This is a genomic window from Janthinobacterium sp. 75, assembly GCF_004365495.1.
GTDB lineage: Bacteria > Pseudomonadota > Gammaproteobacteria > Burkholderiales > Burkholderiaceae_D > Janthinobacterium.
In genome coordinates this window covers 2,682,387-2,738,319 of sequence record NZ_SORD01000001.1, presented here as the reverse complement: position 1 = coordinate 2,738,319, position 55,933 = coordinate 2,682,387, and the positions used below count along the sequence as shown (strand labels likewise).

At 62.3% G+C, this 55,933-nt stretch carries 58 protein-coding genes (1 of these 58 running past the window's edge); 13 read left to right on the top strand and 45 right to left on the bottom strand.

What is annotated here, in order from left to right; all coding sequences use genetic code 11:
* From C8C89_RS12455 to rpsO, 4 genes are all read right to left on the bottom strand, one after another.
* A protein-coding gene (locus C8C89_RS12455) for a methyl-accepting chemotaxis protein (RefSeq protein ID WP_166674720.1) crosses the window boundary here: on the bottom strand, nt 1-652 show its beginning. 1,295 nt of this gene lie to the left of the window's left edge; only the first 652 of its 1,947 coding nucleotides appear in the window; the start codon lies at nt 650-652; its stop codon lies beyond the left edge, outside the window.
* A gap of 132 nt (nt 653-784) precedes the next feature.
* Nucleotides 785-1,063: a hypothetical protein gene (locus C8C89_RS12450; protein ID WP_133990139.1), complete on the bottom strand. Its 279-nt coding sequence runs from the start codon at nt 1,061-1,063 to the stop codon at nt 785-787.
* Nucleotides 1,064-1,270: 207 nt separating this feature from the next.
* The gene (pnp, locus tag C8C89_RS12445) at nt 1,271-3,388 is read right to left on the bottom strand and encodes a polyribonucleotide nucleotidyltransferase (protein WP_010399742.1); all 2,118 of its coding nucleotides are present in this window, start codon (nt 3,386-3,388) and stop codon (nt 1,271-1,273) included.
* A 220-nt stretch (nt 3,389-3,608) separates the two neighbouring features.
* Nucleotides 3,609-3,878 (bottom strand): 30S ribosomal protein S15, encoded by a 270-nt coding sequence (rpsO, locus tag C8C89_RS12440; RefSeq protein ID WP_010399743.1) that lies wholly within the window; start codon nt 3,876-3,878, stop codon nt 3,609-3,611.
* Nucleotides 3,879-4,063: 185 nt separating this feature from the next.
* Here rpsO and bamE point away from each other — a divergent pair, with 185 nt between their 5' ends.
* Nucleotides 4,064-4,561, top strand: coding sequence for an outer membrane protein assembly factor BamE (gene bamE / locus C8C89_RS12435; RefSeq protein ID WP_133990138.1), 498 nt, complete (start codon nt 4,064-4,066; stop codon nt 4,559-4,561).
* Nucleotides 4,562-4,589: 28 nt separating this feature from the next.
* On the opposite strand, the gene C8C89_RS12430 is transcribed toward bamE, so the two are convergent.
* The 9 genes from C8C89_RS12430 to C8C89_RS12390 form a co-directional block, all read right to left on the bottom strand.
* Nucleotides 4,590-6,134 carry a 2-isopropylmalate synthase gene (locus tag C8C89_RS12430; RefSeq protein WP_101482101.1) on the bottom strand — a complete coding sequence of 515 codons (1,545 nt, stop codon included), beginning with the start codon at nt 6,132-6,134 and terminating at the stop codon, nt 4,590-4,592.
* Between the two features lie 48 nt (nt 6,135-6,182).
* Nucleotides 6,183-7,034 carry a CDP-diacylglycerol--serine O-phosphatidyltransferase gene (pssA, locus tag C8C89_RS12425; protein ID WP_070255639.1) on the bottom strand — a complete coding sequence of 284 codons (852 nt, stop codon included), beginning with the start codon at nt 7,032-7,034 and terminating at the stop codon, nt 6,183-6,185.
* A 157-nt stretch (nt 7,035-7,191) separates the two neighbouring features.
* Entirely contained in the window at nt 7,192-7,947 is a 756-nt protein-coding gene (locus C8C89_RS12420; RefSeq protein ID WP_133990136.1) for an SIMPL domain-containing protein, read from the bottom strand.
* Between the two features lie 101 nt (nt 7,948-8,048).
* Complete coding sequence (locus C8C89_RS12415) at nt 8,049-8,804, bottom strand: SIMPL domain-containing protein (RefSeq protein ID WP_101482103.1); 756 nt, start codon at nt 8,802-8,804, stop codon at nt 8,049-8,051.
* 209 nt (nt 8,805-9,013) lie between these two features.
* Entirely contained in the window at nt 9,014-10,252 is a 1,239-nt protein-coding gene (locus C8C89_RS12410; protein ID WP_133990129.1) for an MFS transporter, read from the bottom strand.
* A 177-nt stretch (nt 10,253-10,429) separates the two neighbouring features.
* Nucleotides 10,430-10,879, bottom strand: a complete 450-nt coding sequence (locus tag C8C89_RS12405) for a hypothetical protein (protein WP_133990127.1) — start codon at nt 10,877-10,879, stop codon at nt 10,430-10,432.
* A gap of 109 nt (nt 10,880-10,988) precedes the next feature.
* A complete protein-coding gene (gene ilvC / locus C8C89_RS12400) occupies nt 10,989-12,005 on the bottom strand; it encodes a ketol-acid reductoisomerase (protein WP_034750044.1) in 1,017 nt (338 codons plus the stop codon).
* Between the two features lie 74 nt (nt 12,006-12,079).
* The gene (gene ilvN, locus C8C89_RS12395; protein ID WP_010399754.1) at nt 12,080-12,571 is read right to left on the bottom strand and encodes an acetolactate synthase small subunit; all 492 of its coding nucleotides are present in this window, start codon (nt 12,569-12,571) and stop codon (nt 12,080-12,082) included.
* Between the two features lie 2 nt (nt 12,572-12,573).
* Nucleotides 12,574-14,304 carry an acetolactate synthase 3 catalytic subunit gene (locus tag C8C89_RS12390; protein ID WP_100873806.1) on the bottom strand — a complete coding sequence of 577 codons (1,731 nt, stop codon included), beginning with the start codon at nt 14,302-14,304 and terminating at the stop codon, nt 12,574-12,576.
* 495 nt (nt 14,305-14,799) lie between these two features.
* On the opposite strand from C8C89_RS12390, the gene C8C89_RS12385 reads away from it, so the two are divergent.
* From C8C89_RS12385 to C8C89_RS12365, 5 genes are all read left to right on the top strand, one after another.
* Nucleotides 14,800-15,369, top strand: a complete 570-nt coding sequence (locus C8C89_RS12385) for an RNA polymerase sigma factor (protein ID WP_034779551.1) — start codon at nt 14,800-14,802, stop codon at nt 15,367-15,369.
* A complete protein-coding gene (locus C8C89_RS12380) occupies nt 15,366-15,770 on the top strand; it encodes a DUF3619 family protein (protein ID WP_101482107.1) in 405 nt (134 codons plus the stop codon). The genes C8C89_RS12385 and C8C89_RS12380 overlap by 4 nt, the downstream gene beginning before the upstream one ends.
* 2 nt (nt 15,771-15,772) lie before the next feature.
* The gene (locus C8C89_RS12375; protein WP_133990125.1) at nt 15,773-16,534 is read left to right on the top strand and encodes a DUF3106 domain-containing protein; all 762 of its coding nucleotides are present in this window, start codon (nt 15,773-15,775) and stop codon (nt 16,532-16,534) included.
* Nucleotides 16,524-17,060, top strand: coding sequence for an RDD family protein (locus C8C89_RS12370; RefSeq protein ID WP_101482109.1), 537 nt, complete (start codon nt 16,524-16,526; stop codon nt 17,058-17,060). Before C8C89_RS12375 ends, C8C89_RS12370 begins: the two co-directional genes overlap by 11 nt.
* Nucleotides 17,061-17,124: 64 nt before the next feature.
* Nucleotides 17,125-17,553: a group III truncated hemoglobin gene (locus tag C8C89_RS12365; RefSeq protein WP_101482110.1), complete on the top strand. Its 429-nt coding sequence runs from the start codon at nt 17,125-17,127 to the stop codon at nt 17,551-17,553.
* Here the strand turns inward: C8C89_RS12365 and C8C89_RS12360 are convergent.
* The 15 genes from C8C89_RS12360 to C8C89_RS12290 all read right to left on the bottom strand — a co-directional run bounded on the left by C8C89_RS12360 (nt 17,550) and on the right by C8C89_RS12290 (nt 29,054).
* Nucleotides 17,550-18,308 (bottom strand): rRNA pseudouridine synthase, encoded by a 759-nt coding sequence (locus C8C89_RS12360; protein ID WP_101482111.1) that lies wholly within the window; start codon nt 18,306-18,308, stop codon nt 17,550-17,552. The genes C8C89_RS12365 and C8C89_RS12360 overlap by 4 nt on opposite strands.
* An 82-nt stretch (nt 18,309-18,390) precedes the next feature.
* A complete protein-coding gene (locus C8C89_RS12355) occupies nt 18,391-19,308 on the bottom strand; it encodes an SAM-dependent methyltransferase (RefSeq protein ID WP_133990123.1) in 918 nt (305 codons plus the stop codon).
* Nucleotides 19,295-19,489 carry a Fe-S cluster assembly protein IscX gene (gene iscX, locus C8C89_RS12350; RefSeq protein WP_071322763.1) on the bottom strand — a complete coding sequence of 65 codons (195 nt, stop codon included), beginning with the start codon at nt 19,487-19,489 and terminating at the stop codon, nt 19,295-19,297. Before iscX ends, C8C89_RS12355 begins: the two co-directional genes overlap by 14 nt.
* Before the next feature lies 1 nt (nt 19,490).
* Nucleotides 19,491-19,832: an ISC system 2Fe-2S type ferredoxin gene (fdx, locus tag C8C89_RS12345; protein WP_034750070.1), complete on the bottom strand. Its 342-nt coding sequence runs from the start codon at nt 19,830-19,832 to the stop codon at nt 19,491-19,493.
* A 71-nt stretch (nt 19,833-19,903) separates the two neighbouring features.
* Nucleotides 19,904-21,784 (bottom strand): Fe-S protein assembly chaperone HscA, encoded by a 1,881-nt coding sequence (gene hscA, locus C8C89_RS12340; protein WP_101482113.1) that lies wholly within the window; start codon nt 21,782-21,784, stop codon nt 19,904-19,906.
* Between the two features lie 108 nt (nt 21,785-21,892).
* Nucleotides 21,893-22,408, bottom strand: a complete 516-nt coding sequence (hscB, locus tag C8C89_RS12335; RefSeq protein ID WP_101482114.1) for a Fe-S protein assembly co-chaperone HscB — start codon at nt 22,406-22,408, stop codon at nt 21,893-21,895.
* A gap of 66 nt (nt 22,409-22,474) precedes the next feature.
* A complete protein-coding gene (gene iscA / locus C8C89_RS12330; RefSeq protein ID WP_010399774.1) occupies nt 22,475-22,795 on the bottom strand; it encodes an iron-sulfur cluster assembly protein IscA in 321 nt (106 codons plus the stop codon).
* 51 nt (nt 22,796-22,846) lie between these two features.
* The gene (iscU, locus tag C8C89_RS12325; RefSeq protein ID WP_076567031.1) at nt 22,847-23,236 is read right to left on the bottom strand and encodes a Fe-S cluster assembly scaffold IscU; all 390 of its coding nucleotides are present in this window, start codon (nt 23,234-23,236) and stop codon (nt 22,847-22,849) included.
* Nucleotides 23,237-23,290: 54 nt separating this feature from the next.
* Nucleotides 23,291-24,517, bottom strand: coding sequence for an IscS subfamily cysteine desulfurase (locus C8C89_RS12320; protein ID WP_279587412.1), 1,227 nt, complete (start codon nt 24,515-24,517; stop codon nt 23,291-23,293).
* A 72-nt stretch (nt 24,518-24,589) separates the two neighbouring features.
* Nucleotides 24,590-25,066, bottom strand: coding sequence for a Fe-S cluster assembly transcriptional regulator IscR (gene iscR, locus C8C89_RS12315; protein ID WP_101482116.1), 477 nt, complete (start codon nt 25,064-25,066; stop codon nt 24,590-24,592).
* Nucleotides 25,067-25,280: 214 nt separating this feature from the next.
* Nucleotides 25,281-25,832, bottom strand: a complete 552-nt coding sequence (locus tag C8C89_RS12310; RefSeq protein ID WP_101482117.1) for an NADAR family protein — start codon at nt 25,830-25,832, stop codon at nt 25,281-25,283.
* 32 nt (nt 25,833-25,864) lie between these two features.
* A complete protein-coding gene (locus C8C89_RS12305; protein WP_133990119.1) occupies nt 25,865-26,644 on the bottom strand; it encodes a uracil-DNA glycosylase in 780 nt (259 codons plus the stop codon).
* A gap of 134 nt (nt 26,645-26,778) precedes the next feature.
* A complete protein-coding gene (maiA, locus tag C8C89_RS12300; protein WP_133993338.1) occupies nt 26,779-27,429 on the bottom strand; it encodes a maleylacetoacetate isomerase in 651 nt (216 codons plus the stop codon).
* Nucleotides 27,430-27,449: 20 nt separating this feature from the next.
* Nucleotides 27,450-28,472 carry a fumarylacetoacetate hydrolase family protein gene (locus tag C8C89_RS12295; protein ID WP_101482119.1) on the bottom strand — a complete coding sequence of 341 codons (1,023 nt, stop codon included), beginning with the start codon at nt 28,470-28,472 and terminating at the stop codon, nt 27,450-27,452.
* 48 nt (nt 28,473-28,520) lie between these two features.
* On the bottom strand, nt 28,521-29,054 hold the full coding sequence (locus C8C89_RS12290; protein ID WP_070224143.1) for a VOC family protein: 534 nt from the start codon (nt 29,052-29,054) through the stop codon (nt 28,521-28,523).
* Nucleotides 29,055-29,178: 124 nt separating this feature from the next.
* On the opposite strand from C8C89_RS12290, the gene C8C89_RS12285 reads away from it, so the two are divergent.
* Both C8C89_RS12285 and C8C89_RS12280 read left to right on the top strand, forming a co-directional pair.
* A complete protein-coding gene (locus C8C89_RS12285) occupies nt 29,179-30,147 on the top strand; it encodes a LysR family transcriptional regulator (RefSeq protein ID WP_133990117.1) in 969 nt (322 codons plus the stop codon).
* Nucleotides 30,148-30,208: 61 nt separating this feature from the next.
* Entirely contained in the window at nt 30,209-30,835 is a 627-nt protein-coding gene (locus C8C89_RS12280; RefSeq protein WP_243858300.1) for a gamma-glutamylcyclotransferase, read from the top strand.
* Here the strand turns inward: C8C89_RS12280 and C8C89_RS12275 are convergent.
* The 12 genes from C8C89_RS12275 to C8C89_RS12220 form a co-directional block, all read right to left on the bottom strand.
* Nucleotides 30,832-31,974 (bottom strand): PA0069 family radical SAM protein, encoded by a 1,143-nt coding sequence (locus C8C89_RS12275; RefSeq protein WP_133993336.1) that lies wholly within the window; start codon nt 31,972-31,974, stop codon nt 30,832-30,834. The genes C8C89_RS12280 and C8C89_RS12275 overlap by 4 nt on opposite strands.
* Nucleotides 31,975-32,102: 128 nt before the next feature.
* Complete coding sequence (locus tag C8C89_RS12270; RefSeq protein ID WP_133990115.1) at nt 32,103-32,786, bottom strand: tRNA-uridine aminocarboxypropyltransferase; 684 nt, start codon at nt 32,784-32,786, stop codon at nt 32,103-32,105.
* Between the two features lie 71 nt (nt 32,787-32,857).
* Nucleotides 32,858-34,594, bottom strand: coding sequence for a methyl-accepting chemotaxis protein (locus C8C89_RS12265; RefSeq protein ID WP_133990113.1), 1,737 nt, complete (start codon nt 34,592-34,594; stop codon nt 32,858-32,860).
* Between the two features lie 264 nt (nt 34,595-34,858).
* Complete coding sequence (locus C8C89_RS12260) at nt 34,859-35,371, bottom strand: lipocalin family protein (RefSeq protein WP_133990111.1); 513 nt, start codon at nt 35,369-35,371, stop codon at nt 34,859-34,861.
* 35 nt (nt 35,372-35,406) lie between these two features.
* Nucleotides 35,407-36,207: a transporter substrate-binding domain-containing protein gene (locus C8C89_RS12255; RefSeq protein WP_133990109.1), complete on the bottom strand. Its 801-nt coding sequence runs from the start codon at nt 36,205-36,207 to the stop codon at nt 35,407-35,409.
* Between the two features lie 33 nt (nt 36,208-36,240).
* Complete coding sequence (gene tssA, locus C8C89_RS12250; protein ID WP_133990107.1) at nt 36,241-37,272, bottom strand: type VI secretion system protein TssA; 1,032 nt, start codon at nt 37,270-37,272, stop codon at nt 36,241-36,243.
* Nucleotides 37,273-37,306: 34 nt separating this feature from the next.
* Nucleotides 37,307-39,946 (bottom strand): type VI secretion system ATPase TssH, encoded by a 2,640-nt coding sequence (gene tssH / locus C8C89_RS12245; RefSeq protein ID WP_133990105.1) that lies wholly within the window; start codon nt 39,944-39,946, stop codon nt 37,307-37,309.
* Entirely contained in the window at nt 39,943-40,419 is a 477-nt protein-coding gene (gene tssE / locus C8C89_RS12240) for a type VI secretion system baseplate subunit TssE (protein WP_101482126.1), read from the bottom strand. The genes tssH and tssE overlap by 4 nt, the downstream gene beginning before the upstream one ends.
* Before the next feature lie 66 nt (nt 40,420-40,485).
* Nucleotides 40,486-40,977 (bottom strand): type VI secretion system tube protein Hcp, encoded by a 492-nt coding sequence (locus C8C89_RS12235; protein WP_101482127.1) that lies wholly within the window; start codon nt 40,975-40,977, stop codon nt 40,486-40,488.
* Nucleotides 40,978-41,008: 31 nt separating this feature from the next.
* Nucleotides 41,009-42,499, bottom strand: coding sequence for a type VI secretion system contractile sheath large subunit (tssC, locus tag C8C89_RS12230; protein ID WP_133990103.1), 1,491 nt, complete (start codon nt 42,497-42,499; stop codon nt 41,009-41,011).
* Nucleotide 42,500: 1 nt separating this feature from the next.
* On the bottom strand, nt 42,501-43,010 hold the full coding sequence (gene tssB / locus C8C89_RS12225) for a type VI secretion system contractile sheath small subunit (RefSeq protein WP_101482129.1): 510 nt from the start codon (nt 43,008-43,010) through the stop codon (nt 42,501-42,503).
* Between the two features lie 37 nt (nt 43,011-43,047).
* Nucleotides 43,048-43,638, bottom strand: a complete 591-nt coding sequence (locus C8C89_RS12220; RefSeq protein ID WP_243857991.1) for a hypothetical protein — start codon at nt 43,636-43,638, stop codon at nt 43,048-43,050.
* Between the two features lie 278 nt (nt 43,639-43,916).
* Between C8C89_RS12220 and tssJ the strand changes: the two genes are divergently transcribed.
* The 3 genes from tssJ to icmH are packed head-to-tail and all read left to right on the top strand — an operon-like array spanning nt 43,917 to nt 46,716.
* The gene (tssJ, locus tag C8C89_RS12215; RefSeq protein ID WP_133990100.1) at nt 43,917-44,525 is read left to right on the top strand and encodes a type VI secretion system lipoprotein TssJ; all 609 of its coding nucleotides are present in this window, start codon (nt 43,917-43,919) and stop codon (nt 44,523-44,525) included.
* Nucleotides 44,526-44,563: 38 nt separating this feature from the next.
* A complete protein-coding gene (tssK, locus tag C8C89_RS12210; protein WP_133990098.1) occupies nt 44,564-45,934 on the top strand; it encodes a type VI secretion system baseplate subunit TssK in 1,371 nt (456 codons plus the stop codon).
* Nucleotides 45,931-46,716, top strand: a complete 786-nt coding sequence (gene icmH / locus C8C89_RS12205) for a type IVB secretion system protein IcmH/DotU (protein WP_133990096.1) — start codon at nt 45,931-45,933, stop codon at nt 46,714-46,716. Before tssK ends, icmH begins: the two co-directional genes overlap by 4 nt.
* Nucleotides 46,717-46,843: 127 nt before the next feature.
* On the opposite strand, the gene C8C89_RS12200 is transcribed toward icmH, so the two are convergent.
* The 4 genes from C8C89_RS12200 to C8C89_RS12185 all read right to left on the bottom strand — a co-directional run bounded on the left by C8C89_RS12200 (nt 46,844) and on the right by C8C89_RS12185 (nt 53,500).
* Nucleotides 46,844-47,629, bottom strand: a complete 786-nt coding sequence (locus tag C8C89_RS12200; RefSeq protein WP_133990094.1) for an OmpA family protein — start codon at nt 47,627-47,629, stop codon at nt 46,844-46,846.
* A 9-nt stretch (nt 47,630-47,638) separates the two neighbouring features.
* Nucleotides 47,639-48,619, bottom strand: a complete 981-nt coding sequence (tagF, locus tag C8C89_RS12195; protein ID WP_133990092.1) for a type VI secretion system-associated protein TagF — start codon at nt 48,617-48,619, stop codon at nt 47,639-47,641.
* Entirely contained in the window at nt 48,616-52,443 is a 3,828-nt protein-coding gene (tssM, locus tag C8C89_RS12190; RefSeq protein WP_133990090.1) for a type VI secretion system membrane subunit TssM, read from the bottom strand. The genes tagF and tssM overlap by 4 nt, the downstream gene beginning before the upstream one ends.
* Before the next feature lie 217 nt (nt 52,444-52,660).
* Nucleotides 52,661-53,500 (bottom strand): M15 family metallopeptidase, encoded by an 840-nt coding sequence (locus C8C89_RS12185; protein ID WP_133990088.1) that lies wholly within the window; start codon nt 53,498-53,500, stop codon nt 52,661-52,663.
* Nucleotides 53,501-53,639: 139 nt separating this feature from the next.
* On the opposite strand from C8C89_RS12185, the gene C8C89_RS26955 reads away from it, so the two are divergent.
* A complete protein-coding gene (locus tag C8C89_RS26955; protein ID WP_166674719.1) occupies nt 53,640-54,323 on the top strand; it encodes a hypothetical protein in 684 nt (227 codons plus the stop codon).
* A 69-nt stretch (nt 54,324-54,392) separates the two neighbouring features.
* On the opposite strand, the gene C8C89_RS12175 is transcribed toward C8C89_RS26955, so the two are convergent.
* Complete coding sequence (locus C8C89_RS12175) at nt 54,393-55,184, bottom strand: alpha/beta hydrolase (RefSeq protein ID WP_101482139.1); 792 nt, start codon at nt 55,182-55,184, stop codon at nt 54,393-54,395.
* Between the two features lie 336 nt (nt 55,185-55,520).
* Here C8C89_RS12175 and C8C89_RS12170 point away from each other — a divergent pair, with 336 nt between their 5' ends.
* A complete protein-coding gene (locus C8C89_RS12170; protein ID WP_243857990.1) occupies nt 55,521-55,904 on the top strand; it encodes a hypothetical protein in 384 nt (127 codons plus the stop codon).
* Nucleotides 55,905-55,933 lie beyond the last annotated feature (29 nt).

Sequence of the window (55,933 nt, the reverse complement as noted above, 5' to 3'; positions counted from 1 at the left end):
TCAAGCCCGGGTCCAGCTCGGCCAGCGGCTTCAGGGTCAGCTTGCCGTCCGGGTGGGCGATGATCTTGCCGCCACCATCGACGAGGAAGGCGTAGCTGGACGCGGTTGGCTTGATCGAGGCGACATTTTGCACCACGGCATCCATCATCACGTCGGCCGCCATCACGCCCGTCACGCTGCCCTTGCCGCCCAGCGGCTCGGCAAACGTCACCACCAGCTTGCCCGTGCTGGCGCCGATATATGGCGCCGTGATGATGGGACCGCCCGACTCGGACGCCTGCTTGTACCAGGGCCGCGCCGTAGGATCGTAGTCGGCGGCGCGCTTGCGCTCCTGCGAAAAGACGGCATGCTTGTCGGCAAAGCCGATATACGCCATGTCAAACGTGCCAGCCTGCTCGGCCGCCTTCAGGGCCGGCAGCGGATCGGCCGCCGTGGCACCCTGCTTGAGCGAGCCCACGACGGCTTGCTTGGAGCGCAGCCATTCGGCGATGGCTGCCGCATGGCTGTGCGACAACTGCAGCATCTGCGTATCGAGCGCGGCAAGGGTGCTTGAGCGCGTGGTATAGAAATTGGCGATGGCGACGGCCAGCATGGCCAGCACGACGGTGGAAACGGCGATGGCGATCAGCCGCGCCTTAAGGGAGGACAACATGGTGCATCCAATAAAAAAGGGGAAATCGGGAGGGATGCGCCATGGTCGATGAATAAGATTTTGTCGTCAAGTAATACTGACTCTCAATTACCCATAAACAACAATTGATACCGTCTATTAACTACATATCAACTACATCTCGCCGCGCAGCTTGCGCAAGGCGGGCGATTCGCCGCCCGTGGCTTCGATGCGGAAACGGGCAAACGCCTGCTCCAGCTCGGGGTAACGGCGCTGGCTGCCTTCGTTAAAGTAGCGCCCGCCCGGGATATCGCCCCATGGCAGGGGCGCATTCAAGGCGCCAGCAGCCACCTGCGCCTGCGCCAGCATGGATGTGGATGTGGATGTGACGGCGATAGAGATGGGCAGCAGCACCGGCGTGGGTACGATGTCCAGCCCGCATAGGGTGCGCATGCTGCATCTCCCTGGAAGACGCGTTCAGGGGAAGGTCCCATCCCGAATCGACAAGGCGCGGCAGCGGCCGATACGCGCTGGATCAAGGCCGGCGCACATGTCGGCACACACCTTCGATACAGCGCAAACGCGGCGCATAAAAAAAACCGCCAGGGCTTGCGCACTGGCGGTTTTTGAGCATGCGGCCGAGGCCGCACTCAGGCTAACTTAAGCGGCTGGCGCTTCGTTGCCTTCAGCAGCTTTCATCGACAGCTTCAGACGGCCGCGGTCGTCCGTTTCCAGGACCTTGACGCGAACCAGCTGGCCTTCTTTCAGGTAATCGGCCACGGCATTGACGCGCTCGTTGGCGATCTGCGAAATGTGCAGCAAGCCGTCTTTGCCTGGCATGACTTGCACGATGGCGCCGAAGTCCAGCAGTTTCAGCACGGTGCCTTCGTAGGTCTTGCCCACTTCGACGGAAGCGGTCAGTTCTTCGATGCGGCGCTTGGCTTCCTGGCCGGCAGCAGCGTCGACGGAAGCGATGGTGACCACGCCTTCGTCGCTGATGTCGATCTGGGTGCCCGTCTCTTCGGTCAGCGCGCGAATCACGGCGCCGCCCTTGCCGATCACGTCACGGATTTTTTCCGGGTTGATCTTGATGGTGATCAGACGCGGTGCGAAATCGGACAGTTCGGTTTTGACGTGCGGCATGGCTTTTTGCATTTCGCCCAGGATGTGCTCGCGGCCTTCCTTGGCTTGCGCCAGTGCCACTTGCATGATTTCCTTGGTGATGCCCATGATCTTGATGTCCATCTGCAGCGCCGTGATACCGTTGCGGGTACCGGCTACCTTGAAGTCCATGTCGCCCAGGTGATCTTCGTCGCCCAGGATGTCGGACAGCACGGCAAACTTGCCGCCTTCCTTGATCAGGCCCATGGCGATACCAGCCACGTGTTCTTTCATCGGCACGCCGGCGTCCATCAGTGCCAGGCAACCGCCGCAGACGGAAGCCATCGACGAGGAACCGTTCGATTCCGTGATTTCCGATACCAGACGCACCGAGTAGCTGAACTCTTCAGCTGCTGGCAGGGCGGCGATCAGCGCGCGCTTGGCCAGGCGGCCGTGGCCGATTTCGCGGCGCTTAGGCGTACCGACACGGCCCGTTTCGCCGGTGGCGAACGGAGGCATGTTGTAATGCAGCATGAACGAATCGGTGAACTCGCCCATCAGCGCATCGATCTTCTGGCTGTCGCGGGCGGTGCCCAGGGTGGCGACGACCAGCGCCTGTGTTTCGCCGCGCGTGAACAGGGCCGAACCGTGGGTGCGTGGCAACACGCTGGTGCGGATCGAGATCGGACGCACGGTGCGCGTGTCGCGGCCGTCAATGCGTGGCTCACCGTCCAGGATTTGCGTACGCACGATTTTCGCTTCGATGTCGAACAGGATGTTGTTGACTTCTGCGCTATCGATGGAAGCGCCGCCGGCAGCAGCCGCTTCAGCCGACAGGTCGGCGATCACTTCCGACGTCGCTGCTTTCAGCTTGGCCGTACGCTCTTGCTTGTCCTTGGTTTGATACGCGTCATTGATCTTGGCGTTGGCGAAATGCGCGACGCGGGCGATCAGTGCTTCGTTTTTCGGCGCAGGCGCCCATTCCACTTCCGGCTTGCCGCCGTCACGCACCAGGTCGTGAATCGCGTCGATGACGACTTTCATCTGGTCGTGGCCGAAGACCACGGCGCCCAGCATGATTTCTTCGGACAGCTGTTTCGCTTCCGATTCGACCATCAGCACGGCCGTTTCGGTACCGGCGACCACCAGGTCCATTTCCGACGTCTTCAGTTGCTGAACGGTTGGGTTCAGGATGTACTGGCCATTGGCGTAACCGACGCGCGCAGCGCCGATAGGGCCGTTGAAAGGCACGCCCGATACGCACAGGGCAGCCGATGCGCCGATCATGGCGGCGATGTCCGGATCGATTTCCGGGTTGACCGACAGCACGTGAATGATAACTTGCACTTCATTCAGGTAGCCTTCCGGGAACAGCGGACGGATAGGACGGTCGATCAAACGGGATGTCAGTGTTTCTTTTTCGGAAGGACGGCCTTCGCGCTTGAAAAAACCGCCCGGGATTTTACCGGCAGCATAGGTTTTTTCAACATAATCAACCGTCAAAGGGAAGAAATCCTGGCCTGGCTTGGCATCTTTGCGTGCCACTACCGTTGCCAGAACGACGGTATCTTCGATCGACACCAGCACTGCGCCGGATGCCTGACGTGCGATCTCGCCGGTTTCCAGGGTCACTTGGTGTTGACCGTACTGGAAGGTTTTCGTAACTTTGTTAAACATGGGGTATCCCTTTTCTAATTGCCGACAGATTTTCAGGGGCTGTCGTTCACCTCACCACAGGCGGCGCAAACATCGTTGCCGCCTTTACCACTTTACTTTTAAAACATGATATCGGTAGAGAATACTGCACTTACCGACATAAATCAGGAATTCAAATGACAAAATGCCCGCGTCAGCGAACTGGCGCAGGCATTTCTGTATAAACCTTGTACGGCAAAAATTACTTGCGCAGACCAAGTTTAGCGATCAGGTCGCGATAACGGGTAGCGTCTTTAGCCTTCAGGTAGGACAACAGGCTCTTACGACGGTTGACCATCATGATCAGGCCGCGGCGGGAGTGGTGATCTTTCGAGTGGGCTTTGAAGTGGCCGTTCAGTTCGTTGATGCGAGCTGTCAGCAGTGCAACTTGCACTTCAGGGGAGCCGGTGTCGTTTTGACCACGTGCGTTGTCCGCGATGATAGCGGCTTTGTTGATGTTTTCTACTGTCATGATAAACCTTTCACATGCGGTGCACAGAGTCTGAACCCTATCCACCGTGAACTACGATTATTAAAATACTGGTCTATGCTTACAACCAGACGCGCAAGTATATCGGAAAAATGCCCGCCTGTATCCTGCCGTGCAGCCTTTTCTCGGCGCATGATAGGATTTTCCTGCATTTGAGGAGCATAAACATGAAAACCATACTCAAATTAGCAACACCTGTGCTGCTTGCCGTGCTCGCGGGCTGTTCCAGCCTGGGCGGCCCGCCGCCGCAGCCGGGCGAACCGCGCACCGCAGTGGAAGCGCGCCTGGGCCGGCCGACTGCCATTTACCAGCTGCCCACGGGGCCGGAACTGGAATACGCGACGGGGCCGTACGGCCAGTACACCTACATGGCGCGCTTCGGCCCGGATGACAAGCTCATTTCCTACGAGCAAGTGCTCGACACGCCAGGCTTTGCCCGGGTCAAGGTGGGCTTGTCGACCCAGCAGGACGTGCTGCAACTGCTGGGCCGCCCGACGGAAAAATCCTATCTGTCCATCCCTAAACTGGTCGTCTGGTCTTACCGCTACAAGGAATCGGGCGCCTGGGATTCCATGATGCACGTGCACTTCGACCACGACGGCATCGTGCGCATGATGATGAACGGCCCCGATCCGGACAAGGAGGAGCGGCGCTCTTTCTGGTGACAGATTGCTAGCGTAACGACGTCCTTTACTACGGCTGCGGATCGATGCGCTCATCCTTGGCATGTAACTTGTTCAGCGCCGACAAATACGCCTTGGCCGACGCGACGATGATGTCCGGATCCGCACCCACGCCGTTGACGATACGCCCGTCGCGTGAGAGGCGCATCGTCACCTCGCCCTGCGACTGCGTGCCCGTACTGATGGCATTCACGGAAAACAAGACCAGCTCCGCGCCACTGGCGGCCGCGCTTTCGATGGCATTGACGGTAGCATCGACGGGACCGTCACCCTGCCCTTCGCAGCTGCGCTGCACGCCGCCGACGAGAAATTCCACGCGCGCATGAGGCACGGCGCCCGTCGTCGACTGCTGCGCCAGGGAAATGAAACGGTAGTGCTCACTCTCCTGCGCCTGCTGTTCCTCGCTGACGAGGGCCATGATGTCTTCGTCGAAAATCTCGGATTTCCGATCGGCCAGCTCCTTGAAACGCAGGAAGGCAGCGTTGACTTCCGCTTCCGATTCGAGCGCGATGCCCAGCTCGTGCAGCCGCTGCTTGAAGGCATTGCGGCCCGACAGCTTGCCGAGAACAATCTTGTTGGCCGTCCAGCCCACGTCTTCGGCACGCATGATTTCATACGTCTCGCGCGCTTTCAATATGCCATCCTGGTGGATGCCCGACGCGTGCGCAAAGGCGTTCGCGCCCACCACCGCCTTGTTCGGCTGCACGGCAAAGCCCGTAATTTGCGACACCATTTTTGACGCCGCCACGATTTGCGTCGTATCGATGCCTACCGTCAAGTTGTAATAGGCAGCGCGCGTGCGCAGCGCCATCACCACTTCTTCCAGTGCCGTGTTGCCGGCCCGCTCGCCGAGGCCATTGACCGTGCATTCGATCTGCCGCGCGCCGCCTATCATGACGCCGGCCAGCGAATTGGCGACTGCCAGGCCCAGGTCGTTATGACAATGGACAGACCAGATGGCTTTATCGGAATTCGGTATGCGTTCGCGCAAGCGCTTGATGGTATTGCCGAAGATTTCAGGCACGGCGTAGCCCACCGTATCGGGGAAATTGATGGTCGTGGCGCCCTCGGCGATCACGGCTTCCAGCACACGGCACAGGAAATCCTCATCGGAGCGGCTGCCGTCTTCGGGACTGAATTCAATATCGTCCGTGAACTGGCGCGCGTAGCGCACGGCGTTCTGCGCCTGCAGCAAGACTTCCTCGGGCGTCATGCGCAGCTTCATCTGCATGTGCAGGGGCGAAGTGGCAATGAAAGTGTGAATGCGCTTGCGCTCGGCCGGTTGCAGGGCTTCGGCGGCGCGGGCGATGTCGCGGTCGTTGGCGCGCGACAGCGAGCAGATGGTCGATTCGCGCACGGCGCCGGCAATCGCCCGTATCGACTCGAAGTCGCCCTGCGAAGCGGCGGCGAAGCCCGCCTCGATCACATCGACCTTCATGCGTTCGAGCTGCTTGGCGATGCGCAGCTTTTCCTCGCGCGTCATGGAAGCGCCCGGCGATTGCTCGCCGTCGCGCAAGGTGGTGTCAAAAATGATGAGTCGGTTGCTGGTGCTCATGGCTGCTCCTGGCTGGCTGAAGACTGGCGACGCTACCGACTCTGCGCATCAATGCTCGGGGTCGGTCTGAATGATGCTGACGGGCTTGCCCTTCGCCATGCGCCAGAAGAACACGGCGTAGCCGGACAGGCCATAGGCGACGAAAATCGGGAACAGCACTTTCGGCGGGTCGATGGAAATGAGCGCGAAGAACAATGCCAGCAGGAATACCACGATGAAGGGCACGGACTTGCGGAAATTCACATCCTTGAAGCTGTAGAACGGCACGTTGGTGACCATGGTCAGGCCCGAGAACAGGGCGATCGTCCACGATACCCAGGCCAGCTGGTTGCCGGCAAATTCCAGGTCATTCATCAGCAGGATGAAGCCGGCCACCATGGCTGCGGCTGCCGGGCTGGGCAAGCCCTGGAAGAAGCGCTTGTCGACCACGGCGATATTCGTGTTGAAGCGGGCCAGTCGCAAGGCGGCACCGGCGCAATACACGAAGGCGGCCAGCCAGCCCAGCTTGCCCATGCCGCGCAGCGACCATTCGTAGATCACCAGCGCCGGCGCGGCGCCAAACGACACCATGTCGGACAGGCTGTCGTACTGGGCGCCGAATTCGCTCTGCGTATTCGTCAGGCGCGCAATGCGGCCGTCCAGACCATCGAGGATCATGGCGATGAAGATGGCCCAGGCCGCGTGTTCGAATTTCTGGTTCATGGCCATGACGATGGCGTAGAAACCGCAAAACAGGGCTGCCGTCGTAAAGGCATTCGGCAACAGATAGATGCCGCGGCGACGCAAGGTTTTCTTGCCAGTGCCATCGCTCACCGGCTGGCGCACGAATTTGCTGAAGCGGGACGCTTTGGATACTGCGGGGGTGCCGTTCTTGCCTCTACGACGGGGGAAGTTTGCCATGTTGTTCCATATCTTGTGTACTGCGGGGGATTCGGTGCCAGATGGCAGGCGCATTCGTCTTGCGGCATGCGCCTGCCGATGTTGCCATTATAGAGGAGCCACCGCCAAAGAAAAGCGCGGCGGCGTCAAGCTGGCAATATTGACGCCTGTTCAAGCATCATTTGAACTTGACCTTCGCCACCAGGCCCATGTTCAGGGTCGTTTCGCCCGGCTCGAAGCTCGGTTCGGCCACCTGGTTGCCGCCGTAGCCCATGGAGTCTGCACTCATGTTGCGCGCGCCGGCCACGCTGACGCGCTGGGCGTAATTGCCCGAGCCTTCGAAATCGATGGTATCAATCACGGCGTCATTGACATTGCGGCCCATGGCGCCGGCGATGGCGGCCACGCGCTCATTCAGGTTCTTGTAGGCGGCGGCGATGCGCTGGTCATCGAGCTTGCGGACCGTGGCGGGCGCCAGGCCGAAGTTCAAACGGTTCAGGGTCAGTACGCCTTGCGCTGCGGAAACGGTTTTCGGCAAGGCGGCCAGGTTCGTCGTCGTCACCTGCAAGTACTGGCCCACTCTCCAGCCGGTCGGCACTCTTGGCTTGGCGGCGACGCCCGGCGGCAGGGGCGCCGCTTCCGGGTACACGGCATACGTGTAGTAGCCCTGGGTCTTCAGCACGGCTTGCGGGTCGGCTTTCTTGACGATGGCCGCGCCCTGGTTCATCTTCTGGTTGACGCGCGAGGCGGCGGCGGCCTTGTCCTTGTCCTGCTCTTCGATGGCGAGGGTGACGGTCACCTGGTCATTCGCATGCACCACTTCGCCGTTGGCGGGCACCACGACGAGGGTGCCGGAAGTGGGCAGGCTTTGCGCTTGGGCGGACAGGGCAACGGTAACGGCGGCGGCAGCCAGCATAGCTTTCATGACGGTCATGGTGTTCTCCTGGAAAATAATGGGGCAAAAACGCGCATGGGGCCAGCAGCCCCATGATTTTTACAACATGCTAATGTGGAAATATTTCCACGCTGGCGTGCTTACTTGAACTTGACCTTGCCGACGACGCGCATGTCGAGGGTGGTCTCGCCCGGCTCGAAGCTTGGCTCGGCCACGACGCTGTCTTCGGCCATCTTGGCGCTGCGCATCATCATCGGTGCGGCGGCAGGACGGCTTTCGTTGGCATAGTTGCCCGAACCTTCAAAGTCCACCGTATCGAGCACGGCGTCGGACACGTTGCGGCCCATGGCCTTGGCGATGGCGGCCACGCGCTCATTCAGATTTTTGTAGGTAGCGGCGATGCGCTGGTCGTCCAGCAGGCGGATGGTTTCCGGCTTCAGGCCGAAATTCAAGCCATTCAGGGTCAGCACGCCTTGCGCCGCCGACACGGTTTTTGGCAAGGACGCCAGATTGGCCGTTGTCACTTCCAGGTACTGGCCGACTCTCCAGGCCGTTGGCAAACGTGGCTTGGCGACGGCGCCGGCTGGCAATGGACGCTCTTCCGGGTACACAGGATAAGTGTAGTAACCGTACGATTTCAGTGCCGCCGACGGATCGGCCTGCTTGACGATGGCGATACCCTTGTTCATCTTCTGGTTCACGCGCGACGCAGCGGCAGCCTTGTCCTTGTCCTGTTCTTCGATGGCCAGGGTAGCGACCACCTGGTCATTGACATGCTTGACTTCGCCAAATGCGGGTACGACCACCAGGGTGCCGTTGGTTGGCAGGGATTGGGCTTGCGCGCTCAGGGCAACGGTGGCTGCGGCGGCAACAAGGACGGATTTCATCACGGTCATGAAGGTACTCCTAGGTAGTTAATATGGCTGACAGCAGGCAGTGGGGCATGCACTGCACGCCCCCATTTCGCCTGAGAAACTTGTCAAACTGTGTAGATTCTAACGCCTCATTCGTTCCCGTGGCGCAAATTAACAAATCGTCACAAAATGTGTCTGCCAGTCACATCTGCTCACATTTCAACACACCATCATTCAAAATAACAGCGTTATTAGTGGCCCAGCACCGCGCCGCCACTGCGCCGGCCCGGCTTGAAACTGTGGCGGTGCGCGCACCAGGCGATAGTCAATGCCACCAGCAGCAAGGCCAGCATGGCCCAAGGGAACGACGCCGCGCCATAGCCGTCGAGCAACATGCCGCCCGCCAGGCCGCCGCCCGCGATGGCCACGTTCCAGATGGTCGCCACCATCGCCTGCGCCACATCCATGCCGTCGCCGGCTGCGTCCGCCGACGCCGTCTGCAGCAAGGTGCCGGCGCCGCCGAAGGTGACACCCCAGATGCCCATGCTGATATAGATGACGGCGGGCGAGTCCATCGCCAGTCCCAGCGCGACCATCACGAGGGCAAAGGCGGCGATGCAGCCCAGCACGAGCGGGCGCAGCCAGCGGTCGATCAGCTGGCTGACCAGCCAGATGCCGGCCAGTGAACCCAGACCATATACGAGCAGCACCAGGTCGACGCGGGGGCGCAAGCCGGACGGCGCCAGGAACGGTGCGATATACGTATATAAAATGTTATGCGCCAGCATCCAGGCGACGATGACCGCCAAAATAGGCCGCACGCCCGGCGTCATGAACACGGCACGTATCGACAGGCGTTCGCCATTCTTTTGCCCAGGGTAATCGGGCACAACCAGCAGCACCCACGCGACCAGCACCACGGCCAGGCCGGACATGATGCCAAAGATGCTGCGCCAGCCCAGCACACCACCCATCAAGGTACCCAGCGGCACGCCCAGCGACAGCGCCAGCGGCGTGCCTATCATGGCAATGGCCATCGCCCTGCCCTGCTGCTCGACGGACACCATGCGGCGCGCGTAGCCAGCCATCAAGCCCCAGGCCAGCCCGGCGGCCATGCCAGTGATGAAGCGCGAGACCAGGGCGACAATATAGTTGGGCGACAGGGCCGTCGCCGTATTGAAGATCAAAAAGCCGATGATGGCCAGCAGCAAGACATTTCGCCGGCGCCAGCCGCTCGTCAGGGCCGTCAGGGGAATGGCGGTCAGGATCGAGCCGATGGCGTAGACGGTCACCAGCTGGCCGGTCATGACTTCGGAAATATGAAGATCCCGGGCAATCTGCGGCAGCAGGCCGGCCGGCAGGGTTTCCGACAGGAGGGCGAGAAACGCCGTCATGGCCAGGGCCAGCAAGGCCAGGATGGGAAGCCGTTCGGAAACGGAAGATTCGGCAGTGCCCGGCATGGGTACTGTCGTGGTAATGCGGTCGGTCATAGGGGTCCTTCAGGATGCGCAAGCGGCTGATCAACTAGCGCCTGGCGTGCTACAAAAGCGGTGATGCGCGTTGCGGTCGGCAGATACCGAAACAGATGCAGTCCATAGGAAACTGCAAAGGAAGGGCGGAATTATAGCGCAAACGCACCAAAAGCGTGCACACAAGAACAGCCGCCCTCAAGCTGGCGTCATGCAGGCATCATTGGCCGCCTTGCGTGGCGAAAACCAGGCATTCGATTTCGGACTGAACAGGAAGGCGCAGATGACGACGAACGTGAGCACGCCAGGCAGGACACTCATCTTGAGTGGCACGGTCGCCAGACTGAGCGCAATGTCGATCACGCCCCACACCAGATAAACAGTGCGCGCGCCACGCTGCCGTTGCAGCATGGCCAGCGCTGCCACCAGGGTGATGCCCAGGCTGGCGAACAACATCGCGTACTGCACCTCGGCGGAAATCGCGCTGCGTTCCATCCAGGCCAGCATGGCGGGATCGTCACGGCCAAGGTAAGCAGACACCAGGGATGACAGCGAGCCGAAGATCAGAAACCAGCAGCTGATGGCAACCGAGACGGGGCGCTTGATCAGATGAAGATTTCCAACGAAAACTTTAGAAAAAACAAGCATGGTGCTGGCGGTATTTTTGAAGGGGCCTGATTGTAACGGATGTTGCCTGCCAAGCGCCTGCGCACAAAAAAAAGCCGGCTTGCGCCGGCTTTGCTATGCAACAGACTGCTTAGTTCTTCGACTGGTCAACCATCTTGTTCTTGGCGATCCAAGGCATCATGGCGCGCAGTTTGGCGCCCACTTCTTCGATCTGGTGCTCGGACGTCAAACGGCGACGCGAGATCAGGGTCGGTGCGCCTGCCTTGTTTTCCAGGATGAAGCTCTTCGCGTATTCGCCCGTCTGAATGTCTTTCAGGCATTGACGCATCGCATCCTTGGTGGCCGACGTCACCACTTTAGGACCGGTCACGTATTCGCCGTATTCGGCGTTGTTCGAGATCGAGTAGTTCATGTTGGCGATGCCGCCTTCATAGATCAGGTCGACGATCAGTTTCAGTTCGTGCAAGCACTCGAAGTAAGCCATTTCAGGCGCATAACCCGCTTCCGTCAGGGTTTCGAAACCGGCCTTGATCAGTTCCACGGCGCCGCCGCACAGCACGGCTTGCTCACCGAACAGATCGGTTTCGGTTTCTTCACGGAAGTTCGTTTCGATGATGCCGGCACGTCCGCCGCCGTTGGCCGAGGCGTACGACAGGGCGATATCGCGGGCGATGCCCGATTTATCCTGGTACACGGCGATCAGGTGGGGCACGCCGCCACCTTGGGTGTAGGTAGCGCGCACGGTGTGGCCCGGGGCTTTCGGCGCGACCATGATCACGTCCAGGTCGGCGCGGGGAACGACTTGGCCGTAATGCACGTTGAAGCCGTGGGCGAAGGCCAGGACGGCGCCCTGCTTGGCGAACGGAGCGATGTTTTCGTTGTAGACCTGGGCGATGTTTTCATCTGGCAGCAAGATCATGATGACGTCGGCCGCTTTCACGGCGTCGTTCACTTCCGCTACTTTCAGGCCGGCTTGCTCGACCTTGGTCCACGAAGCGCCACCCTTGCGCAGGCCGACGGTGACGTTGACGCCCGAATCGTTCAGGTTTTGTGCGTGCGCGTGGCCTTGCGAACCGTAGCCGATGATGGCAACGTTTTTGCCTTTGATCAAGGAGAGGTCAGCGTCTTTGTCGTAAAAAACTTTCATGGTATTTCCTATAATTTGATGATGCGTTGTTGTTTTAAATGCGGCGCCAGGGCCGCGTAGTGCTACTTATATTTTTATACTTTGAGGATGCGTTCGCCGCGGCCGATGCCGGAACCACCCGTACGGACGGTTTCCAGGATGGCGGCGCGGTCGATCGAATCGATGAACGCGTCCAGCTTGACCTTGTTGCCGGTCAGTTCGATCGTGTACGTCTTTTCGGTGACATCGATGATGCGGCCACGGAAGATATCGGCGGTGCGCTTCATTTCCTCGCGCTCCTTGCCCACGGCACGAACCTTGATCAGCATCAACTCGCGTTCGATATGCTGGCCTTCGGTCAGATCCACCACCTTCACCACTTCGATGAGGCGGTTCAAGTGCTTGGTAATCTGCTCGATGATGTCGTCCGAGCCGCTGGTGACGATGGTCATGCGCGACAGGGTCGAGTCTTCCGTCGGCGCCACGGTCAACGTTTCGATGTTGTAGCCGCGTGCCGAGAACAGGCCCACCACGCGCGACAGGGCGCCCGCTTCGTTTTCCAGCAAGACAGAAATAATATGGCGCATGATTAGAGATCCTCCGAACCGAGCATCATTTCGGACAGGCCCTTGCCGGCTTTCACCATTGGCCACACGTTTTCGGACTGGTCGGTAATGAAGTTCATGAATACCAGCCTGTCTTTCATGCCAAACGCCTCTTTCAGGGCGCCGTCGACGTCGCCCGGTTTTTCAATTTTCATGCCCACGTGACCATAGGCTTCAGCCAGCCTTTCGAAGTCGGGCAGCGAATCCATGTACGACTCGGAATAGCGCGAACCGTAATCGATTTCCTGCCACTGGCGCACCATGCCGAGGAAACGGTTGTTGAGCATGATGATCTTCGGCGTCAGGTGGTACTGCTTGCACGTGGCGAGTTCCTGGATGCACATCTGGATCGAGCCTTCGCCGGTAATACAAGCAACGGTGGCATCCGGATTGGCCATCTGCACGCCCATGGCGTAAGGCAAGCCGACACCCATGGTGCCCAGGCCGCCGGAATTGATCCAGCGGCGCGGCTTGTCGAAGCCATAATATTGCGCCGCCCACATCTGGTGCTGGCCCACGTCGGACGTGATGAAAGCGTCGCCCTTGGTGATCTGGAAGACCTTTTCCACCACCGATTGCGGCTTGATGACCAGGTCGGAAGTCGGGTATTTCAGGCATTCGCGGCCACGCCATTCGGCGATCTGCTTCCACCAGTTACTCAATGCATTGACGTTCGGCTTGGCTTCGGCCGCGTCCAGTTGCGCGAGAAACTCGATCAGCACGTCCTTGACGTTGCCGACAATGGGAATATCGACCTTGACGCGCTTGGAAATCGACGATGGATCGATGTCCACGTGGATGATCTTGCGTGGATGCGAGGCGAAATGTTTCGGGTTGCCAATCACGCGGTCATCGAAACGGGCGCCGATGGCGATCAGGACGTCGCAATTCTGCATCGCCATGTTCGCTTCATAAGTGCCATGCATGCCGGGCATGCCGACATACTGCTCGCTCGAGGCGCGGTAGCCGCCCAGGCCCATCAAGGTGTTGGTGCAAGGGAAACCCAGGCGGTCGACCAGCTTGTTCAGCTCGGGAGCCGCATTCGCCAGGATGACGCCGCCACCCGTGTAGATCATCGGGCGTTCGGCTTGCAGCAACAGCTGCACGGCCTTGCGGATCTGGCCCGAATGGCCCTTGTCGACGGGACGGTAGGAACGCATCTCGACTTCCTTCGGATAGTCGAAATGGCATTTGTGCATGCTGATATCCTTGGGGATATCGACCAGCACGGGTCCCGGACGGCCGGTACGGGCGATGAAGAAGGCTTTCTTGATCGTTGCCGCCAGGTCCTTGACATCCTTGACGAGGAAGTTGTGCTTGACCACGGGGCGGGTGATGCCGACCGTGTCGCACTCCTGGAACGCATCCTGGCCGATGGCGTGGCTCGGCACCTGGCCAGAGATCACCACCATGGGAATCGAGTCCATGTACGCGGTCGACAGGCCCGTGACGGCATTCGTGACGCCCGGACCGGACGTGACGATGGCGACACCGACTTTGTTCGAGCTGCGCGAATAGGCATCGGCGGCGTGGATCGCGGCCTGCTCGTGACGTACCAGGATATGCTGGAATTTGTTTTGCTGGAAGATGGCGTCGTAGATGTAGAGTACGGCTCCGCCCGGGTATCCAAAGACGTGCTCGACGCCCTCTTCAGCCAGACAGCGCACGACAATTTCTGCGCCCGTAATTGGTCCTGCTGCTGCTTCGGTATTCATGAAACATTCCTTTCAAGGTCCATTGGAGATTGATCGGATGTTCTTTCCTGACGAGGTACGCCTAACGCAACAGTGCTCCTGCTTCCCTTTTCATGCGGTCACGCAATTTCTTTGGGCACCCATAGATACCTTACAAAACAACGCTTAACGCAACTCGTTTGGCCGGAGTTTCTGTGGCGCCTGTACGAACCGCTCGCGCTTGTGGCGCGGGTTAGAACAAACTGCCTACAAATGAAAGCGCGTCTTGCCGCGGATGGCCTTGTGTGCCGGTCGCGACCTGACCATAGGGCTTTGGGGTGTTCAAAGCGTCCCATACGTTATCGCGTTGCACCATTATGGTCAAGGAAAATGTCAGCCTCGCTGCATTTTTGCTCGCACGACGTGCAAAAACCCTGCGGAAACGCACATTTTTTGCTAGCATGCACGGGGTTGCAAAAAGCATACCCGTCCCCAATTCGCCCACCGCACCCGCAGCCGCTAAGATCCCCATACCGCATGGCAACAGACAAAGAATTATCCGACTTTCTAGAAAACGTCGAGCGGCGCGCGTTCAAGCAAGCCGCCTACGCGGTCCGCAAGGAAGAATCGGCACTCGACATCGTGCAAGATGCCATGATCAAGCTGGCCGAGAAATACGGCGACAAGCCGGCCGCCGAATTGCCGATGCTGTTCCAGCGCATCTTGCAGAACACCATCCTTGATTATTTCCGCCGTGAAAAAGTCCGCAACACCTGGGTCAGTCTGTTTTCCGGCATGAAACCCTCGGGCGACGAGCATGAAGATTTTGATATACTTGACACTTATGAATCGGAACAGGGTTCCAGCGCCGCCGAATCTTCGGCCGACCAGGTCGAGCGCGCACAAATCCTTGATTTGATTGATGCAGAGGTACAAAAACTGCCTTCACGTCAACGCGAAGCCTTCCTCATGCGTTATTGGCAGGACATGGATGTGGCTGAAACAGCGGAAGCGATGGGTTGTTCCGAAGGTAGCGTGAAAACACATTGCTCTAGAGCTACCCACACGCTCGCCGAATCGCTGAAAGCCAAGGGAATAAAATTATGAACACCGACGATCTCAATTTCGCCTACAAAGTGCGCCATGCACTGAACGAAAAACTCGACGACCTGCCCGCATCGGCCACCGATCGCCTGGCAGCGGCACGCAAGCTGGCCCTGTCGCGCAAGAAGGCAGACGCGCCCGCAGTCGTTGCCGTGCGCAAGGACGTCTTCGCCGGCATCGCCAGCCACCTGTTGGTCGAGCCGCTGTCGTGGCTGGGCCGCATGAGCGTGATCATCCCGCTGCTGCTGCTGGTTGGCGGCATGGTGGGCATCTATCAGTTTGAGCAGGAACAACATATTGCCGAACTGGCAGAAATCGACGCAGCCGTTCTGTCCGACGAATTGCCGCTCTCCGCCTATATGGACCATGGCTTCAACGCCTACCTGACGAAACGCGAGCAATAAGCATGGCACGCTTGAGCGTACGCAAAGGCTGGCTGGCTGGCGGCTTGGCTCTGGGCGCCTGCGCCCTGGCTGGCGCTGCATGGGTAGGTGCGCAGCAACATCCCGCGCCCGTCGCCCCTCCCGTGGCGGCAGCGCCCGTGGTGGCGCCGGCCCCGGCTGTCAAGCCCGGCTCGCCCCGCACGGCCGGCAAAGGCGGCACGCCGCCCAAGGCCAGCGACAACCCGTCCTGGAACAAGCTGTCGCACGCGCAGCAGGAAGCCCTGCAGCCGCTGGCGGGCGAATGGAACAAGCTGGAAGCCCTGCGCAAGCAGAAATGGCTCGATATCGCCAACCGCTTTGCCTCCATGACACCCGACGAGCAAACCCGCGTGCATGAACGCATGCGAGAATGGGTCAAGCTGACGCCGGCACAGCGCAGCCTGGTGCGCGAAAACTATGCGCGCACGAAGAAGATCGATCCTGGTCAAAAAACCGCGCAATGGGAGCAATACCAGCAATTGCCGGAAGAGCAAAAGAAAAAGCTGGCCACGGAACTGGTACCGAAAAAACCGCTGGGCAAGGTGCCTGCGATCAATTCGAATACCAGCAAGCCAGCCTTGATCCTGCCACCCGCCACGCCGGCAGCACCTGTCGCCGCCGCGCCCGTCCTGCCGCCCGCTCCTGCGGCGGCAAGCGTGCCGGTAAGCGATCCGGCCGCAGCTCCCGCCACCGTGCCCGTCACGCCGCCTGCCACGCCTGCCCCCCTGCCGAACTATGCCAAATAGCACGCCTGCCGCCAGCATCACTTCCCATCCCACAATCAAGCGCCGCCTGATTTCCATGGTGTACGAGTCACTGCTGGCCCTGGCCGTGCTGTTTTTGCCCTTCCTGCTGTTTGAGCTGGCCGTGCAGAGCGCGCATACGCCACTGACGGAACACATGCGCCAGTGCCTGGCCTTCCTCGTCATGGGTGCGTACTTCATCCACCAGTGGAGCCGCGAAGGGCAAACCCTGGCCATGAAGACGTGGCGCCTGAAAGTCGTGCTGCCGGGCCACGCCCACGTGCCACTGCGCGTGGCCGCCTTCCGCTACATCCTGTCATGGATGTGGCTGCTGCCGGCACTGCTGGTGTCCTATGTATTCGATTTGCAGCACTGGACAGCCCTGAGCGCCATCGGCGTGGGCATCCTGGCCTGGTCAGGCACGGCCCTGTTCACCGGCAATGGGCAATTCCTGCACGACAAGCTGCTGGGCACGCAGATCGTGCAATTGCCGGCCCCCGCCAAGAAGTCAAAGAAAGTCGCCGCCTGAGTTTTTTCTGGGGCTTGACCTGGGTCATTGAAGCGCCACGGGGCCTCTGCGATCATGGCGTGCCATGAATAATACCGCCCCCCTCCCCCACACGCGCTTCGCCCCCTTTCGCGAGGAAGTCTGCAGCGAAGACGAAGTCAAGCATCTCGTCCACACGTTTTATGCGGCCGCCCGCGACGATGCCATGCTGGGCCCCATCTTTGCCGCCGAGGTCAAGGATTGGGATGCCCATCTGGCAACATTGGTCGATTTCTGGTCGGGCTTGCTGCGCGGCACCATGCGCTACCACGGCAAGCCGCTGGCCCAGCACGCGCAAATGGAACACCTCACGCCCTGCATGTTCCGCCGCTGGCTGACCCTGTTCTTTGCCACGACCGAAAGCATGGGCAACCCGGCCCTGCAAGAGAAGGCCGATACCATTGCATTGAATATTGCCGAACGGCTATGGAAAAGCTTTGCGGAAAGCCATGCCATCGTGGCGCCGCAGCTTTAGAATCTTTCGTAGCCTTGCAGATAACGCCATTGCCCCACGGGCATGGCGCCCATCGGGATGCGGCCGATGCGCAAGCGCTTCATGGCGACCACTTCCAGTCCCACCATCTTGCACATATGGGCGATCTGGCCCGGTTGCACGTTTTTCAGGGCGAAACGCAAGCGCGTTTCATTCTGCCAGCTGACCTTGATCGGCGGCAAAGGTTTGCCATTGAAAGGCAAGCCGTGATTGAGCAGCGCCAGGCCGTTTTCCGCGATGGCGCCCGACACTTCCACGATGAATTCCTGCTCCACCGTTTTCGCTTCGTCGACCAGCTTGCGGGCAACGCGGAAATCCTGCGTAAACACCAGCAGGCCGGAAGCCATGGTGTCGAGCGGATTGGTGATGGTCAGGCCGATCAGGTGGCGCTTGAGGAAGCGCGTGACGGCGCTGGGCAGCACGTTTTCCGGGGTGAACAGCTCTTCGGGACGCAAACAGGCCAGGGCCGGCTTGCCTTCGCTGCCCACGCCGCCGTTGATGCCGGCCGGCTTGTGCAGCAAGATCGTCACGGGCGGCATTTCTTCCAGGGTGGCGTTCGGCAACAGCACCACCGCTTGATTGTCGGCTACGCGCGCACCCGATTCTTCCACCAGCACGCCATCGACCGTGACCCAGCCGCCCTCGATATACAGCTCGGCCTCGCGGCGCGAGCAGGGCACGTCTTCAGACAGGCGCTTGGCCAGGCGGACGGTGGGCATTTCGTGTGGTGTGGTCATGGGGGAGGCGCAAAAAGCAAGAGGAGGAGAAAGCCGGTATTGTAACCGACCCGCTCCTCCTCTCGGGTGCGCCAGCGTATGCTTACGCAGTGGCCTTGGCCAGCTCTTCGGCAAAGAAGCGGTGACCCATCTCTTCCAGGCCCAAGGTTTGCAGCACTTCCTGCAGGCGCTCCGTCGGACGCTGGCGCGGCAAGTTCTTGTAGCTGGCGATGATCAATTCATTCTTCATCGAATGCTCCCAGCCCACCAGCTCCGTCACGCTGACCTGGTAGCCATGCGCTTCCAGCTGCAGACAGCGCAGCACGTTGGTGATCTGGCTGCCGAACTCGCGCGTGTGCAGCGGGTGGCGCCACAATTCCGTCAACACATTCTTGCCCAGGCTCTTGCCCTTGTTCTTCTTCAATACAGAAGCGACTTCGGCCTGGCAACAGGGCACCAGCACCATGAATTTCGCCTTCTTCTTCAAGGCGAAATGGATGGCGTCATCGGTGGCCGTGTTGCACGCATGCAAGGCCGTGACGATGTCAATCTGCTGTGGCAGCAAGTTTGACTCCGTCGATTCGGCCACGGACAGTGGCAGGAAGGACATGCCCGGGAACTTGAATTTCTTCGCCAGCTCTTGCGAGCGCTGCACCAGCTCTTCGCGCGTCTCGATGCCGTAGATGTGCGAACCGTCGTTGCCGTTCTTGAAGAACAGGTCGTACAGGATGAAGCCCAGATACGACTTGCCGGCGCCGTGATCGACCAGCGACACGCCGGGATGGTCCAGCTGCACTTCGCGCAGCAGCGGCTCGATGAACTGCGTCAGGTGGTACACCTGCTTGAGCTTGCGGCGGCTGTCCTGATTCATCTTGCCGTCGCGCGTCAGGATGTGCAATTCCTGCAGCAGGGCGACCGACTGACCATCCTTGATCTCGGGCATGTTGCTGGCGGCAGTGATGACGTCTTTCGGCACTGCGACTGCGGTGGCGGCCGCTGCCGCGCCCTTAGCGCGCTTCATCGATCCACGCCATCTGTATCGCTTCGAGCACTTTTTCGCCGCCGCGCGTGTGGTCATCGTCGAAACCGTCCAGCTCCACCACCCAGTTATGCAGGTCGGTGAAACGCACGGTCAGGGGATCGATGTCCGGATGCGCGTCGTACAGCGCTTCGGCGATCACATGGATGTCGGACCATTTCATGTTAGTGACTGCCTTCGCTGACCTGGTTGATCGTGTATTTCGGGATTTCGACGACGAGGTCTGCCTCGGCCACGATGGACTGGCACGACAGGCGCGACACGGCTTCCAGGCCCCAGGCCTTGTCCAGCATGTCTTCTTCCAGTTCCGTCGCTTCGTTCAAGGATTCGATGCCTTCACGCACCAGCACGTGGCAGGTGGTGCAGGCGCACGATTTTTCGCAGGCGTGCTCGATGTCGATGTCGTTTTCCAGCAAGATGTCGCAGATGGACTTGCCGGCAGGGGCTTCGATGACGGCGCCGTCCGGGCAAAGCTTGGCGTGCGGCAGAATGACGATTTGGGGCATATTACCTCTACAATTTCAATGATTCGGAGCGCTGCCGCAGCAAGTGCACGCGGCGCGCATTTCAGTTATCTTTAAACGACCTGGTCGAGCGATTTGCCCTTCAGGGCAGTGCGCACGCTGCGGTCCATGCGGCGCGAGGCGAAATCCTCGGTGCCGTCGGCCAGCGCTTCGATCGCCAGCTTCAATGCCTGGTGGTCGACGGCGCCGCTTTGCGATTGCACAATGGCGTCGCGCACCTTGTTCATCAAGCCATCCACTAGCACGCGCTCCGCGTCATCGAGCAAGCTGCCGTCTTCATCGAGGGCCGACTGCGTGGCAAGCAGGATGCGCTCCGCTTCCACCTGCTCTTCGCGCAACGCGCGCGCCACCATGTCGACGTCGGCCGAGGTGTAGGAATCCTGCAGCATGCGGGCGATGTCGTCGTCGCCCAGGCCGTAGGCAGGCTTGACGCTGATCGACGCTTCCACGCCCGAGCGCAGTTCGCGCGCCGAAACGGACAGCAAGCCATCCGCATCGACTTGATACGTGATGCGGATGCGCGCGGCGCCCGCCACCATCGGTGGAATGCCGCGCAATTCAAAACGCGCCAGCGAACGGCAATCGCTCACCAGTTCGCGCTCGCCCTGCAACACGTGTACGGCCAGGGCCGTCTGGCCATCCTTGAACGTCGTGAACTCCTGCGCGCGCGCACAGGGAATGGTCGAATTGCGCGGGATGATCTTTTCCACCAGGCCGCCCATGGTTTCGATGCCCAGGGAGAGCGGGATCACGTCCAGCAGCAGCCAGTCGTCGCCGGCGGCGCGGTTGCCGGCCAGCAAGTTTGCCTGGATGGCCGCGCCCAGCGCCACCACTTTATCAGGATCGATATTCGCGTGCGGCGTCGTGTGGAAGAATTCGCTGACGGCACGCTGCACGTGCGGCATGCGCGTGGCGCCGCCCACCATCACCACGCCATCGACGTCGTCCGCATCCACGTTCGCGTCGCGCAAGGCTTTCTTGATGGCGTTCATGGTCTTGCCCACCAGGTGCTGCGTCATGGCCGCAAATTCCGTCGCCGTGATGCGCAGGTGGATCTCTTCGCCCGAGTTCAGGGCCGCGTCGATCATCGTTTCCGACTTGGTCGACAATGTTTCCTTGATTTCGCGCGCTTTCACCATCAGGATCGCCGTGTCTTCATCCGACAGGGGCGCCAGCTTGGCGTGTTCGCTGATCCAGCAGAACAGGCGGCGATCGAAATCGTCGCCGCCCAGGGCCGAATCGCCGCCCGTGGACAGCACTTCAAACACGCCCTTGCTCAGTTTCAGGATCGATATATCGAAGGTGCCGCCGCCCAGGTCATACACGGCGTACACGCCTTCAGAGGCGTTGTCGAGGCCATACGCGATGGCCGCGGCCGTGGGCTCGCTCAGGAGGCGCAAGACATTGATGCCGGCCAACTGGGCCGCATCTTTCGTGGCCTGGCGCTGCGCGTCGTCAAAGTAGGCGGGCACGGTGATCACGGCGCCCACCAGGTCGTCACCCAGCGAGTCTTCCGCGCGCTGGCGCAGGGTGGCGAGGATTTGCGCCGACACTTCGACGGGACTTTTCACGCCGGCCACGGTTTTCAGCTGCACCATGCCAGGCGTATCCTGGAAGTCGTAGGGCAGGTTTTCCGCGTAGGCGATGTCGGCCAGGCCGCGGCCCATGAAGCGCTTGACGGACACGATGGTGTTCTTCGGGTCGGTGGTTTGCGCGGACAGGGCCTTGTAGCCGATGTTCGCATGGCCGTTCGGCAGGTAGCGCACGACGGAGGGCAGCAGGGAGCGCCCGTCCTCGTCGTTGAGTACCTCGGGGATACTGTTGCGGACAGTGGCGACCAGGGAATTGGTGGTGCCCAGATCGATGCCGACGGCCAGGCGGTGCTGGTGCGGCGCGGTCGACATGCCTGGTTCGGAAATTTGCAGAAGTGCCATTGTATTCGTGCCTCGATTAATTTTTTGCGTGATGCTGATGATGCCTGTCGCGCATTATAAGACGCGTGCCAGACTGGCGCTTGGCACGCGGGTCAAGCGATCAGCCAGTCAGGCTTCCATGGCTTCGTATGCAAAGCGGACTTCCTCGCCGAATTTGTCCAGAAACATCAGGGCGCGCACGCTTTGCGCGGCATTCACATAGTCGCCCCCGTCGAGCTGGGCCGCCACCTGGGCCAGCAAAGCCTTGCGTTCGCCGCGCAGCTGGCGATCCAGGGCGTCAAGCGCGTCGGCATCCTTGCCGGCACGGGCGTCGCCCAGCTCTTCGCGCCATTCCATCTGTTGCATCAGGAAGCTGACGGGCATGGCCGTGTTCGATTCCGTCTGCAAATCGACGCCATTGAGCTCGCACAGGTATTGCGCGCGCTTCTGCGGGCTTTTCAGGGTTTGATAGGCTTCATTGGCGCGCGTGGCCCATTGCATCGCCACGCGCTTTTCAGCGCTGCTGGCGTTGATGAAACGGTCCGGATGGACCTTGCCCTGCACGTCGCGATAGGCCGCGTCGAGCGCGCTCATGTCGAGCCCGAACTGCGCCGGCAACTGGAATAATTCGAAGTGGTTTTGCATAATTGTCGGTGGTCGCTGTACCGCAATCGATGGGTACAGCGCACCGACCGGGGTCTTGCCAGCTGTTTAAATCCTGAAGGACTCGCCGCAGCCGCAGGCGTCTTTTTCGTTCGGATTGTGGAACTTGAAGCCTTCGTTCAAGCCTTCGCGCGCGAAATCGAGTTCCGTGCCATCGATGTAAGGCAGGCTTTTCGGGTCGACGAAGACCTTCACGCCGTGCGATTCGAAGACGCTGTCTTCGGCCGCCACTTCATCGACATATTCGAGCTTGTAGGCCAGGCCCGAGCAGCCCGTGGTGCGCACGCCAAAACGCAGGCCCATGCCCTTGCCGCGCCGTTCGATATAACGGTTGATGTGTTTCGCCGCTTTTTCGGTCAGTGTGATCATGTATTTCTCCGCAGCTGCCCCGGCCTTGCGGCTGGGGCGGGCTGCCAACGTTTAAGCTGCTACTGGATGGCGGGTCTGGTAGTCCAGAACAGCTGCCTTGATGGCGTCTTCCGCCAGGATGGAGCAGTGGATTTTCACTGGCGGCAGGGCCAGTTCTTCGGCGATCTGCGTGTTCTTGATGGCCAGCGCCTGGTCCAGGGTCTTGCCCTTGACCCATTCGGTCACCAGCGAGCTCGACGCGATGGCCGAACCGCAGCCGTAGGTCTTGAATTTCGCGTCTTCGATCAGGCCATCGGCGCCGACCTTGATCTGCAGCTTCATCACGTCGCCGCAGGCAGGCGCGCCCACCATGCCGGTGCCGATGGTTTCATCACCCTTGTCGAAAGCGCCCACGTTGCGCGGGTTTTCGTAGTGATCGAGTACTTTGTCCGAGTAAGCCATTTTGATGCTCCTTTAATATGCTTGCCGGCCCCGTGAGCGGGACCTGCGTGATGGTTAGTGTGCCGCCCATTGGATCGAATTGATGTCGATCCCTTCCTTGAACATGTCCCACAGGGGCGACAGCTCACGCAATTTATGTACTTTCGATTTCAGCAGGTTCACGGCGAAGTCGATGTCTTCCTCGGTCGAGAAGCGGCCGATGGTGAAGCGGATCGAGCTGTGCGCCAGTTCGTCGCTGCGGCCCAGGGCGCGCAGCACATACGATGGCTCCAGGCTGGCCGAGGTGCAGGCCGAACCGGACGACACGGCGATATCCTTGATGGCCATGATCAGCGACTCGCCTTCGACGTAGTTGAAGCTGACGTTCAGGTTGTGCGGCACGCGGTGGTCCATGTCGCCGTTGATGTAAACTTCCTCAATCTCTTGCAAGCCCTTGGCCAGGCGGTCGCGCAAGGCCTTGATGCGGCCGATTTCGCTGTCCATCTCTTCCTTGGCGATGCGGAACGCTTCGCCCATGCCGACGATCTGGTGCGTAGGCAGGGTGCCCGAGCGCAGGCCGCGCTCATGGCCGCCACCGTGCATTTGCGCTTCCAGGCGCACGCGCGGCTTGCGGCAGACGTACAGGGCGCCAACGCCTTTCGGGCCGTAGGTCTTGTGCGCCGTAAAGGTCATCAGGTCGACCTTGGTCTTTTGCAGGTCGATGACGAGCTTGCCCGTCGCTTGCGCGGCGTCGCAATGGAAGATGATGCCTTTCGAGCGGCAGAACACGCCGATCTCGTCGATCGGCTGGATCACGCCGATTTCGTTGTTCACCAGCATCACCGACACGAGGATGGTGTCCGGGCGCACGGCCGCAGCCAGTTGCTCGACAGTGATCAGGCCATTGTCCTGCGGTTCCAGATACGTTGCTTCGAAGCCGATGCGTTCCAGTTCGCGCACCGTGTCGAGTACCGATTTATGCTCGGTCTTGACGGTGATGATGTGCTTGCCCTTGGTCTTGTAGAACTGCGCCGCGCCCTTGATGGCCAGGTTGTTGCTTTCCGTCGCGCCGGAAGTCCAGATGATTTCGCGCGGATCGGCGTTCACCAGAGCCGCCACGTAGCCGCGTGCCTCTTCCACGGCTTTTTCCGCCGTCCAGCCATACATGTGGCTGCGCGACGCCGGATTGCCGAACTGCTCGCGCAAGTAAGGAATCATCTTGTCGGCGACGCGTGGATCAATCGGCGTAGTGGCCGAGTAATCCATATAGATCGGAAAATGCGGTGCGGTTTCAAAGTGCACTTGGCCTACGTTTTTTTCAGGGGCGTTCATCAATAACTCCAATGCAATCAGCAACTTAGTATTTTATAATGTTCAACCGACGGCGGCGTGGTTACGGTGCATCACCATCACGCTTTGTTCGGCAATCTTTTGTCTCTGCTGGTCGACCAGGTCCTGCAAGGACACAGAATCCAGATAGTCGACCATTTTTTCGTTGAGCGTGGACCACAATTCATGCGTCATGCAGCGCGCGCCCGTGGCCGCGTCGGCGCCGTGACAATGTTCCTTGCCGCCGCACTGCGTGGCGTCCAGAGGTTCGTCGACGGCAATGATGATGTCGGCCACCGTCACCTTGTCGGCACGGCGCGCCAGGCTGTAGCCGCCGCCCGGGCCGCGGATCGATTCGACGATTTCATGCCGGCGCAGCTTGCCGAACAGCTGTTCCAGGTAGGACAGGGAAATCGACTGGCGCTGGCTGATGCCGGACAAGGTGACCGGTCCCTTGCCCTGGCGCAGGGCAAGATCGATCATCGCTGTCACGGCAAAACGGCCTTTTGTAGTCAGACGCATACATCCTCGGTCAACTGTTCAATAACTGGTTTAAAATATTGCGGCTTTTCAACTTCTCAAACCCTGAGTAGTTGAATGATTTAGTCAAGTATAACAAATTCGGCGGGGTTTGTCAGAGCGCCCCTCGAAGACCACAGGGCTGGCAGGGGCATGGCCGGCCGCGCCAGGCGCGGCGGCATCAGGAAAACAACATGACGGAAAATCGCTGGCATCCTCACCCGCGCAGGGCTGTCCGTACTTTCATTAATTCAAAACCCAGCAAGTTCAAACCATCCCAGCGCGATGGATCGCCGATACGCGGATTGTCCGACGCCAGGCCCACGCCCCAGATGCGATCGACGGGACTGGCTTCGACGATGACGCGCTCGCCCGTGCCCAGCAAAAACTTGCGCAGCGCGGCTTTTTGCGAGAACTTGGCAAAGTTGCCATCGAAGACGATGCCGGCGCGCGCCGCCTCCCAGACCCTGGCGTCAAAGTTCGCCACTTCGCGCCCCAGCTTTTTCACTTCCGACGGCCGCCCGGCTGCCACGATACGCGCCTGCACGGCCGTGTCGCCAAACAGGGCCGCCTTTTGCGCCATCATGTAGTGCTCGGCCGTCGCATACGTCACGCCAGCGAGGCTGAATGGCGACGGAAACCACTGGCTGAAGCAGCTTTTGTCGGGCACCTGCGGCTGTGCTGGCGTGTGCCCCCAGAAATACAGATAGTCGGGCACGCCGCCCGCCTCTATCCATGCCTTCAATTCTTCCACATTACTAATTTGCATATTCCCCGCACTTCCGCCAGACAGGCGCCAATTCAAGCACGCAATAGTTGCATCGGACCAAACAAGGCCTGCATGTCACGATTGCCGATAAAGGACAGATTATACGGATGTTCCGCCGTCACCTGCGGCAAGGTTGCCGCCACCGGCAGGCGCTTGATGAGCTCGGCAATCTTGCCCCACAACACCAATTGCGGCGCGGCCGCCCCGCCCTGCTGCGCCAGCGCTTCCAGCACCACTTGCAGGAAGGGCAGCCAGCCACGCGCATCCTGCACGGGCGGCACGTGGGAACGGAACACCAGCGCCGCGTTGAGCAGCAAGAAGCCCTGCTCCGTCATCTTGCGCTGCAAGTCGGACAGGGTCTGGATCACGCCGCTGCCCGGCAGTTGCGCGGCGGCCGCCACGGGCGCCATGGCCATGCCGGACGTGTCGCCTCCCTGCAACTGACCATCGGCCACCAGCAGCATCTTCATGAAGTTGCGCAAGGAGGTAGCGCGGTTGACGGGCTTGGACAGGCCTGTCGCCGACCATAAACTGCCGACGGCGCCATCCATGAAGCACACGCCCGTGGCGCTCTCAGCGCGCGGATACGGCCCCTCACCCACCAGCACGTAGCGCACCTGCTCGAGCGGCAAGGCAAAGGCGGCGAACAGCCGGCCCTGCGTGGGCAGATAATCGTCAACAGCCAGCGCCGGCAGGTAGGCGGGATCGGCCGCCATCACGGCGTGCAAGCCGCGCAGCAGGACGGGACGCCAGGAAGGATGCGCCAGGGACAGGGCATCGGTGATGCCGGAAGGAACGGTGGTAGCAGTCATGGCGCGGGAAGTATTTGGACAAACGCAAATTGTAGCGCACCGGCAAGCTGGCATTGACTGCCCCACATCAAGCACGCATAAAAAATCCCCGGCCTGTTGCCAGGCCGGGGATTTTTGAGTGCGCTACATCAAGTCTATTCGGCGTCAGGCTGCTGCGACGGATGGGCAGCGGCAAACGCAGGCAAGCCGGCGCAATGCGCATGGATGCGCACCACGCGCGGGTACGGCGCCAGGTCGATGGCGAAACGCTGCGCATTGAACACTTGCGGCACCAGACAGCAATCGGCCATCGTCGGACTGTCGCCATGGCAGAACAGGCCCGTGCCGGCAGGGTCGCCCTGCGCCAGCAGCGCTTCCACGGCCGCCAGTCCCTCGGCCATCCAGTGGCGGTACCACTCCTGCTTGGCCTCGTCCGACAGGCCAAGCGTGTTTTTCAGGTATTTCAGGACGCGCAGATTCGTCAGCGGATGGGCGTCGCAGGCGATCGCCAGCGCCAGCGCGCGCACGCGGGCGCGTCCCAGCGCGTCCTCCGGCAACAGCGGCACGCCAGGACGCGTCTCGTCGAGGTATTCGAGCATCGCCAGCGACTGCGTCAGGATGGCGCCGTCGTCATCGAGCGCCGGCACCAGCGCTGACGGGTTGACGGCGCGGTAGGCTGGCAGCAGCTGCTGGCCGCCATCCTGCAGCAGATGCACGGGAATGCTGTCGTACGCGATGCCCTTCACATTGAGGGCGATGCGTACGCGGTAGGCTGCCGAACTGCGGAAATAGGTGTACAGCTTCATGCTCATGGCGAGGCGTCCTTTCAGGCGCGGCCGGCGTACAGCGCGACCGTCTGCTCGATGCTGCCGAAGATGCTGGCGCCAGCCGCGTCGCGCATCTCGATGCGCACCGTGTCGCCGAACTTCAGGTACGCCGTCTTTGGCGCGCCGTGTTCGATGGTTTCATACATGCGCACCTCGGCCAGGCAGCAATAGCCCACGCCGCCATTGTCGATGCTGGAACCGAACAGATTGCCCTGCTTGTTCGACACGGTACCGGAACCGACGATGCTGCCGGCGCCCAGTTCGCGCGTCTTCGCCGCATGGGCGACCAGCTGGGCGAAGTTGAATGTCATGTCTTCGCCCGCATTCGGCTTGCCGAAGGGCTTGTCGTTCAGCTCCACCAGCAGCGGCAGGTGCAGCTTGCTGTCCGACCAGTCGGCACCCAGTTCATCGGGCGTGACGGCGACGGGCGAAAACGCGCTGGCCGCCTTGGACTGGAAGAAGCCAAAACCCTTGGCCAGTTCGCCCGGAATCAGGTTGCGCAGCGAGACATCGTTGACCAGCATGACCAGGCGAATCGATGCCGCCGCATCGGCCACGCCGGCGCCCATGGCCACGTCGCCCGTAATCACTGCCACTTCCGCTTCCAGGTCGATGCCCCACTCTTCCGACAGGGCGAAGATCGGGTCGCGTGGGCCGATGAAACTGTCCGAGCCGCCCTGGTACATCAGCGGGTCCGTGTAGAACGAGGCTGGCACTTCCGCGTTGCGCGCCTTGCGCACCAGTTCCACGTGGTTGATGTAGGCGGAACCGTCGGCCCACTGGTAGGCGCGCGGCAGCGGCGAGTGGCACAACGCTGCATCAAACGGCTGCGCGTCCGGCGCCTGGCCCGCGTTCAGGTCGGCGTAGGCCTGTTCCAGCTTTGGCGCGACGGCGTCCCAGTTGTCGAGTGCCGCCTGCAGGGTGGGAGCGATGGCGGCCACGCGCTGATACTGGCGCAGGTCGCGGCTGACGAGGATCAGGGCGCCGTCGCGGCTGCCGTTTTTCAGGGTTGCGAGTTTCATGGTATTCCTTGTTCGGTGGTTGTTTCAGAAGGTATCGGTCTGCGGCGCTCAGGCTTCGGCCGGCGCGTGCATCCAGGCGGCGTGTTTCGGCGCACGGCGCGTCTGCGACCATTCTTCCAGCATTTCCCATTTGACGGCGTCCAGTTTGGCCATCATTTCCGGCGTGCCCACGTTGGCTGCCAGTTCCAGGCGGTGACCGTTCGGGTCAAAGAAGTAAATCGACTGGAAGATCGCGTGGTTGACAGGGCCCAGCACCTCGATGCCTGCGGCCACCAGGCGCTCCTTGGCGGCCAGCAGTTCTTCCATGCTGCCCACTTCCAGCGCCAGGTGCTGCACCCAAGCGGGGGTATTGCGGTCGCGGTCCATCGGCGGCTGCGTCGGCAGTTCAAAAAAGGCCAGCACATTGCCCTGGCCCGCGTCGAGGAAGACATGCATGTACGGGTCCGGCGCCTTGGTCGACGGCACCAGGTCTTCGGCGATGGCGAGGACGAAATTCATGTTCAAATGCTTGACATACCACTCGACGGTTTTCTTCGCGTCGATGCAGCGGTAGGCGACGTGGTGGATTTGCTTGATTTTCATGGTCTGTCTCCAATGGATGCGCTCAGGGCGCGATGGCTGGCGTGTTTTTCAGCTTTTCACCATTAGAATCGAGTTACAGCTATCATACAAACAATTTTTAACCATTGATTTATCGGATTATCTTATGAGTCCCAGCCTGCGACAGATGCGCGCCTTCGTGGCGCTGGCCAAGACCGGCAGTTTTACCCTGGCCGCCGAATACCTGCACGTGACGCAGTCCGCCTTGAGCGGCTTGATCAAGGAACTGGAAAGCGTGCTGGGCGTGCGCGTGGTCGAGCGCAGCACGCGCAAGACGCAGCTGTCGGAAATCGGCCGCGAACTGTATCCGCTGTTTGAAAAGATGATCGAGGATCTCGATGGGGCCATGGCCGGCATCGCCCAGCGCAAAGCTCTGAAAACGGGCATGGTGCGCATAGCAGCGCCGCAGATGATGGCGTGCACCCTGCTGCCGGAAGTGATCGCCGCGTACCGCCAGGCCCATCCGGATGTGCAGCTGCGCCTGGTCGACTGCCCCGTGGAGAATGTATCGAGCCGTGTCTTCAGCGGCGAAGTCGATTTCGGCATCGGCCCCGAGCGCGATCCGACGGCGGAAATTGCCGCGCAAGTACTGTTCGAAATGCCCTTCGTGCTGGTCTTCCCGGAGCAGCACCCGCTGCAACAGAAAGACCGCGTCACCTGGGCCGACGTGGGCGACTACCCGTTCATCTCGCTGCAGGGCCAGTTTACAGAACGCCTGCTGCGCGACATGCACGGCAGCTTCCGCGACCTGTCGCTCAATCCCTACAATGAAGTCACATTCATGACAACGGCGCTAGCCATGGTCAGCGCCAACCTGGGCATCACGGTCTGCCTGCCGTATGCAGAACCGATGGTCAAATTATATAAATTGCAGATGCGCACCCTGCACGAGCCGGAACTGACGCGGCGCTTTTTCGTCTACACGAAGACGGGCCGTTCGCTGTCGCCGGCGGCCGAAAGCTTCATGGCCTTCCTGTTCCAGTTCGTCGAGACGCACGAGTGGAATGTGGGCGCGGGCGGCGACGCGGCACGCGATAGCCTGCCAGCGGGCAACCCTGCGGGCAGCGCTTTATAATGGCGCATCGCCCCTTTGCAAACACGCCATGACCCAGCCTGACCAGCACGACCTGTCGCCCATCGACGCGGCCACCATCGCCATCAACCAGCGCATGAACAAATTCGACGGTCATGAACAAGTCTGGCTGTTCGGCTATGGCTCCCTGATCTACAAGGCGGACTTTCCCTATATCGAGCGCCGCCCGGCCAGCATCGCCGGCTGGACGCGGCGCTTCTGGCAGGGTTCGCACGACCATCGGGGCACGCCCATGGCGCCGGGCCGGGTCGCCACCATCGTGCCGCAGGCGGGCGCCGTGTGTGACGGCATGGCTTACCTGATCACGCCCGAAGTCTTCGCCCACCTCGACCACCGCGAAAAAAATGGCTACCTGCGCCTGGCCACCGACATTAGCTTCGAGGACGGCGGCAAGGTCGAAGGCCTGGTCTACATCGCCAACGAGGAAAACGCCGCTTTCCTCGGTGCCGCCCCGGAACTGGACATCGCGCGCCAGATCGCCCGATCAAACGGCCCCAGCGGCCCGAACAGCGAATACCTGCTGCACCTGGCCAACGCCCTGCGCGAGCTGGGCAAGAACGACCCGCACGTGTTTGCCATCGAGCAACATCTGGCGCAACTCCAGACACCTACCCAGCACAGCGCCGCAGCACACCCCTGCAGCAACAGCACTGACGCTGGTGTAGCTTAAAACAGATCCAGCTGCCCCGCATTCGCCCCTTTTGCCTTGTTCCCCAACGGCGGCACCACCAGCGGCCGGCGGAACTGCGTGCAATCGAGCTGCTTGAAACGCCCCCCTTTGCCGTGCAGCCCCAGCCGATGCACGGCCTTTTCAAAGCGCTGGTGGATGAGGTCGGCCCATACGCCTTCGCCCCGCATGCGCGCGCCGAACGCGCTGTCGTAATCCTTGCCGCCACGCATTTCGCGCACACGGTTCATCACGCGCTGGGCCCGCTCCGGGAAGTGCGCCTCCAGCCATTGCTGGAACAATGGACTCACTTCCCACGGCAGGCGCAGCACCACATAATGGGCGTGGATCGCGCCCGCGTCGCGCACGGCTTCAAGCAGCTGCTCGATTTCCGGCTCCGTCACGAACGGAATGATGGGCGCGATGCTCACGCCCACGGGAATGCCCGCCTCCGTCAGGGTGCGGATGGTGCGCAGCCGCCGCGCTGGCGCGGCCGCGCGCGGCTCCAGGGTGCGCGCAATGGCAGGGTCGAGCGTGGTGACAGTGACGGCCACGGCCGCCAGGCGCCTGGCCGCCATGGGCGCCAGAATGTCGATGTCGCGCTCGATCAGCGACGATTTTGTGATCAGCGCCACGGGATGCTCGCACTCGTGCAGCACTTCCAATACGCGCCGCGTCAGCTGCCGTTCGCGTTCGCACGGCTGATACGCATCGGTATTGACGCCCAGGGCGATCGGTTCGGGCACATACGATGGCTTGGCCAATTCGCGCCGCAACAGTTCGGGGGCGTTCACCTTGGCATAGATGCGGCTCTCGAAATCCAGGCCCGGCGACAGGCCCAGATAGCTGTGCGTGGGACGGGCAAAGCAATAAATGCATCCGTGTTCACAGCCCCGGTACGGGTTCAGCGACACATTGAAGGGCAAGTCGGGCGAAGCATTGCGCGTGAGGATGGTGCGCGCCTGCTCGTCGCTGACCTGCGTCTTCCAACCCGATGCCACCTCCTCCCCGTCCGTTTCATCCAGGCCACCCACGCTCCAGCCGTCATCGAAACCGGCGCGCGCATGCACCTCGTAGCGCCCTTGCAAGTTCGACACGGCTCCGCGCCCCTTGTGAGCTTTCAGCGATTGCGGCGGCAACATGGCTTGCCCGGCGAAGCTGTCATCGTGCTCTGGAATGATTGCTTTCATGAACGGCCCCATTAACTGTATATACGTACAGTATACTATGCCGCTGCGCGGGCAAGATCAAGGGCTGGCGTGATGCCTTTTCACGCTTTTTCAGCATGCTGCATGACATAACTCAACTGCTGCGCGACAAAACCGTCAAATGCCGTGATCAAGGGAACGAACCGGGGTGCATCCTGCTCCAACTGCATCAAGGCATAGCATGTCGCTTCCAGGGTCGATAACTGGTCTGGCGCGTGTGCCTTGCGGATCAGGTAATGGGAAGCGGGCGTGTCGCGCAAGGGCAGGCGCGGCAACTGTTGCAAGCGGGGATTCAGGTACAGCATCTTGCGGCTCTTGCGCCAGGTGGCGTCCAGCACCACCAGCTGCAAGCGGGCCGGATCGAGCAATGTGGCAGGGTCGAGCGCAGGCGGCGGCGCGATGCCCAGCGAACGATCGCCTGGCGTATCCGGGTACAGCAGCACAGTGTGCTTGTCGGCCAGCAATGCGGCGAGCGTGTCAGGGGCAAACTGCTCGCCCGTCAGCATGCGGCTGTTGGGTAGGCTCAGGTGCAGCAAGCGGGCGCTGCCCTTGGCGTTGTGGACTTCCAGCGGATGCTGCAGGATCAGCACGTCCACCGCGTGGGCAACGGGGGTGATCCAGCGGCAGATGCAGCTGGTTTCGGCGCGCAGACAGCTTGGACAGCGCGCGCGTTTGGCGGTTTCAGCCAGGGAGGAGGATGCAGCGGTATGGCTGGAGCTAGAACTGGAGGTACGGCGGGTGGTCATGGCGGAGCGCGTTCGCGGCTGTCTTCAAGCCGCGATTGTAGCGCCCGCGCCATGCCACGGGGAGTCTGCGCTTAAAACTCTTCCCATTCGTCGGCGCCAGACGCCACCGGCGCCTTCGGCGCGCGTGCGCGCATCGCTTCCGCTGGCGCCGCCACGGGCTGCGCTGGCGCACGCCGCACGGCGGCTTGCACGGCAGGCCGCATGGCCGTTCTTGCCGGTGCAGACGCTTTCACAGACGGGGCAGCCCTGGTGGAAACATATTGCTGCGTGGCATCAAGCTTGAATACTCCCACCACCTCGGCCAGCTTGGCTGCCTGTTCCTGCATGGATTCGGCCGCTGCGGCAGCCTCTTCCACCAGGGCCGCATTTTGCTGTGTCACCTGGTCCATCTGGCCGATGGCCTGGTTGACCTGTTCGATGCCGGCACGCTGCTCGTCGCTGGCATCGGTGATCTGGTTCATGATCTGCGTCACATGGCTGATGCTTTGCACGATCTCGTCCATGGTGCGGCCCGCCTTGTCCACCAATTGCGAACCGGCCTCGACCTTTTGCACGGAATCGTCGATCAAGCCCTTGATTTCCTTGGCCGCCGCGCTGGAGCGCTGCGCCAGGTTGCGCACCTCGGAGGCCACCACGGCAAAGCCGCGGCCCTGTTCGCCAGCCCTGGCCGCTTCCACGGCCGCGTTCAGGGCCAGGATATTCGTCTGGAAGGCGATGGCGTCGATGACGCTGATGATATCGACAATCTTGCGCGAGGAATCGTTGATCGAGCCCATGGTGCTGACCACTTCCGACACCACCACGCCGCCCTTGCTGGCGATCTGCGAGGCGTCGATGGCCAGCTGGTTGGCGCTGCGCGCATTGTCGGCATTGAGTTTCACGGTCGAGGTCAGCTCTTCCATCGAAGAAGCAGTCTCTTCCAGCGAACTGGCCTGCTCTTCCGTGCGCGACGACAAGTCCAGGTTGCCGGCGGCAATTTCGCTCGACGCCGTGCTGATCGATTCCGTGCCGGCGCGCACCTGGCCGACGATACTGACCAGTTTATCGTTCATGTTCTTCAGCGCATGCATCAGTTGCCCCGTTTCATCGAGGCTTTCCACCACGATATGGCTGGTCAGGTCGCCAGCGGAAACGGCTTCCGCCACCTGCACGGCGCGCGTGATGGGACGCGTGATCGAGCGCGTGATCCAGTATGCGCAGGCGATGCCCAGCAAAATGGCGAGCGCGCCCAGCGAGATCAGCAGCAAACGGCCGCTTTCATAGCGCGAACGGATTTGCGCGGCCGCTTCGTCCAGCAATCTGGCTTCCAGCACTTCCAGCTTCTTCAGCGCCGCCAGATAAATGTCGCGCTTGGCGACCATCTCACCTTCGTACAGGCGCTTGCCCAGTTCCAGGTCGCCCGCGTTCTTGGCCTTGAACACATTCTTGCGCACTTCCGTATACGCCTTGCGCGTGCTCAGCACCTCCTGGTACAGCGCCTGCTCTTCAGTGTTCAGCTCGCTCTTGCCGATATCGTTCTGGATTTCCGTGGCGCGGGCGGACGAAACCGCCATTTCCTTTTCAAACTGCTTCTGGTGTTCAGGATCGCTGACTTTCCAGGCGGCGGCCGTGCGTGCCGCGTTCACCTCGATGACCTTGGTCCATTCGGCGATCAGGCGCTCATTGCGCACCTTGACATTGACCAGTGTATCGGTTTCCTTGCTGGCGCTTTGCATCTGCACGATGCCCACCACGGTCAGGCTCGTCAACAGGAGCAGGACGGCGGCAAAAGCGCCACCGAGACGCACGCCGATTTTGAGGTTTTTCATTGCGTGATTCCTATCTGAAAAAAAACAATGCACAGACGCCACGAAACCGACCTGCTGCTACCTAGCAATATAGCAGGCATCTGCCGTGCGGCAATCACGAACGGCGACGCAACGCTACCGCCTCGCCAGAATGGCAGCACGCCGCAGCGCACCACTTTGGAGCAGATTGTGAGTGAATCAGGATGGCATTGCAAGAAATAACATGCAGGAAAGCAACAACTGGGAGACACTATGCCGCCACGAATGGGCGGCAGGCAAGCAAGCTCAGTTTTGCTTCACATAGATCAATTTTGACGTATCAAAACCCAGCCCCCGGGCTTTCTCGATCAATCGTTGCTGCAAGCCAGCGTCCATGGTGGGCGTGCGCGACAGCAACCACAAGTATGACTTGTCGGGGCCGCTGATCATGGAATAGCTGTAATCTTGCTGGTCCAAATCAAAAACGATGTAGGAACCATAAAAGGGGCCGAAAAACGACACTTTCAGGTAGCCCACGTCTTTCTTGTCCACGAAATACGCCTTGCCTTCGGCTTCCTTCCACTTCGCATCCGTGTCCTTGTAGCCGCGATTGAGCACTTTCAGGCCGCCATCCTGACGCAGGCTGTAGTCGGCCGTCACATGGCTCAGGCCCCGTTCGAACGAGTGGTCCAGACGCGCAATCTCATACCACTTCCCCAGATAGCGGGTCGTGTCGAAGTGATTGACGGGATGAATATTCTCGGGCCGGCCCACACAGCCGGCCAGTACGAGCACACACAGGAACAGCAGTTTTTTCATGGTCTTCTCCAGATGGTGAAATCAAGGCAGCTGCATCAGGGCAGCAATGCGTGGTCGACGATGCGGCGGATCGCGCCATTATTTTGCATGCGCACGATGGCGGTATTGAATTGTTCGATAAAGTCATCGCGATAAGGGTAGGCGGACGGTCGGCGCGCCGTAAAGCCCAGGTGGCCCTGCTGGCTGGCCAGCTGCGCCGTTTCCTGGATCGCCTGCATCGGCGTGCCCGGCGGCCCATCGCGCCGGATGCGCTGCAATTCCCACTGCGCCGACAGGCGGTCGCTGACATAGCAATCGATGCGCCCGCGCATCAGCTTGAGCAGATTCGTGCGCGTGCCTTTGGCCGGGTCGAGCACGATTTTTTCGGCGCGCAAGGACGCCGTCAGCGCCGCATCGCCAAGCAGGAAACCAGCGTTCACGCCGATGTGCAGGCCGCCGTAATCGGCGGGCCATTGGCGCAGTGCGCGCTTGGCCAGCACGTCCTGATTGCACAGCACCACCAGCTGCTCCATCAGCAGCGGCACGGAATAGCGCACATACGGCCGTTCGCTGCGCCACGAATACGGCGGATACAGGGCGAAAGCCTCGCCCGTCTGCAGCATCAACAGTCCCCGCTTCCAGGGCACCGGGCGCAGCTGCACCGCATACTGCGGCATCGATTGCAAGGCGACACGCACGATCTCCGTGTAGATGCCTTTCAGCTGGCCATTCTCGACGTAGGAGTACGGCGGATAATCGTCGTCACCATAGATCACCAGTGGCGTCGCAGCCCCGGCGTGCGCGCTGGCAGCGATGGACAGGCATAGCGCGGCAGGCAACATGAGCATTCTGAGCATGCCCAAAGATTAGCATGGAAGCGCCAACAGCGATCAGCCGTTCGCGCTGTTCGTCCCCAGCATCTCATCGAGCTGCGCCAGGGTGCCCGAGTCCTTCACGACGGCACGCAGCCACAGGTGCAGCGGCAATTCTCCCCAGCTGGCGGCCTTGTCGGCCAGGTAGGCGACGGGACTGTGCGGCTCCGTGCGGCGGAAGAAATCGGCCACCTGGCGCAGCTGGGCCAGCGCCTGCTGGCGCTGCACGATGGCGCCCCCGCTGCTGCTGGCACCCTGGCCAGCGGCGGGCGGCGCAGCAGCGAAGTCCACGCCAGGCGACAGTGGCGCGATGAAATGAATGACGTTTTCCAGCGCTTCTCGCGCGGCGCGAAAACTCGGGCCATCGGCGCCGAAACGCGCATCGACGCTGCGTTCAAATGCCAGCAGCGACTGCATGCAGTATTGCGCATCGGCCAGCAAGCCATCGGAAAATGCGCGCGTATTCCTTTGCTGCGCCGCCTCCATCTGTGCCAGTGTCTCACCGTCGTCGTGGCGCGTATCGCCCCAGCCCTGCTCTGCACCGCCCTGCGCCAGACTGGCCGCCGCGCGCTGGCGCGCCACATCGAAATCCTGCAGTGAAAACAGGCCATTGGCGCCTTCGGTCAGCGGGATCTCGCGCAGCAGCTGCGGCGTGCGCGACAGCAGCCAGAAGACATTGCCGATACGCTGTTCCTGGTCGCCCTCTTCTGCTGGCGGGTACAGACCTTCCCAGTAGCGCTCGCACAGGCCAGCCAGCAGCGCGTAACCATCACCCAGGCCGCGGAAGTGGCGTGTTTTCGCATGCGCCTCGGCCAGCCACACGGCCACGCGCAAATCCTTGCTACTCGTTGCGATCAGCTGTTCGCAGCGCGTCGCCACGAAAGGCCAGTCGGCTTCCTTCAGCGCCGTCACCCACTCGCCCTGGTCCAGGCTCGGGTCATCATGCTGGCGCGCCCGCGCGATGGCGTCGAGCTCCTGGCTGAAAGTGATGTCTTCGCCACAGGGGCTGACGGCGCTGACGGGGTGCAGCAACTGCTCCAGATTGAACATGGCGCTCTCCGGCGGTTGACGTTATTTGATGGCGTTACTTGATCGCGTATTTGAACTGCCCCTGCTTGCCGGCGCTGACGCGTATCGAGGCTATCGGCTCGCCTTCGGCCATGCGCGCCAGCACCGCTTCGGCGATCGCCGGCAGCAGGCTGCCGTTGAGGACCTGGTCGACGTTGCGCGCGCCCGAGTCGACCTCGGTGCAGCGCGCCAGCACCGCGTCGACCAAGCCCGCGTCATGGCTGAACTGCGCCTGGTGGTTGCGCGCGATGCGCGCGCCGATATGCGCCAGTTTCAGGGCGATGATCTCGGCCAGCACCGCGTCGTTCAAGGGGTAGAACGGCAGCACCTTCAAGCGCCCGAGCAAGGCCGGCTTGAAATGCGCCACCATCTGCGGACGCACCAGTTCTTCCAGCGCGGCCGGCGTGGGCAAGTCGTGCGCCGCCCGGTTCAGGCAGGCGGCCATCATGGCGCCGGCACCCAGGTTCGAAGTGGCGATGATGATGGTGTTGCGAAAATCGACTTCGCGCCCTTCAGCGTCATCGAGCACACCTTTGTCGAAGACCTGGAAGAACAGTTCCAGCACGTCGGGATGGGCCTTTTCCGCTTCGTCAAGCAGCACCACGCTATAGGGCTGGCGCCGGACGGCTTCCGTCAGCACGCCGCCCTCGCCATAGCCGACATAGCCAGGCGGCGAGCCTTTCAGGCCGGCCACGCTGTGCGCCTCCTGATATTCGCTCATGTTGATGGTAATGAGCTTGCGCTCGCCGCCATACAGCAGGTCGGCCAGCGCCAGCGCCGTTTCCGTCTTGCCCGTACCGGACGGCCCCGTGAACAGGAACACGGCTTGCGGCTTGTTCGGGTCGTCCAGGCTGGCGCGCGCCGTGCGCACGCGCTGCGCCACCGCCGCGATAACGTGGTCCTGTCCCAGCACCCGTTCGCGCAGCGCCCCATCCAGGGTCTGCACCGTGCGGATCTCGTCCTTGAGCATTTTCCCCAGCGGGATGCCGGTCCAGCCGGCGACGATGCCGGCCACCACCTGCGCATCGACTTCCAGCGGCGACAAAGGCGCCTCTCCCTGCAGGGCCGCCAGCTCTTCCTTCAGCGCCAGCAGGCTTACCGCGCCGGCCTCGCCCGGCCGCTCGCCGCGCAGCTGCGCGCGCAGGTCGCCGATCTGCGCCACCAGCGCCTTTTCGCGCTCCCAGCGCTGCGCCAGGGCCGCGACCGCCGCCTGTCCTTCCTCATGCTCGCGCCGCAGTTGCGCCAGGCGCGCGGCACCGGCTTTATCGGGCGCTTCGCCGTCACTTGCCTCGCGGGTCAGGGCGGCGATTTCCGCGCCGATGCGTTCCTGCCGCCGGTTTGCGTTTTCCAGCTGGGCCGGCGTGGCGCACTGGCCCAGCGCCACCTTGGCGCACGCCGTATCGAGCACGCTGATGGCCTTGTCGGGCAACTGGCGCCCGCTGATGTAGCGGTGCGACAGGCGCACCGCCTCGACGATGGCGGCATCGCGCACGCGGGTGCCGAAATGGCGTTCCATCAGCGGCGCCATGGCGCGCAGCATGGCGCAGGCGACATCTTCGCTCGGCTCCTCCACCTTCACCACCTGGAAGCGCCGTGCCAGCGCCGCATCCTTTTCAAAATATTTTTTGTACTCGCTCCAGGTAGTGGCGGCAATCGTGCGCAGGGCGCCGCGCGCCAGCGCCGGCTTGAGCAAATTGGCCGCATCGTTCTGCCCCGCCTGGCCACCGGCGCCGATCATGGTGTGCGCCTCGTCAATGAAGAGGATGATGGGATGCGGGCTTTTCGTCACCTCGTCGATAACATTCTTCAAACGGCTTTCGAATTCTCCCTTCACGCTGGCGCCAGCCTGCAGCAAGCCCATGTCGAGCGCGTGGATGCGCGCCCCCTGCAGCACCTCGGGCACGTCGCCGGCGGCGATGCGCAAGGCCAGGCCTTCCACCACGGCCGTCTTGCCCACGCCCGCCTCGCCCGTGAGAATGGGATTATTCTGGCGCCGGCGCAGCAGGATATCGACGGCCTGGCGTATCTCCGCCTCGCGGCCGATTACGGGATCGAGCTTGCCGTCGCGCGCCAGCTGCGTCAGCTCGGTGGTGAACTGGTCCAGCGCCGGGGTTTTGCTGGCCAGGGTCGCAACAGGATCGTCGGGTGTGCCGGAAAGCTGCGGCACGGCCGCGCTTTCCTCATCGGAGCCGTCTGTCAGCCTGTCCGGATGGTGCTTCAATTGTTCCACGCTGAAGCGGGCGAACAGCTTCGAACCCCGATACGCGAGCTGCGACAGTTCCGGGTCCGTCAGCAGCGCCAGCAACAGATGGCGGCTGCGAATGGGTCCCGGCTGCGCCGTATCGAGCGAGGCGACCAGCCAGGCATGCTCGAACAACAGCGGCAAATGGGGCGAAAACACGGGAGTGCGCGCACTGCCGGTCCGGAAGCTGCCGATCTCGCGGCGCAGGTCCGACTCCAGCGCCGTCAGACTGATTTCACTACGCCGCGCGATGGTGACGAAATCGCTGCGCTCCTGCTCCAGCAGCGCCAGGAACAGGTGTTCGATATCGACTTCGTACTGGCCCAGTCCCACGCAGATGCCGGCGGCGCGGGTGGCGGCCGTGCGCGCCGTGTCATTCAGTTTGGCGATCAGGGTTTTCAAATGATTGCTCATGCGGCGGCTCCCTTGCGGTTGATCGAATAGCGCAACGACGATGGCTGCAGCACGGCGTCGAAATTGACCGTCTCGCCGGCGGACATCACGGCCAGGGAGCCGCTGATGACAAAGCCGACGCGGTTGATGCTGCCCGCTTCGCGCTCCAGGCGGGCGCGCACATTGCGCAGGCGCGGTTCGTGGCGTTCGATTGCTGCCTTCAGCGCGGCGCAGATGCTTGCGCGGTCATCGCTGCTGGACAAACACATGCCGGCGAAATCGATCAAGCCATAGTTGACGATGGAGGCCGCGCATTCCGGATAGGCGTCGAGCGCGCCGGGCGGCAGGGCCACGCGCGTGTTGAGCAACTCTTCCAGGTCGCGCGCCACCGCATCCTTCAATTGTTCCAGCGACAGGCGTGCCGCCACGCCGCCCGCCGCCGCACCGCCGTCGCCCATCAGGCGGTCGAACAGGCCAGGTACAAAACTGTCCATGCGCTCTCCTGAAAAGTCGGCGCGACGCGCAGGCGAAGGTGGCCGCCGCGCGCCGCGCACGATGGATCAAGCCACGCGGTTCGCGGCCAGGTCCCAGCCGCCCGAGGTATTGCCGCCGGCGCCGCCCGTCACTTTTTGCTGCGTGTATTTCCACTTCACTTTCGAGAACTTGAAGCCGACGTGTTCACCCAGGATATCGCCTTCTTCCACGTTCGGCGTCACGGCACCGATCAGCACATTCTCGATTTCGATTTCAAAGTACTTGACGCGCTCGCCCTGGCCGTCAGCGCGCATGAATTCGAAGCGCGCCTTTGGAATGGTCTTGCCGGCCGAGCAGGTCTGCAGCAGCACCGGTGAGGCCAGGTCGGCCAGCTTGGAGATGACGATGTCCTTGTGCTCGCAGCGTTCGGCCGTATGGCCGCCGCCCGTCGAGGCGGTGGCGGACTTCGGCTGCTCGACGCTCCAGTTGACCGATTTGCACTCGATCCAGTCCTTGTGCTTGTCATCGGTGGACTCGCCCTTGATGCCGTCTATCTGCAGATATACATCGATTGCCATGGTGTGCTCCTCTGGTTGAAAGATGGGTGAATCAGGAATTGGTCGACTTCGGCAACTCCGCGACCAGTCGGAGCGAAACGGATAATTCATCGAGCTGGAAGTGCGGCCGCAGGAACGACACGGCGCGGTACACGCCGGGCCGGCCCGACACTTCCTGCACTTGCACGGATGCCTCGCGCAGGGGGAACTGCGCCTTCTGCTCCTGGCTGGCGTTATCGTCGAGCAGCACGTACTGCATCAGCCAGCGATTCAGGAAGTCTTCCACGTTGGAGGCGGCGGCAAAGCTGCCGATCTTGTCGCGCATCATGGCCTTCATGTAATGGGCAATGCGCGAGACGGCGAAGATGTACTGCAGCTGCGACGACAGCACCGCGTTCGCATTGGCCGCGTCGCTTTTGTACTTGCGGCTTTTCTGCGCCGACTGGGCGCCAAAAAACGCTGCATACGCCGTGTTCTTGCAGTGCACCAGCGAGATGAAGCCCAGGTCCGACAATTCCTTTTCGCGGCGGTCAGTGATCGCCACTTCGGCCGGGCATTTCAGGGCCACGTCCCCCTCGTCCGTCTTGAAGGTGTGGGTGGGCAGGTCGTCCACCAGGCCGCCGCCCTCCACGCCGCGGATGGCGGCGCACCAGCCATAATCGGCAAAGGCGCGCGTGAGCTTGCAGCCGAATGCATACGCGGCGTTGCACCACAGGTATTTGTGATGGTCGCTGCCATCGACTTCCTCGACAAAGTTAAAACCTTCAACGGTGGTGCCATCGACGGGATTGAAGGGCAGCCGGCCCAGGAAGCGGGGCAAGGTCAGGCCCACGTAGCGTGCATCCTCGGATTCGCGGAAGGCCTTCCATTTCGCGTACTCGATGGTGTCGAACACCTTGGCCAGGTCGCGCGGCTTGCCCAGGTCACCGTAGCTTTCCAGGCCAAACAGTTCCGGCGCGGCCGAGGCGATGAACGGTGCATGCGCGGCGGCAGCGATGTGCGACATCTGCTCGACGAAATACATGTCTTCCGGCTGGCGCGAGATGGCGAAGTCTCCCAGCAGCGCGGCGAACGGCGCGCCGCCGAAGGTGCCAAATTCCTCTTCGTAGACCTTCTTGAACATGCAGCTCTGATCGAACTCCAGCGCCGCCTGGAAATCCTTCACCAGTTCGCGCTTGGTGGCGTTGAACATGCGGATCTGCAGGCGCGTGCCCGTATCGGAGTTGCCGACCAGGTAGCGCAGCCCCGTCCAGCTTTGTTCGAGCTGCTGGAACGGCGCCGCGTGCATGATTTCGCTGAGCTGGGAGGAGATCAGGCGGTCGATTTCCGCCACGCGTGCGTCCAGGGTGGCCGACAGGCTGCTGGACATCAGCACCGTGCCGTCAAGCACCTGCGCCACCAGTTCCGAAATGAGGTCGCGTGCGCGCGCATGTTCGGCGCCCGACTTGGCGACGCGGCTTTGCTCGACGATCTGGTCCAGCAAGTCGGTCGCCACCGGCGCATCGGATGCGGATACTGCAAGGGCTTCTGCATGGGCGCTCATCTCAATCCTCCTGCGTCGGGAAGCGCGGTTTCAGGGTGGCCAGGCTGTCCGTGTTGTTCAGCACCTCCGTCAGCAAATCTTCCAGCTTGTCATTGCCGGCCAGCTTGTTGCGCAAGTCGGCCAACTTGGTGCGCGCCTCGAGCAGCTTGCGCAAGGGGTCGACCTGGCGCACCACGGATTCCGGGCGAAAGTCATCCATCGAGCGGAAGTGCAGGTCGACGGCGAACGTGCCACCCGCCTCGCTCATGCGGTTCGGCACGGCGAAGCGGGCCACCGGCTCCACGCCGGCCAGCACTTCGTCGAAGTTTTCGTGGTCGATGGCGACGAACTTGCGGTCCTTCAGGCGTTTTTTCTCATTGTCAGAATTACCGCCAAAGTCACCCAGCACGCCGACCACGAAGGGCAGCTCCTTGTTTTCAATCGCGTCGCCAATCTCGACGTCATAGGTCATTTGCACGCGCGGGGCGCGTATCTTTTGCAGGCGTTTCTGCACGCTGTCGGACTTGGACATGTCGCTTCCTTTGCAAGGAGATGGTGGGGATGCTGGCTTATTTCAGGCCGCTGAACGGATCGGCCCCGCTGGCTGGCGCTGCCGCGCCCTTCGCCGCCGGCGTGCCGGAACCGGCTGCGCGCTTGCCGGCCGCCGCCGGGCGCCTGGCCGGCGGCACCAGCACATCTTCGCCGATGCTTGCGCGCAGCAGCTTGGCCAGATCCTGCGCTTCCGAGCGCAGCGAGCCATTCAGATTGTTTTGCCGCGACAGATCGGCCAGCGCCTTGCCGGACAGGCGCAAGCCGCTGACGGCGACGATGCTGTTGGCAACCTTGTCGTCCGGGTCGCGCTCCAGCGCTTCGAGCGCATGGCCGATGGCGTCGCCGTACTGACCACGGTCGAACTTCATCTGCGCCATTTGCAGCCACGGCGCCTTGTCGGCCGGGTAGCTGCTGCCGCCGCGCTGAAGCAGGATCATGGCGCGCTCGTACTGGCCGGCGCGCGCGGCAGCATCGGCGTCGCTCATCACTTGTGCCAGGGTGGGCGCGGCAGGTTTCTTGGGCGCCGGCTGGTCTGGCGTGGCGCAGGCGGCCAGCAGCAAGGCGCTGGCGAAGCAGGCAATACGGGGCAACATGGTGGCTGGCTTCATCGGGCATTCCTTCACGTGGAGGACGCTACCGCTGGGAAAAATGGGCGGCGCCTTGGTGGAGGCCATTATTGATCGCCAATTTTCATGGCAGATTGAGATTAATCAGCAAAGAAGAAGTTCCACATCACAGCCACGTGCAGCCGCCTGAATCCTGATCTGGCGCAGGAACTGCGTTGAACGCAGGCGGACTTTGCGCCAACGCAAGCAGGCCGCCGGTGCATGCGTTTAAATGACTGCAACACTTTTATTTCCACCCTCCATTCTTAAAAAGAAAACCCATGCCACCTGACGCCCCGCTCCGCCGCCTGGCGCGCGCCACCCCGCTACTGCTGCTGGCCTTGCTGCAAGCCGGCTGCGCGGGCGGCGCCATCGGCACCCTGGCCAACGCGGCGCTGCAAATAGCCGGCGTGGCCAAGCCGCCGCCCGAACTGCCTGACGCGCAAAAACCACCGCGCAATGTCAGCATCCGTCTGCACGCGGCGCAGCGCATCAACACCGATGCCGAAGGCCGGTCGCTGGCGCTGGTGGCGCGCATCTACAAGCTGCGCCAGAGCGCCGCCTTCGAGCAGGCCCACTACGACAGCTTCCTCGACGCGCAGCGCGAAAAGGCGGCGCTGGGCGCCGACCTGCTGGAAGTGAAGGAAGTGCTGCTGGTTCCGGGCCAGCGCTACGAAGTGCTGGAAAAAGTCAGCGGGGAAGCGTATTTCATCGGCGTGGTGGCCCTGTTCCGCGCGCCTGCGGCACAGCGCTGGCGCGCCACCTTTGCCGCCGCCGATGCGGAACGCGGCGGCATCACCGTCGGCCTGCACGCCTGTGCGCTCAGCGTCACTGGCCTGGCCGGCATGGACAGCGGCATGGTGCCGCTGTCCGCCCTGCGCTGCCAGTAACGGAGCAGCGGCACGCCACACATTCAAGGAGAAACGAGATGGGCATGGCAGCGAAAGTCTTGTGGGGAGAAGGCCTGTTCCTGCGGCCGCAGCATTTCCAGCGCCAGGATCAGTATCACGAAGCGCGCCTGCATCACACGGCCAGCGCGCTGCATCCCTACCTGTGGGGCGTGGCGCAGCTGCAGTGGGATCTGGCGGCGCTGAAGACGGGCACCCTGCGCCTGCAGGCCCTGTCGGCGATCTTCCGCGACGGAGAAGTGTTCGAGGCGCTGGGCGACGGTGCGCCCGGCAGCGATACGCTGCCCCCGCCGGTGGACCTGGAAGCGCTGCCGCCTGCGGTGCAGGAAGTGACGTATTACGCGGCGCTGCCCATCCTCAACCGCGAAGGCATGAATTGCACGGCGCAGGCGTCAAAGACAGGCACGCCTACAGCCACGCGCTTTGCGCATGCCATGCGCGCCACGCCCGACCTGTTTACGGAGTCCACCGTAGCCGACGTGGCGTATCTGAAGAAAACCGTGCGCCTGATTCCCGACAGCGAGGCGCGCGGCTCCTACGACTGCCTGCCGCTGATCGCCCTGCGGCGCACGGTGTCGGGCGGCTTCGAGCCTGTGCCCTCGTTCATGGCACCCAGCCTGGCGATCGCGGGCGCGCCGCGCCTGCAGGGCGTGCTGGAACACTTGCTCGACGCATTGCAGGCGAAAGTGAGCGCGCTGCACGGCCACCACCGCGAGCCGAGCCGCAATGTGATCGAGTTCCGCTCGGGCGACGTGTCCTCGTTCTGGTTGCTGCACACGGTCAGCGCGGCCGCCGCCGCGCTGATGCACTATGTGCGCCATCCGGCCCTGCATCCGGAGCGCCTGTACGAAGCGCTGCTGGGCCTGGCGGGCGGCCTGCTCAGCTACTCCAGGCATTACACCCTGGCCAGCCTGCCCGCCTACGACCACGCGCAGCCGGGCGCCTGCTTCGATGCCATCGACGGCATCATTCGCGAACTGCTCGACACCGTCATCTCGTCGAAGTATTTTTCCATCGCCCTGCTTGAGGACAAGCCGTCGTATTACCTGGGCAAGCTCGATTCGGACAAGATCGACCAGCACACCACCTTGTACCTCGCGATTCGTGCCGCCATGTCCGCCATCGAACTGGTTGACGTGGTGCCGCTGCGCGTCAAGGTGGGCGCGCCCGACGACGTGGAAAAATGCGTGCTGACGGCCATGCCCGGCCTGAAACTGTCGCACGCGCCGCAAGTGCCGGCCGCCATTCCCGTGCGCCCCGAAACCTATTATTTTGCGATTGAAAACCGCGGCGCGCTATATGAGCAGATGCTTAAGGCGCAGTCGATTTCCGTGTACGTGCCGGCCGGCATACGCGACCTGCAGCTGGAACTGATCGCGGTGACGGCATGAGCCAGCTCATCGAACGGCGCGCGGCGCCATCCCTGCTGGGCCCCCGCAGTGCCGCCCCTGCGGTCAGCAGCCGGCATGCCGGCAGTGCCCTGCCGGACCTGATGCACGAAGGCTTTTACATGCTGTTCATGCTGAAGCACGGTTCGGCGCCCGGCGACGAACAGAGCTTCATGGACCGCATCACGGCCTTCCTCGACGACTTCGAACGCGAAGCGAAAAAGATCCGCGCCGACGGCGACGATATCGAAGCGGCCAAATATGCATTCTGCGCGGCGGTCGATGAAATCATCCTGGCCTCGCCTTTCGACCTGCGCAAGCAGTGGGAGCGGCGCCCGCTGCAGCTGCTGATCTTTGGCGACCAGTTGGCGGGCGAACACTTTTTCGATCGCCTCGACGCCCTGCGCGGCAAGGGCCCCATGCGCGTGCAGGCGCTACAGGTTTTCCATATGTGTTTGTTGTTGGGATTCCAGGGCAAGTATGCGATCGACGGCGGCGAAAAACTCAGCTACCTGACGGCACGCCTGGGCGACGACATTGCCCACATCAAGGGCAAGAGCCGTGGCTTCGCGCCGCGTGCGGAACGCCCCGACCAGGTGATCAACAAACGCGGCAGCGACGTGCCGCTGTGGGCGTTGTCGAGCTTTTTCGCCCTGCTGGCTATCTGCGCTTACCTCGGCCTGAAAACGCATCTGACGCGCAACACGCAAACGACTCTGGCCGCGTATGCAGACCTGGTCAAACTGGCGCCGCGCCCAGCACACCTGACCATCACCCTGCCCTGAACACCTCACAAAACCTACTGCGCGTCGGTTTAGGCGGCCTGCGATGCTCACCGTGCTCTAGCACGGTTGCGCTTCTCGACCGCCTCTCCCTTCCGCTCGCTACGGTTTTGTGAGGTGTCAACCCAATCTATTGCGCGATCCTGAACTCGATGCGCCGGTTTCTCGCCCGGCCATCGGCCGTGGCGTTGCTGGCCACGGGACGGTCCGGCCCCTGGCCCGACACCAGCACCGAATCGGCCCCGACGCCCTTGCTGGCCAGGTAGGCACGCACGGCTTCGGCGCGCGCCTGGCTCAGGGCCACATTGCTGGCGCGCAGGCCCGTATCGTCCGTGTGGCCGATCACCTCCACCTTGCGGCCCCGCAACTTGAGCATGACGGCAGCCATTTCGTCGAGGATGGCCAGGCCGGCCGGCGTAATGGACGCCTTGCCGCTGTCGAATTCGATGATGCGTTTATCCAGTGCAGCATCGAGCAAGCCCTGCTCGGCCTCGGCCGCCCTGACCCGCAAACCATTGCTGACGATGTAGGTGGGATTGAGGCTGGTAGCGATGTCGCTGGCGATCTGCTGGCGCTGCGCCTCGTTCGCCACCTCGCCGCGCACGCTGACGTCGTTGCCGGCTATGCTGATCTGCCCCCGTGAAATGAGCTTCAGGTTCGGCGCGATGAGCTTTTGCACGTAAGCGTTCCAGTTGGCCGGCATGGCAACGTTGCCGATGGCGATCTGGTCGACCACGCGCTCGGCGCCATACAGTTCGCGCAGTCGGGCAAGCACGGCAGCCTTGCCCGCCTCGTCGGCCAGGGTGCCCGTGACGAGGATTTGCCCCGGCATCGGCGTCTGGGGCGCCTGGGCCTGGGCGTGGCAGGAAGTGGCTGCAGGAAGCAGCAGCGGCAGCAGGAAAATGTGTGACTTCATCGCAATCCTTCAGGCAAAGGTATCGGCAAACATCACGCAGGCCGAGCGCAGCGACAGCTGCTCCTGCTCCAGGCAGGCGGAAAACTGACGCAGCGCCGCATCGTCTCCCAGCTGCCCGTCAACCCAGTCCAGCTGGTCGAACAGGATCAGCCTTTCGCTGCCGGCCTGCGGATCGATCAGCGCGCGCAAGCCATGCGGGTCGGCGCCGCAAAAGCCGATCACCAGTACGGGTGCCTCGTCGAGGTGGGAGAAAAACAGCGCCAGTTCGAAATCGGCCTGGCGCAGGAAAGGCGCGATCAGGTGCAGCCAGAGGCTGGCCACCAGCTCGCGCAGCTGCACGTCTTGCGGCAGCGGCAGCACCAGGCTTTTCTCCAGGCGCGGCAAGCCGCTGTGGCGCACCGGCTGCAGCAGCAGGCCCAGGCCCAGCAGCAATTCGCGCACCGTCACCGGAAACGCGGGCGAGGCCAGCATCGCCTGCAAGTCATGCACGGTCTGCGCCTGCAAGAAGGCGGATAACCGCGCCGCATGGCCAGGCGCGGCCGGTTCGACTTCGACCACATTGCCGGCCAGCGCCAGCAAGGCCGGTCCGGGTTCGTCGCTGGCCACGATGCCCTGCGACAGCTGCTCCACCTGCTGCCACAGCGGCGCCAGCACCAGCGGGCTGCAAGCGACGAAGGCTTCGGCGTCATCGACTTCCAGCGCGCCCATGGCCATGAAGGGAAACCGCCGCTGCGACTGGTCATTGCTCGCTTCCAGGCGCCCGGCGATGGCGCGCCGGCTGCGCGTGCCGACGAAGGCAAAGCGCAGCGGCGGCAAGGCATCGTAATTGAGCTTCCAGCGCGGGTTCACCGTCAGGGCATTCATGACCTGCGCCACCCAGTCGTCAAGCAGCTGCACCAGCGCGTGATTGTCGCAAGCCTTGATGAAATCGCCGCGCGCGGGGATCTTGCCGAAGTACCCGAGACGCACCTGTTGCGCCGCGCGCCTCATGGCGAAACTCCCGCTGCAGCTACAGCAACGGCGGCAATGGCTGGCGGGGGTGCTGGCGTGCCGACGATAGTCTCGGGCAGCTGCATGCCGCGAAACCCCTGCTCCTGCACCGCCGCAGTCCCACCCGCGCCCGCGCCTGTCGTTTCGGCGCTGCTGGTGATTTTCAGGTCGACCGCCACGGCCACCTCGCCGCGCACCCAGCGCAGTTCGAACACGCCGCCATCCTTGCGCTTCTTGGTGGCCGCATCGATCATGCGCTTCAAGCCGAATTGCCCCGGTTCGTTGAACAGCTCCAGCGTGCGCCCGTCAAAGGTGACGGCGGTGATGCGCGCGCCCTGGAGGCCCGCCGCGCCTTGCGGGCCGGGATGGACCATGTTCGTCCACTGCGCCGGCGTGTTGCGGTAGCGCAGCTGCTGGCCGTCGATCTCCACCGTGTACTCCAGGGTGCCGGGCGCGGGCGACGGCTGGATCTGGAACACGGTTTGCGCCACGCTGGAGGTGGCCGCCACGCCACCCGCGCCCAGCGGCGCAATCCAGCCGGGGAAACGCGCCACCACTTGCGGCGACAGGCTGATGCCCATGTCGGCCCAGGTGCGCGGCGCCAGCACGTCGCCGCGCCGCACCACCAGGGGGCCCATGGAGGTGGTGACGAATTTTGCCACCAAGCCTTCAGGACCGAAGTACTGGCCGATCTCCAGGCTGCTCGCCTCGATGCGCGCGCCTGGGGAAAACGGATATTTATTGGCCAGCGATTTCTGGAACGGTTCATATACCTGCGCCGCCCAGGTCTTGTTGATATCGAGTTCGGCCGGTGCGACGATGACGGCAAAAGTCTGCATCAATGGCCGTACGAGGATGGGTCGTATGGCCTGTTTTTGCGCGTCGCTCATCCCCGTGAGCATCTGCTCGTCGACCAGCTTCAGGGCGTCGGCCAGTTCGGAACCGCTGCCTTCCAGGGTCTGCTGCATGAACTGGCGCGCGCCCGGTCCCGCGTCGCCCTGGTTCTTCAGCAAGTTCAAACGACTGCGCAGTTTCGACAGCGCCTCCAGATACGCGCGCATCAACGAGGCATTGTTGTCCCTGGCCGCCACCAGCTTGCCCACGCCGGCAAATTCGCGCCCCACGGGACCCATGGGTTTGTCCAGTCGGGCCGGGTCGATCTGCGCATTCATTCCCGGATTGGCCGTCAGCTGCGATGGCGCACGGCGCAGCACCGTTTCCTTGAACCAGGCGATGATGCCCCGCTCGGCCTTGCGCAACTGCGCATTTTGCAGGGCCGGATTGTCCCACGAGGTTTCCTCGTAAATGGTCGTCAGCAGTTTGGCAATCGGCGACGCTTGCGGGTCACCCAGGCGGTTCATCGCCTGCACGGCGCCGTCAAAGCCCTTCAGATCGGCGACAGCGACGCCCTGCACGAATTTTTGCCACTCGCGCGCGTAGTCGGCCTTGTACATGGCCACCAGGTTTTTCTCGATCTGCTCCGGGCTGCCTTCCAGGGTCAGGTCGTCGGTGGAAGCGCTTTTCAGCACCCAGTCGGCGCTTTGCAGTTCGTGGTTGGCAGCGCCGCGAAACGCGCCCTCGACGAACTTTTCCCACGCCTGGCGCGTAAAGGCGCCGGAGACGGCGTAACTGCCCGCCAGCAGTGCCTGATCCTGTTCGCCGACGATGCGCGCCACCGTCATGCCGGGAAAGCGCGTCGAAGCGCGCGCGCGAATGTCGGCATACACGCGCTCGCGCGCCGGCATGCCCTGCACCACGCGGCGCAGGTTTTCGCGTGCCTGGTCGACCAGCGCCAGCTTCTGCTCGATGCGCGGCCAGGACGGGTCGCCAATTTGCGCCAGGTAAAACGTCAGTAGCCGCTCGGCGCTGCGTATCATCTGTTCGCGCGGCATGGCGCCGCGGTTGCCTTCCAGCCAGGCGCGCCAGAAACGCGTCAGCTGGTCGTTCAGGTGGCTGCTCTCGGCATGCGTCTTATCGGCCAGCATCAGATAGGTTTTCAGCGCGTTGTAGGCATCTTCCACGTTCGTCGGCGACGCGGCCTGGTACTGGAACGATCGCGCGGCCGGTGAAGTGGCCGGGGCGGCGGCCGGCGTCTGCGGCGTGCGCGCCGCTGGCTGCAGCTGGTCGGCGCTGGCGTTCATCTCGAACAGCAAGGCTTCCAGCGCGCCCGCCACGGGGACCAGCATGACCTGGCGCGCGCCGGCAAAGTATTCTTCACGCAGCTTGCGCTCAAGCAGATCGCCCTGGTACAGGCCCAGGCGCAATGACCAGGGCCGTTGCGTGCGGTACGCTTCCAGCTGCTCGATGCGGTCCTGCAAGATCTCCAGCGCTTCCAGGCGCGACTGCAAATCCAGGCGTCGCTCCTGCAGCTTCACCACTTTGTTTAAATCGGCCTCCACGTTGGCAACCAACTGGCGGTTGCCCAGGTAGGACCAGCTCCAGCCACCCAGGCAGGCGCCCAGCGACACCGTGGCAGCAAAGAACACGGCGTACTTGAAGCGCAGCTTGGCACGGTTGGCATAGTTGGCCACCAAATGCTTGTCGGCAAAAATCACCTTGCGGAACAACTCCAGCAGGAAATAACCATGTTGGCGCGCACCTGCGGGCAGCAAGGCCGGGGTTGGCGCGTAGGCCAGGTCGAAGCGGCGCGCCACCTGCTGCGAGGAAGCACTGACTGGCTCGCCCTCCTGCAGCGCGCTGGTGAAATAGAAGCCGCGGAACACGGGCTGGAACTGGAACGGGTTTTCCTCGAACAGGGTGGCGATGAAGGCGCGCAGGGCCGGCTTGATGGCGGTAAACTCCAGCGGGAAGGTAAACACGCCGGGCGCCATCGTCTTGCGTTGCCGGTGCGCCATGTTAGCCAGGCTCAGCTCCGTCAAGCCATCGTGCAATTCATCGAAACTCTGGTCGAAAAACGCCAGCAAGTCGGCCGTGGGCAGCTTGCGCTGGTAGGGCATGGTGGCGCCCCAGACGCGCTCGCGCTCGCTACGCTCGGCATCGGCAAAAAACTCCGTGAAGCCGGCGATCAGGTCCGCCTTGGTAAACACAATGTACAGGGGTGCGAACACTTCCAGGCGTTCGATGACGTCCTGCACGCGCTTGCGCAGGCTGCGCGCCAGCTGCATGCCCACGTCGGGGTTACCTTTCAATTCGTCGATGCTGACAGCGATGAGGATGCCGTTGATGGGTGCCTTGCGCCGGTATTTTTTCAGCAGGTCGAGAAAACCGAACCACTCCCCACGGTGCTCGTCGACGACGCAGTAGCGTCCCGCCGTGTCGAGCACGATGCCATCCGTGGTGAAAAACCAGTCGCAGTTGCGCGTACCGCCCACGCCTTGCACGATCTTGCCGTCGGCGAAAGGGAACTGCAGGCCCGAATGCAGGATGGCGCTGCTCTTGCCGGCGGCCGGATTGCCAATGATCATGTACCACGGCAATTCGTAGAGAGCGGCAGCGCCAGATTTGAGGCCCAGCTTGGACGTCTTGATGGTCTCGATGGCGGCCAGCATGCCCGTGCGCACGGCGTCGAGTTCGCCATGCTGGGTGCTGCTGGGCGTCGAGACCGAGGCCGCTTGCGCGGCGGCGATCTCGGCCTCGTTGAGGATGGCTTGCCCCAACGCCTGGGCATTGCGCCGTGCGCGGCGCCGGCGCCACAGCCACAGGCCGAGCCAGGTGACAAAGGCCAGCAGCAACAGGGCAAGCGCCCAGATCAGCGCCACTTCCAGCACCTCGGCGCCCAGGTACAGGAACACGGCCAGCGCCACGAAACCGAGGATGGTCAGATGGCGGCTATCGGTGAGGAAATGCCAGATTCGTCGCAGCATGATGAGCCCAGGGTGAGGTCGCAAAACATGAGGAACGCCGCCGCGTAACTAGGCGGATTCGCCCCATCCTGACAGCAATGCGGCGCGCCTTTGTTGACATATGACAAGTACCAGACGCCAGCGCACGGCAGGCGCTGGCGTGCCATTGACGCTGCGCAAGCAAGCTTGCAGCTGTGAAAATAAAGCCGCGCTGCGGCGCTAGAATGGCTGGCGCTGCTTACTTGCCCAGCACGCGCGGTTGCGGCAATTCCGTGTGGCCAAAATCCATCATGGTCCAGCGCCCGCCCCAGCGCAGGCCCACCGATTCGGCCGTCACGCCATATAAACGGTAGCCGCGCATGGCCCAGGCATTTTTTTCAGAAAGGATGAGTTTTCCTTCATGCATGAATGCGCAATCGGCGGCCAGGCCATACTGGTGATAGCTTTGAAACGCCCTGGCGTTGGTCACGTTCGGGCCGGCCGCCGCCAGCTGGTCCTGGCGCGCGGGGCTGCGATAGCCTTCCAGCAAGACCATCTCGTAGCCATGCACGTCCTTCATGATCTTGAAGACCAGCAGCAGGCGCTGCGCGTAGTCGTGGTCGAGCAATTGCCAGTTGCGGCTGGCGCCGCCCAGCAGCGGGCGCAGCTGCGTCACTTCCGCCGTGGAAAACAGCAGCGGCGGCAGGCTCAAAGGCGGCACCAGCTGCTCGCCTTTCAGCAAATCGCTGACCTGGTCGTTGATGACATGTTGCCGGTCAGCATAGCCGCGCAGGGCGATGTGATTGCTGGACAGCCACGCCAGCAAGGGCGGCACGATGACCACCACGCTACCTGCCAGACTCAGCCAGCGATGCCGCACCAGCAGCTGCCAGGCATGCGCCATGCCCGAGCCCGTACGCTGCTGCATGCGCTGCCATTGCGCGCCGCTGCCGCCCTTCAGATGCTGCGCGCGACGCTGCATGCGCCAACCCAGATTGACGAGCGTGTGCAGCACGATGGCGCGGCCGCCGGGAAACAGCAGCAGCCAGCACGCAAAACAGGCCAGCAGGAAATACATCAGGACCAGGGCGACGAACATGGGGCGCTCCGTGACAGGGATGGACGTGGGCCGGACAGCAATTTCCCGGCCGTATTGCTAGATCGTAGGCGTCCGCGGTCCGCATGAGCGCGGTTTACATCAAGGTCAGTCGAGTTTGATTCACTGTGGAGGTGATATTTTGTCTTTATTGAAAACCGGGGAGTGCCAGGCGTGCTGTCCTGACCTGCTGAGCAAGGCTGGCGTGGCTGACGTGCACATCGAAGGCAAGGGCATCCTGTCGCAGCTCGAACACGGCGTCGCCGCGCCTGCGGCCAGACCCGCCCTGCGCTGGCACCCAGGACGGTGGCACTGGGCCGCTGCTGCGCTGTGCCTGGCAGTGCTGATTACGGCCGTGCTCGCTTATGACACGACCATCGTGCCCGTGCCGGCAGCACCCGCCACGGCTATGACGGCGCCCGTAATGCCCGCGCCAACGATACTGCCGCTTGCCGTGCAGGCGGCCACCATCGTCAATACGGCGGCCCCGCCCTTGCCTGCGGCGTCCGCCACGACAGCAAGCGCAAACGCGCCGCACAAGACGCCGCCACCCATGCGCCAGGCGGCCGCGCGTCCACAGGGGGCGAGGCCGGCCGCCGCGCCCGGCGACAGCGACGTCGCCCTGCTGACGGCGATGGTCGCCCATGCGCACCGGCAAGAATCCACGGTGGCGCCCGTGCGCGACGTGGTGCTGCGCCAGCAGGAACAGGAAAAGGAAACGGCGGAACTCTTGCAGCGCTGTCAGCAGCTGGGCCCGATCGAAGGCATGCTGTGCCGTTCGCGCATCTGTTCGGGCCGCTGGGACAGCGATCCCGCCTGCCATTGAGCGCCCGCGCGCCCAGTAACATGTCAGGCGCGCTCGGACACTCCCGTCAGCTTGCCGTCCCCTGGCCCGTCAGCCTGCCTTCGGGTGAGTGGCCGCGTCCATGCGGCCTTGCAAAAAGCCTTCCATCAGCGCCAGCAATGCCTGCGGCTGTTCCTGGTGCGGTGTATGGCCGCATTGCTCGACGATGGCGGGCACGGCGTTGAGCGCCTGCGCCACGATGGTGTCGACCTGGGCCGCGCTGCCGTACTGGTCCTCGCTGCCCTGCACCACCAGCGCCGGACATTCGACGGATGGCAGCAGGTATTCGATGTTCCAGAACTGGAATCCATAGCTGAGCCAAGTATGCGACCAGGCCTTGAAGATGGCTTCCGTCTTGTCGCCATGGTATTTCGCCAGTGCGCGCAGCTTGCCCGCGCCAAACGCCGCGTCCGCCACACGGATGCCATCGAGCGTGATGCCTTCGACAAACACGTGCGCCGCTTCGGTGATGATGCCGCGCAAGCGCGGCGGCTGCTGCGCCGCATAAATGAGGGCGATGCTGCCGCCATCGGAGTGGCCGACGAGAAAATGGTCCTGCCCCGGCAACAGTGCAGCGAGCACTTGCGGCAGCTCGCACAGCGCGTAGTCGTGCAAATAATGGAGTTGGCGGCGCGCCTCCAGCGGCGACGATTGCCCATAGCCGTGGCGGTCATACAGCAAGCCGCGGCAGCCCGTCGCCTGGCATAGCTGCGCGGGGAAATCTTTCCACATCGCACAACAGCCGAGCCCCTCGTGCAGGAATACCAGGCAGGGCTTGGCGGGGTCGCCTTCGATCAATTCGTAATAGATATCTGTTTCGGCACTCAGGTTCAGTATCGGCATAGGCTAGGCTCGCAACGGGTTGCGTATCGACAGGTCGGCTGCGCCTATTGTGCCATTGTCCTGCCCGGCATGCGTGGTGCCCCCCTAAAAATAGCCTGCGGGAAAAGATCTTGCCACTTGCCTGCAAGGTGTTTGCGCCAGCACAAATGAGCGCCGTTTTGCATGGCCAGATCACGCCTTTTTGCTAGCTTGCGGGCCTAGAATTCATCTCTGCACTATCGGAGCAGACGGCTACCTTATCAGCCAGGACGTGACACTGGCCGTCACGGCAACAGATAGGGCGTCTTGCCGCACGACGTCAGGCGCGGCGTCCAAACTATTAATCAGGAGCGCATCATGGATATGAAAGTAGAACATCGCACCGGTAGCAATCTGGCCCTGGAAACCGCGGATCTGCCGATGGAACAGGACGGCAAAAGCGCGAAAGGCGTGGCTGCACAGGCCTTGAACCTGAGCGCCGCCGCCTTCACCACCTATTACACGTGGACGGCCAATGGCGTGCATCCTTCGGTCAACTTCGCCAATCCCAACGTGAAAGCCAATTCGCGCGTCTTGCTCAACATCAGTGAATATGGCGCGACTCCCCAGGACCGTTTTATCGGCTCAGCCCGCATGGCCGTATACAACATCGCACCATACAATGGCGGCTTCCGTGCCTGGGTGGATATTTCCTGGGGCAGCCCGCTCAAGGTGCGTTTCGACGTGTTTGTCGATCCCTGATCCGGGAAACACTGCGCCTGCCCCTGCTA

Coding starts and splice junctions, on each gene's coding strand:
- C8C89_RS12450 (WP_133990139.1), bottom strand. CDS start 1,063: ATGCGCACCCTATGCGGGCTGGACATCGTACCCACGCCGGTGCTGCTG.
- pnp (WP_010399742.1), bottom strand. CDS start 3,388: ATGTTTAACAAAGTTACGAAAACCTTCCAGTACGGTCAACACCAAGTG.
- rpsO (WP_010399743.1), bottom strand. CDS start 3,878: ATGACAGTAGAAAACATCAACAAAGCCGCTATCATCGCGGACAACGCA.
- bamE (WP_133990138.1), top strand. CDS start 4,064: ATGAAAACCATACTCAAATTAGCAACACCTGTGCTGCTTGCCGTGCTC.
- C8C89_RS12430 (WP_101482101.1), bottom strand. CDS start 6,134: ATGAGCACCAGCAACCGACTCATCATTTTTGACACCACCTTGCGCGAC.
- pssA (WP_070255639.1), bottom strand. CDS start 7,034: ATGGCAAACTTCCCCCGTCGTAGAGGCAAGAACGGCACCCCCGCAGTA.
- C8C89_RS12420 (WP_133990136.1), bottom strand. CDS start 7,947: ATGACCGTCATGAAAGCTATGCTGGCTGCCGCCGCCGTTACCGTTGCC.
- C8C89_RS12415 (WP_101482103.1), bottom strand. CDS start 8,804: ATGACCGTGATGAAATCCGTCCTTGTTGCCGCCGCAGCCACCGTTGCC.
- C8C89_RS12410 (WP_133990129.1), bottom strand. CDS start 10,252: ATGACCGACCGCATTACCACGACAGTACCCATGCCGGGCACTGCCGAA.
- C8C89_RS12405 (WP_133990127.1), bottom strand. CDS start 10,879: ATGCTTGTTTTTTCTAAAGTTTTCGTTGGAAATCTTCATCTGATCAAG.
- ilvC (WP_034750044.1), bottom strand. CDS start 12,005: ATGAAAGTTTTTTACGACAAAGACGCTGACCTCTCCTTGATCAAAGGC.
- ilvN (WP_010399754.1), bottom strand. CDS start 12,571: ATGCGCCATATTATTTCTGTCTTGCTGGAAAACGAAGCGGGCGCCCTG.
- C8C89_RS12390 (WP_100873806.1), bottom strand. CDS start 14,304: ATGAATACCGAAGCAGCAGCAGGACCAATTACGGGCGCAGAAATTGTC.
- C8C89_RS12385 (WP_034779551.1), top strand. CDS start 14,800: ATGGCAACAGACAAAGAATTATCCGACTTTCTAGAAAACGTCGAGCGG.
- C8C89_RS12380 (WP_101482107.1), top strand. CDS start 15,366: ATGAACACCGACGATCTCAATTTCGCCTACAAAGTGCGCCATGCACTG.
- C8C89_RS12375 (WP_133990125.1), top strand. CDS start 15,773: ATGGCACGCTTGAGCGTACGCAAAGGCTGGCTGGCTGGCGGCTTGGCT.
- C8C89_RS12370 (WP_101482109.1), top strand. CDS start 16,524: ATGCCAAATAGCACGCCTGCCGCCAGCATCACTTCCCATCCCACAATC.
- C8C89_RS12365 (WP_101482110.1), top strand. CDS start 17,125: ATGAATAATACCGCCCCCCTCCCCCACACGCGCTTCGCCCCCTTTCGC.
- C8C89_RS12360 (WP_101482111.1), bottom strand. CDS start 18,308: ATGACCACACCACACGAAATGCCCACCGTCCGCCTGGCCAAGCGCCTG.
- C8C89_RS12355 (WP_133990123.1), bottom strand. CDS start 19,308: ATGAAGCGCGCTAAGGGCGCGGCAGCGGCCGCCACCGCAGTCGCAGTG.
- iscX (WP_071322763.1), bottom strand. CDS start 19,489: ATGAAATGGTCCGACATCCATGTGATCGCCGAAGCGCTGTACGACGCG.
- fdx (WP_034750070.1), bottom strand. CDS start 19,832: ATGCCCCAAATCGTCATTCTGCCGCACGCCAAGCTTTGCCCGGACGGC.
- hscA (WP_101482113.1), bottom strand. CDS start 21,784: ATGGCACTTCTGCAAATTTCCGAACCAGGCATGTCGACCGCGCCGCAC.
- hscB (WP_101482114.1), bottom strand. CDS start 22,408: ATGCAAAACCACTTCGAATTATTCCAGTTGCCGGCGCAGTTCGGGCTC.
- iscA (WP_010399774.1), bottom strand. CDS start 22,795: ATGATCACACTGACCGAAAAAGCGGCGAAACACATCAACCGTTATATC.
- iscU (WP_076567031.1), bottom strand. CDS start 23,236: ATGGCTTACTCGGACAAAGTACTCGATCACTACGAAAACCCGCGCAAC.
- iscR (WP_101482116.1), bottom strand. CDS start 25,066: ATGCGTCTGACTACAAAAGGCCGTTTTGCCGTGACAGCGATGATCGAT.
- C8C89_RS12310 (WP_101482117.1), bottom strand. CDS start 25,832: ATGCAAATTAGTAATGTGGAAGAATTGAAGGCATGGATAGAGGCGGGC.
- C8C89_RS12305 (WP_133990119.1), bottom strand. CDS start 26,644: ATGACTGCTACCACCGTTCCTTCCGGCATCACCGATGCCCTGTCCCTG.
- maiA (WP_133993338.1), bottom strand. CDS start 27,429: ATGAAGCTGTACACCTATTTCCGCAGTTCGGCAGCCTACCGCGTACGC.
- C8C89_RS12295 (WP_101482119.1), bottom strand. CDS start 28,472: ATGAAACTCGCAACCCTGAAAAACGGCAGCCGCGACGGCGCCCTGATC.
- C8C89_RS12290 (WP_070224143.1), bottom strand. CDS start 29,054: ATGAAAATCAAGCAAATCCACCACGTCGCCTACCGCTGCATCGACGCG.
- C8C89_RS12285 (WP_133990117.1), top strand. CDS start 29,179: ATGAGTCCCAGCCTGCGACAGATGCGCGCCTTCGTGGCGCTGGCCAAG.
- C8C89_RS12275 (WP_133993336.1), bottom strand. CDS start 31,974: ATGTTGCCGCCGCAATCGCTGAAAGCTCACAAGGGGCGCGGAGCCGTG.
- C8C89_RS12270 (WP_133990115.1), bottom strand. CDS start 32,786: ATGACCACCCGCCGTACCTCCAGTTCTAGCTCCAGCCATACCGCTGCA.
- C8C89_RS12265 (WP_133990113.1), bottom strand. CDS start 34,594: ATGAAAAACCTCAAAATCGGCGTGCGTCTCGGTGGCGCTTTTGCCGCC.
- C8C89_RS12260 (WP_133990111.1), bottom strand. CDS start 35,371: ATGAAAAAACTGCTGTTCCTGTGTGTGCTCGTACTGGCCGGCTGTGTG.
- C8C89_RS12255 (WP_133990109.1), bottom strand. CDS start 36,207: ATGCTCAGAATGCTCATGTTGCCTGCCGCGCTATGCCTGTCCATCGCT.
- tssA (WP_133990107.1), bottom strand. CDS start 37,272: ATGTTCAATCTGGAGCAGTTGCTGCACCCCGTCAGCGCCGTCAGCCCC.
- tssH (WP_133990105.1), bottom strand. CDS start 39,946: ATGAGCAATCATTTGAAAACCCTGATCGCCAAACTGAATGACACGGCG.
- tssE (WP_101482126.1), bottom strand. CDS start 40,419: ATGGACAGTTTTGTACCTGGCCTGTTCGACCGCCTGATGGGCGACGGC.
- C8C89_RS12235 (WP_101482127.1), bottom strand. CDS start 40,977: ATGGCAATCGATGTATATCTGCAGATAGACGGCATCAAGGGCGAGTCC.
- tssC (WP_133990103.1), bottom strand. CDS start 42,499: ATGAGCGCCCATGCAGAAGCCCTTGCAGTATCCGCATCCGATGCGCCG.
- tssB (WP_101482129.1), bottom strand. CDS start 43,010: ATGTCCAAGTCCGACAGCGTGCAGAAACGCCTGCAAAAGATACGCGCC.
- C8C89_RS12220 (WP_243857991.1), bottom strand. CDS start 43,638: ATGAAGCCAGCCACCATGTTGCCCCGTATTGCCTGCTTCGCCAGCGCC.
- tssJ (WP_133990100.1), top strand. CDS start 43,917: ATGCCACCTGACGCCCCGCTCCGCCGCCTGGCGCGCGCCACCCCGCTA.
- tssK (WP_133990098.1), top strand. CDS start 44,564: ATGGGCATGGCAGCGAAAGTCTTGTGGGGAGAAGGCCTGTTCCTGCGG.
- icmH (WP_133990096.1), top strand. CDS start 45,931: ATGAGCCAGCTCATCGAACGGCGCGCGGCGCCATCCCTGCTGGGCCCC.
- C8C89_RS12200 (WP_133990094.1), bottom strand. CDS start 47,629: ATGAAGTCACACATTTTCCTGCTGCCGCTGCTGCTTCCTGCAGCCACT.
- tagF (WP_133990092.1), bottom strand. CDS start 48,619: ATGAGGCGCGCGGCGCAACAGGTGCGTCTCGGGTACTTCGGCAAGATC.
- tssM (WP_133990090.1), bottom strand. CDS start 52,443: ATGCTGCGACGAATCTGGCATTTCCTCACCGATAGCCGCCATCTGACC.
- C8C89_RS12185 (WP_133990088.1), bottom strand. CDS start 53,500: ATGTTCGTCGCCCTGGTCCTGATGTATTTCCTGCTGGCCTGTTTTGCG.
- C8C89_RS12175 (WP_101482139.1), bottom strand. CDS start 55,184: ATGCCGATACTGAACCTGAGTGCCGAAACAGATATCTATTACGAATTG.
- C8C89_RS12170 (WP_243857990.1), top strand. CDS start 55,521: ATGGATATGAAAGTAGAACATCGCACCGGTAGCAATCTGGCCCTGGAA.